General features: G+C 68.0%; 56 protein-coding genes and 1 tRNA gene (1 of these 57 running past the window's edge). 26 read left to right on the forward strand and 31 right to left on the reverse strand.

Annotated features, from left to right (window positions below; genetic code table 11):
- Positions 1–125: 125 nt before the first annotated feature.
- A complete protein-coding gene (gene pyrC, locus VLK61_RS16590; protein WP_325422723.1) occupies positions 126–1,157 on the reverse strand; it encodes a dihydroorotase in 1,032 nt (343 codons plus the stop codon).
- 197 nt (positions 1,158–1,354) lie between these two features.
- Between pyrC and VLK61_RS16595 the strand changes: the two genes are divergently transcribed.
- From VLK61_RS16595 to VLK61_RS16610, 4 genes are all read left to right on the forward strand, one after another.
- Positions 1,355–2,392 carry an amino acid ABC transporter substrate-binding protein gene (locus tag VLK61_RS16595; RefSeq protein WP_325422724.1) on the forward strand — a complete coding sequence of 346 codons (1,038 nt, stop codon included), beginning with the start codon at positions 1,355–1,357 and terminating at the stop codon, positions 2,390–2,392.
- Between the two features lie 70 nt (positions 2,393–2,462).
- Complete coding sequence (locus tag VLK61_RS16600; RefSeq protein ID WP_325422725.1) at positions 2,463–3,644, forward strand: amino acid ABC transporter permease; 1,182 nt, start codon at positions 2,463–2,465, stop codon at positions 3,642–3,644.
- A gap of 2 nt (positions 3,645–3,646) precedes the next feature.
- Positions 3,647–4,756 carry an amino acid ABC transporter permease gene (locus tag VLK61_RS16605; RefSeq protein WP_325422726.1) on the forward strand — a complete coding sequence of 370 codons (1,110 nt, stop codon included), beginning with the start codon at positions 3,647–3,649 and terminating at the stop codon, positions 4,754–4,756.
- A 5-nt stretch (positions 4,757–4,761) separates the two neighbouring features.
- Positions 4,762–5,505, forward strand: coding sequence for an amino acid ABC transporter ATP-binding protein (locus VLK61_RS16610; RefSeq protein ID WP_325422727.1), 744 nt, complete (start codon positions 4,762–4,764; stop codon positions 5,503–5,505).
- A 52-nt stretch (positions 5,506–5,557) separates the two neighbouring features.
- Here the strand turns inward: VLK61_RS16610 and VLK61_RS16615 are convergent, their stop codons facing one another.
- Both VLK61_RS16615 and VLK61_RS16620 read right to left on the reverse strand, forming a co-directional pair.
- Complete coding sequence (locus VLK61_RS16615; protein WP_325422728.1) at positions 5,558–7,561, reverse strand: hypothetical protein; 2,004 nt, start codon at positions 7,559–7,561, stop codon at positions 5,558–5,560.
- A gap of 27 nt (positions 7,562–7,588) precedes the next feature.
- Positions 7,589–8,497, reverse strand: coding sequence for a LysR substrate-binding domain-containing protein (locus tag VLK61_RS16620; RefSeq protein WP_325422729.1), 909 nt, complete (start codon positions 8,495–8,497; stop codon positions 7,589–7,591).
- Positions 8,498–8,708: 211 nt separating this feature from the next.
- On the opposite strand from VLK61_RS16620, the gene VLK61_RS16625 reads away from it, so the two are divergent.
- Positions 8,709–9,359, forward strand: coding sequence for a PEP-CTERM sorting domain-containing protein (locus VLK61_RS16625; protein WP_325422730.1), 651 nt, complete (start codon positions 8,709–8,711; stop codon positions 9,357–9,359).
- A gap of 45 nt (positions 9,360–9,404) precedes the next feature.
- Here VLK61_RS16625 and VLK61_RS16630 read toward each other — a convergent pair whose 3' ends face one another.
- Complete coding sequence (locus VLK61_RS16630; RefSeq protein WP_325422731.1) at positions 9,405–11,240, reverse strand: ABCB family ABC transporter ATP-binding protein/permease; 1,836 nt, start codon at positions 11,238–11,240, stop codon at positions 9,405–9,407.
- A 111-nt stretch (positions 11,241–11,351) separates the two neighbouring features.
- On the opposite strand from VLK61_RS16630, the gene VLK61_RS16635 reads away from it, so the two are divergent.
- Positions 11,352–11,768: an acyl-CoA thioesterase gene (locus VLK61_RS16635; RefSeq protein WP_325422809.1), complete on the forward strand. Its 417-nt coding sequence runs from the start codon at positions 11,352–11,354 to the stop codon at positions 11,766–11,768.
- A gap of 29 nt (positions 11,769–11,797) precedes the next feature.
- On the opposite strand, the gene VLK61_RS16640 is transcribed toward VLK61_RS16635, so the two are convergent.
- The 8 genes from VLK61_RS16640 to VLK61_RS16675 are packed head-to-tail and all read right to left on the reverse strand — an operon-like array spanning position 11,798 to position 20,689.
- On the reverse strand, positions 11,798–12,634 hold the full coding sequence (locus tag VLK61_RS16640) for an SDR family oxidoreductase (protein ID WP_325422732.1): 837 nt from the start codon (positions 12,632–12,634) through the stop codon (positions 11,798–11,800).
- A gap of 42 nt (positions 12,635–12,676) precedes the next feature.
- Positions 12,677–13,441, reverse strand: a complete 765-nt coding sequence (locus VLK61_RS16645) for an enoyl-CoA hydratase (protein ID WP_325422733.1) — start codon at positions 13,439–13,441, stop codon at positions 12,677–12,679.
- Positions 13,442–13,467: 26 nt separating this feature from the next.
- Positions 13,468–14,016 (reverse strand): DUF1569 domain-containing protein, encoded by a 549-nt coding sequence (locus VLK61_RS16650; RefSeq protein ID WP_325422734.1) that lies wholly within the window; start codon positions 14,014–14,016, stop codon positions 13,468–13,470.
- A complete protein-coding gene (locus VLK61_RS16655; RefSeq protein ID WP_325422735.1) occupies positions 14,016–15,245 on the reverse strand; it encodes an acetyl-CoA C-acyltransferase in 1,230 nt (409 codons plus the stop codon). Before VLK61_RS16655 ends, VLK61_RS16650 begins: the two co-directional genes overlap by 1 nt.
- Positions 15,246–15,258: 13 nt before the next feature.
- Entirely contained in the window at positions 15,259–17,676 is a 2,418-nt protein-coding gene (locus VLK61_RS16660; protein ID WP_325422736.1) for a 3-hydroxyacyl-CoA dehydrogenase/enoyl-CoA hydratase family protein, read from the reverse strand.
- Between the two features lie 30 nt (positions 17,677–17,706).
- Positions 17,707–18,141, reverse strand: a complete 435-nt coding sequence (locus tag VLK61_RS16665) for a DUF2147 domain-containing protein (protein WP_325422737.1) — start codon at positions 18,139–18,141, stop codon at positions 17,707–17,709.
- A gap of 34 nt (positions 18,142–18,175) precedes the next feature.
- Complete coding sequence (locus tag VLK61_RS16670) at positions 18,176–19,966, reverse strand: acyl-CoA dehydrogenase C-terminal domain-containing protein (protein ID WP_325422738.1); 1,791 nt, start codon at positions 19,964–19,966, stop codon at positions 18,176–18,178.
- Positions 19,967–19,999: 33 nt separating this feature from the next.
- Positions 20,000–20,689 carry a TetR/AcrR family transcriptional regulator gene (locus VLK61_RS16675; RefSeq protein WP_325422739.1) on the reverse strand — a complete coding sequence of 230 codons (690 nt, stop codon included), beginning with the start codon at positions 20,687–20,689 and terminating at the stop codon, positions 20,000–20,002.
- A 227-nt stretch (positions 20,690–20,916) separates the two neighbouring features.
- Here VLK61_RS16675 and VLK61_RS16680 point away from each other — a divergent pair, with 227 nt between their 5' ends.
- Positions 20,917–21,474: an HNH endonuclease gene (locus VLK61_RS16680; protein WP_325422740.1), complete on the forward strand. Its 558-nt coding sequence runs from the start codon at positions 20,917–20,919 to the stop codon at positions 21,472–21,474.
- Between the two features lie 168 nt (positions 21,475–21,642).
- Positions 21,643–22,074 (forward strand): DoxX family protein, encoded by a 432-nt coding sequence (locus VLK61_RS16685; protein ID WP_325422741.1) that lies wholly within the window; start codon positions 21,643–21,645, stop codon positions 22,072–22,074.
- Here VLK61_RS16685 and VLK61_RS32265 read toward each other — a convergent pair.
- Entirely contained in the window at positions 22,067–22,270 is a 204-nt protein-coding gene (locus tag VLK61_RS32265; RefSeq protein ID WP_414636824.1) for a hypothetical protein, read from the reverse strand. The two genes, VLK61_RS16685 and VLK61_RS32265, sit on opposite strands and share 8 nt — an antisense overlap.
- On the opposite strand from VLK61_RS32265, the gene VLK61_RS32270 reads away from it, so the two are divergent.
- A complete protein-coding gene (locus VLK61_RS32270) occupies positions 22,193–22,726 on the forward strand; it encodes a cupin domain-containing protein (protein WP_414636822.1) in 534 nt (177 codons plus the stop codon). The two genes, VLK61_RS32265 and VLK61_RS32270, sit on opposite strands and share 78 nt — an antisense overlap.
- A gap of 8 nt (positions 22,727–22,734) precedes the next feature.
- On the opposite strand, the gene VLK61_RS16700 is transcribed toward VLK61_RS32270, so the two are convergent.
- From VLK61_RS16700 to VLK61_RS16760, 13 genes are all read right to left on the reverse strand, one after another.
- A complete protein-coding gene (locus tag VLK61_RS16700; protein ID WP_325422743.1) occupies positions 22,735–23,670 on the reverse strand; it encodes an alpha/beta hydrolase in 936 nt (311 codons plus the stop codon).
- 87 nt (positions 23,671–23,757) lie between these two features.
- Positions 23,758–24,741 carry a helix-turn-helix domain-containing protein gene (locus VLK61_RS16705; RefSeq protein WP_325422744.1) on the reverse strand — a complete coding sequence of 328 codons (984 nt, stop codon included), beginning with the start codon at positions 24,739–24,741 and terminating at the stop codon, positions 23,758–23,760.
- 47 nt (positions 24,742–24,788) lie between these two features.
- Complete coding sequence (locus VLK61_RS16710; protein ID WP_325422745.1) at positions 24,789–25,502, reverse strand: ABC transporter ATP-binding protein; 714 nt, start codon at positions 25,500–25,502, stop codon at positions 24,789–24,791.
- A complete protein-coding gene (locus tag VLK61_RS16715; protein WP_325422746.1) occupies positions 25,499–26,248 on the reverse strand; it encodes an ABC transporter ATP-binding protein in 750 nt (249 codons plus the stop codon). The genes VLK61_RS16710 and VLK61_RS16715 overlap by 4 nt, the downstream gene beginning before the upstream one ends.
- Positions 26,248–27,252: a branched-chain amino acid ABC transporter permease gene (locus VLK61_RS16720; protein WP_325422747.1), complete on the reverse strand. Its 1,005-nt coding sequence runs from the start codon at positions 27,250–27,252 to the stop codon at positions 26,248–26,250. Before VLK61_RS16720 ends, VLK61_RS16715 begins: the two co-directional genes overlap by 1 nt.
- A 4-nt stretch (positions 27,253–27,256) precedes the next feature.
- The gene (locus VLK61_RS16725; protein ID WP_325422748.1) at positions 27,257–28,177 is read right to left on the reverse strand and encodes a branched-chain amino acid ABC transporter permease; all 921 of its coding nucleotides are present in this window, start codon (positions 28,175–28,177) and stop codon (positions 27,257–27,259) included.
- On the reverse strand, positions 28,174–29,352 hold the full coding sequence (locus VLK61_RS16730) for an ABC transporter substrate-binding protein (RefSeq protein ID WP_325422749.1): 1,179 nt from the start codon (positions 29,350–29,352) through the stop codon (positions 28,174–28,176). Before VLK61_RS16730 ends, VLK61_RS16725 begins: the two co-directional genes overlap by 4 nt.
- 89 nt (positions 29,353–29,441) lie before the next feature.
- Positions 29,442–29,759, reverse strand: coding sequence for a non-heme iron oxygenase ferredoxin subunit (locus tag VLK61_RS16735; RefSeq protein WP_325422750.1), 318 nt, complete (start codon positions 29,757–29,759; stop codon positions 29,442–29,444).
- Positions 29,760–29,766: 7 nt separating this feature from the next.
- Positions 29,767–30,249, reverse strand: coding sequence for an aromatic-ring-hydroxylating dioxygenase subunit beta (locus VLK61_RS16740; RefSeq protein WP_325422751.1), 483 nt, complete (start codon positions 30,247–30,249; stop codon positions 29,767–29,769).
- Between the two features lie 3 nt (positions 30,250–30,252).
- Positions 30,253–31,512: an aromatic ring-hydroxylating dioxygenase subunit alpha gene (locus tag VLK61_RS16745; RefSeq protein ID WP_325422752.1), complete on the reverse strand. Its 1,260-nt coding sequence runs from the start codon at positions 31,510–31,512 to the stop codon at positions 30,253–30,255.
- Between the two features lie 36 nt (positions 31,513–31,548).
- On the reverse strand, positions 31,549–32,244 hold the full coding sequence (locus VLK61_RS16750; RefSeq protein WP_325422753.1) for a fumarylacetoacetate hydrolase family protein: 696 nt from the start codon (positions 32,242–32,244) through the stop codon (positions 31,549–31,551).
- Between the two features lie 38 nt (positions 32,245–32,282).
- Positions 32,283–33,329 carry a gentisate 1,2-dioxygenase gene (gene gtdA / locus VLK61_RS16755; RefSeq protein WP_325422754.1) on the reverse strand — a complete coding sequence of 349 codons (1,047 nt, stop codon included), beginning with the start codon at positions 33,327–33,329 and terminating at the stop codon, positions 32,283–32,285.
- A 14-nt stretch (positions 33,330–33,343) separates the two neighbouring features.
- Entirely contained in the window at positions 33,344–34,330 is a 987-nt protein-coding gene (locus tag VLK61_RS16760) for a 2Fe-2S iron-sulfur cluster-binding protein (protein ID WP_325422755.1), read from the reverse strand.
- Between the two features lie 83 nt (positions 34,331–34,413).
- On the opposite strand from VLK61_RS16760, the gene VLK61_RS16765 reads away from it, so the two are divergent.
- From VLK61_RS16765 to VLK61_RS16820, 12 genes are all read left to right on the forward strand, one after another.
- Positions 34,414–35,358 carry a LysR family transcriptional regulator gene (locus tag VLK61_RS16765; RefSeq protein ID WP_325422810.1) on the forward strand — a complete coding sequence of 315 codons (945 nt, stop codon included), beginning with the start codon at positions 34,414–34,416 and terminating at the stop codon, positions 35,356–35,358.
- Between the two features lie 129 nt (positions 35,359–35,487).
- Positions 35,488–36,273 (forward strand): class II aldolase/adducin family protein, encoded by a 786-nt coding sequence (locus tag VLK61_RS16770; protein ID WP_414636823.1) that lies wholly within the window; start codon positions 35,488–35,490, stop codon positions 36,271–36,273.
- 103 nt (positions 36,274–36,376) lie between these two features.
- Positions 36,377–37,942 carry an ABC transporter substrate-binding protein gene (locus VLK61_RS16775; RefSeq protein WP_325422811.1) on the forward strand — a complete coding sequence of 522 codons (1,566 nt, stop codon included), beginning with the start codon at positions 36,377–36,379 and terminating at the stop codon, positions 37,940–37,942.
- Between the two features lie 67 nt (positions 37,943–38,009).
- Positions 38,010–38,984: an ABC transporter permease gene (locus VLK61_RS16780; protein WP_325422757.1), complete on the forward strand. Its 975-nt coding sequence runs from the start codon at positions 38,010–38,012 to the stop codon at positions 38,982–38,984.
- Entirely contained in the window at positions 38,981–39,823 is an 843-nt protein-coding gene (locus tag VLK61_RS16785) for an ABC transporter permease (protein WP_325422758.1), read from the forward strand. The genes VLK61_RS16780 and VLK61_RS16785 overlap by 4 nt, the downstream gene beginning before the upstream one ends.
- Positions 39,820–41,472 (forward strand): ABC transporter ATP-binding protein, encoded by a 1,653-nt coding sequence (locus VLK61_RS16790; RefSeq protein ID WP_325422759.1) that lies wholly within the window; start codon positions 39,820–39,822, stop codon positions 41,470–41,472. The genes VLK61_RS16785 and VLK61_RS16790 overlap by 4 nt, the downstream gene beginning before the upstream one ends.
- A 117-nt stretch (positions 41,473–41,589) precedes the next feature.
- Positions 41,590–42,282 (forward strand): GntR family transcriptional regulator, encoded by a 693-nt coding sequence (locus VLK61_RS16795; RefSeq protein WP_325422760.1) that lies wholly within the window; start codon positions 41,590–41,592, stop codon positions 42,280–42,282.
- Positions 42,279–43,307, forward strand: coding sequence for a histone deacetylase family protein (locus VLK61_RS16800; protein ID WP_325422761.1), 1,029 nt, complete (start codon positions 42,279–42,281; stop codon positions 43,305–43,307). The genes VLK61_RS16795 and VLK61_RS16800 overlap by 4 nt, the downstream gene beginning before the upstream one ends.
- Positions 43,304–44,377, forward strand: a complete 1,074-nt coding sequence (locus VLK61_RS16805; RefSeq protein ID WP_325422762.1) for a phosphotransferase — start codon at positions 43,304–43,306, stop codon at positions 44,375–44,377. The genes VLK61_RS16800 and VLK61_RS16805 overlap by 4 nt, the downstream gene beginning before the upstream one ends.
- Positions 44,378–44,388: 11 nt before the next feature.
- A complete protein-coding gene (locus VLK61_RS16810) occupies positions 44,389–45,690 on the forward strand; it encodes an aspartate aminotransferase family protein (RefSeq protein ID WP_325422763.1) in 1,302 nt (433 codons plus the stop codon).
- 147 nt (positions 45,691–45,837) lie between these two features.
- The gene (locus VLK61_RS16815) at positions 45,838–46,479 is read left to right on the forward strand and encodes a hypothetical protein (RefSeq protein WP_325422764.1); all 642 of its coding nucleotides are present in this window, start codon (positions 45,838–45,840) and stop codon (positions 46,477–46,479) included.
- 73 nt (positions 46,480–46,552) lie between these two features.
- Positions 46,553–47,236 carry a YopT-type cysteine protease domain-containing protein gene (locus VLK61_RS16820; protein WP_325422765.1) on the forward strand — a complete coding sequence of 228 codons (684 nt, stop codon included), beginning with the start codon at positions 46,553–46,555 and terminating at the stop codon, positions 47,234–47,236.
- A 29-nt stretch (positions 47,237–47,265) separates the two neighbouring features.
- Here VLK61_RS16820 and VLK61_RS16825 read toward each other — a convergent pair whose 3' ends face one another.
- From VLK61_RS16825 to VLK61_RS16835, 3 genes are all read right to left on the reverse strand, one after another.
- Positions 47,266–47,697: a response regulator gene (locus VLK61_RS16825; RefSeq protein ID WP_325422766.1), complete on the reverse strand. Its 432-nt coding sequence runs from the start codon at positions 47,695–47,697 to the stop codon at positions 47,266–47,268.
- A 7-nt stretch (positions 47,698–47,704) separates the two neighbouring features.
- Positions 47,705–47,781: transfer RNA gene (locus tag VLK61_RS16830), tRNA-Ile, on the reverse strand.
- Entirely contained in the window at positions 47,772–48,167 is a 396-nt protein-coding gene (locus VLK61_RS16835; protein WP_325422767.1) for a DUF2917 domain-containing protein, read from the reverse strand. The genes VLK61_RS16830 and VLK61_RS16835 overlap by 10 nt, the downstream gene beginning before the upstream one ends.
- Before the next feature lie 96 nt (positions 48,168–48,263).
- On the opposite strand from VLK61_RS16835, the gene VLK61_RS16840 reads away from it, so the two are divergent.
- Complete coding sequence (locus tag VLK61_RS16840; protein ID WP_325422768.1) at positions 48,264–49,193, forward strand: LysR substrate-binding domain-containing protein; 930 nt, start codon at positions 48,264–48,266, stop codon at positions 49,191–49,193.
- A 19-nt stretch (positions 49,194–49,212) separates the two neighbouring features.
- On the opposite strand, the gene hrcA is transcribed toward VLK61_RS16840, so the two are convergent.
- Entirely contained in the window at positions 49,213–50,241 is a 1,029-nt protein-coding gene (hrcA, locus tag VLK61_RS16845) for a heat-inducible transcriptional repressor HrcA (RefSeq protein ID WP_325422769.1), read from the reverse strand.
- Between the two features lie 100 nt (positions 50,242–50,341).
- On the opposite strand from hrcA, the gene VLK61_RS16850 reads away from it, so the two are divergent.
- The 4 genes from VLK61_RS16850 to VLK61_RS16865 are packed head-to-tail and all read left to right on the forward strand — an operon-like array spanning position 50,342 to position 54,511.
- Complete coding sequence (locus VLK61_RS16850) at positions 50,342–51,217, forward strand: NAD kinase (protein WP_325422770.1); 876 nt, start codon at positions 50,342–50,344, stop codon at positions 51,215–51,217.
- 2 nt (positions 51,218–51,219) lie between these two features.
- Positions 51,220–52,944 (forward strand): DNA repair protein RecN, encoded by a 1,725-nt coding sequence (gene recN / locus VLK61_RS16855; RefSeq protein ID WP_325422771.1) that lies wholly within the window; start codon positions 51,220–51,222, stop codon positions 52,942–52,944.
- The gene (gene rapZ, locus VLK61_RS16860) at positions 52,941–53,882 is read left to right on the forward strand and encodes an RNase adapter RapZ (protein WP_325422772.1); all 942 of its coding nucleotides are present in this window, start codon (positions 52,941–52,943) and stop codon (positions 53,880–53,882) included. The genes recN and rapZ overlap by 4 nt, the downstream gene beginning before the upstream one ends.
- Positions 53,879–54,511 (forward strand): LON peptidase substrate-binding domain-containing protein, encoded by a 633-nt coding sequence (locus VLK61_RS16865; RefSeq protein WP_325422773.1) that lies wholly within the window; start codon positions 53,879–53,881, stop codon positions 54,509–54,511. The genes rapZ and VLK61_RS16865 overlap by 4 nt, the downstream gene beginning before the upstream one ends.
- On the opposite strand, the gene mutY is transcribed toward VLK61_RS16865, so the two are convergent.
- A protein-coding gene (gene mutY, locus VLK61_RS16870) for an A/G-specific adenine glycosylase (protein WP_325422774.1) crosses the window boundary here: on the reverse strand, positions 54,499–55,340 show its 3' portion. Its footprint extends 214 nt past the window's final position; 842 of the gene's 1,056 nt are visible here — the last part of the coding sequence; the start codon falls outside the window, past its right edge; its stop codon occupies positions 54,499–54,501. The genes VLK61_RS16865 and mutY overlap by 13 nt on opposite strands.

A 55,340-nucleotide genomic window follows, 5' to 3' on the forward strand; every position in this document is an offset into this window, starting at 1 on the left:
TCAAGCGCGAGCTGATCCTGCTGGCCGACAAGGGCGACACCAAGCGCTGGCTGAAGCTGATGCACCGGCGCCAGCGCGCGATGGACAGGGACGACGGCTTCTTCTGAAGGCCGTGCGGCCTGGCGTCACGCCTGCCGCCAGGCCAGCGTCTCGCCGCCCCGCAGCGGCTTCAAGACTGCATCCCCGAAAGCCACGGTCTCCGGCACGGTCCACGGCGTCTTCTCCAGCGTCACCGTGTCGGCGTTGCGCGGCAGGCCGTAGAACGCCGGGCCGTGGTGGCTGGCGAAACCTTCCAGCTTGTCCAGCGCGCCGGCGGCTTCGAAGGCTTCGGCATACAGCTCCAGCGCACCCAGCGCCGTGTAGCAGCCGGCGCCACAGACGGAGGCCTCTTTCAGCGCAGCCGCATGCGGCGCGCTGTCGGTGCCCAAGAAGAACTTCGCGCTGCCGGAGGTGGCTGCGGCCACCAGCGCCTGGCGGTGTACTTCACGCTTCAGCACCGGCAGGCAGTAGTAGTGCGGGCGCAGGCCGCCCATGAAAATCGCGTTGCGGTTGTAGAGCAGGTGGTGGGCGGTGATGGTCGCAGCGGTGTGCGCATCCGCATCAGCTACGTAGTGCGCAGCGTCTTTCGTCGTGATGTGCTCGAACACCACCTTGAGCTCGGGAAAGTCGCGGCGCAGCGGCTGCATCACCCGCTCGATGAATACGGCCTCGCGGTCGAACACATCGACTGCCGGGTCGGTGACCTCGCCATGCACCAGCAGCAACAGGCCTTCACGCTGCATCGCTTCGAGCACCGGGTGGATCAGGCGGATGTCGGTGACGCCGGCATCGCTGTTGGTGGTGGCACCGGCCGGGTAGAGCTTGGCTGCGACGATGCCGGCCTCGCGGGCGCGGCGGATCTCGTCGGGCGGCAGCTTGTCGGTCAGGTACAGCGTCATCAGCGGCTCGAAGGCCGCGCCGGCCGGCAGCGCGTCCAGGATGCGCTCGCGGTAAGCCAGCGCGGCGGCGGTGCTGGTGATCGGCGGCTTCAGGTTCGGCATCACGATCGCGCGGGCGAACTGGCGCGCGGTGTGGGGCAGCACGGCGGCCATCGCCGCGCCATCGCGCAGATGCAAGTGCCAGTCGTCAGGGCGGGTGAGCGTGAGGCGGGTCGTCATCGGCGGATTTTCGCATCGGGCGCCGGCGCGGCTGCTGGGTGGCCGGCTGCACGCGCAGTCAGGTCCTGACGGCCCGACTCCCACTACGGGTTTGCCGCCACGGCGAGCATGGTTCTTGCGTTCCTATACTCCCGCACGCACCGGAAGGGGTCGACCGACCTGCTTTCGGTGCGGACCAACCCGAGGAGCTGCTGCAAATGAACCATGTCACCGCGAAGACCTTTCTCACTGCCGCCTGCGCCGCGGCCACGCTGGGCCTCGCCGCCCTGCCCGCCCAGGCCGGCAAGACGGTGGACGCGATCAAGGCCCGTGGTCAGCTGGTGTGCGGCGTGAACACCGGCCTGGCTGGCTTCTCGGCGGCCGACAGCCAGGGCAACTGGACCGGCCTGGACGTGGATGTGTGCAAGGCCATCGCCGCGGCGATGCTGGGCGACGCCAGCAAGGTGAAGTACGTGCCGCTGAATGCGCAGCAGCGCTTCACCGCACTGCAGTCCGGCGAGATCGACATCCTGTCGCGGAACACCACCTGGACGCTGACGCGTGATGCCTCGCTGGGCATGCTGTTCACCAACACCACGTACTACGACGGCCAGGGCTTCATGGTGCCGGCCAAGGGCAAGATCAAGAGCGCCAAGCAGTTGAAGGGCGCCACGGTGTGCGTGCAATCGGGCACCACCACCGAGAAGAACCTGACCGACTTCTCGCGCGCCAACAAGCTGGACATCAAGCCGGTGGTCTTCGAGAAGGTCGAAGCCGCCACCGGCGCCTATTTCGCCGGCCGCTGCCAGGCCTACACCACCGATGCGTCGGGCCTGGCCTCGCAGCGCAAGCAGGAGGCCAAGAACCCGGCCGACCACCTGATCCTGCCCGAGCTGATCTCGAAAGAACCGCTGGGCCCCTCGGTGCGCCGCGGCGACGACGAGTTCTTCTCGATCGCCAAGTGGGTGGTCTACGCGCTGGTCGAGGCCGAGGAATACGACCTGACGCAGGCCAATGTCGACCAGCAGAAGAGCAGCACCGATCCGGTGGTGATGCGCATCCTCGGCACCTCGGAAGACACCGGCAAGCTGCTGGGGCTGGACAAGGACTGGGCCTACCGCGCGATCAAGGCCACCGGCAACTACGGCGAGATCTTCGAGCGCAACGTTGGCTCAAAGTCGCAGTTGGGCCTGCCCCGAGGCGTGAACAACCTCTGGAACAAGGGCGGCATCATGTACGCCCCGCCGGTCCGATAAGCCCTGCCCGACAACGACGAGGAACGCGACGGGCGCTTGAGGCCCCGCCGCGCTGGAGGACAGGCAGCGCATGACGGCACGAGCCCTACCGAAGAAGAAGCGTGACTGGTCCCTGCGCAGCCGGGCCGTGCGCGGCCTGCTGTACCAGGTGATGGCGCTGGGCCTGATCGTGCTGGCCGTGTGGTTCCTGGCGCACAACACGCTGGAGAACATGCGGGTCCGCGGCATCCAGAGCGGCTTCGACTTCCTGAAGGGTCCGGCCGGCTTCGACATCGGCGAGTTGCCGATCCCTTACGACGCGCTGGACCCGTACTGGAAGGCCTTCCTGATCGGCGTGCTGAACACGCTGCGCGTGGCCGTCATTGGCATCGTGATGACGACGATCATCGGCACGCTGGTCGGCATCGGCCGCTTCTCGCACAACGCCATCGTGCGCGGGCTGTGTTACGGCTACGTCGAGCTGTTCCGCAACGTGCCGATCCTGCTGCAGCTGCTGACCTGGTACCTGCTGCTGACCGAGTGGCTGCCCGATCCGGGCGAGCCGCTGTCGCTGTTTGGGCTGTTCTTCCTGAGCAAGGGCGGCTTCACCTTTCCGGTGCCGGTGTGGGGCCTGGGCCAGGCGCTGGCCGGCATCGGCGCGCTGATGGGGTTGACCGCCGGCTGGCTGTGGGCTCGCTGGGCACGACAGCGCTTCGAGCAGACCGGCCAGGCGCGGCCGATCTTGCTGCCGGCGCTCGCCATGGTGATCGTCGCTGCGCTGGCCGGCTGGCTGGCCGGCGGTGCGCCGACCGCGTGGAAGCTGCCCACGGTCAGTGACGTGTCGGTCGACGGCGGCAGCGCCTTCACGCCGGAATTCATCTCGGTGCTGCTGGGCCTGACCTTCTACACCGCGGCCTTCGTCGCTGAGGTGGTGCGGGCCGGCATCCAGTCGGTGCCGCGCGGGCAGAGCGAAGCCTCCAACGCGCTGGGCCTGTCGCGCGGCCACCAGATGCGCCTGGTGGTGCTGCCGCAGGCCCTGCGCGTGATCATCCCGCCGATGACCAACCAGTACCTGAACCTGACGAAGAACTCGTCGCTCGCGGTGGCCATCGGCTACCCCGACGTGGTCTCGATCTCGAACACCGCGATCAACCAGACCGGGCGCGCGGTCGAGTGCATCGCGATCATCATGCTGGTGTACCTGACGACCTCGTTGACGACTTCGGGCGTGATGAACTGGTACAACCAGCGCGCGGCGATCAAGGAGCGATGACGATGGATTCGTCCTCGACCTTCCTGCCGATCGCGCCGCGCCCGTCGCCGGTGCGCACCGAGGGCCTGCTGCCCTGGACCAAGCGCAACCTCTTCGGCGACTGGAAGAACGCATTGATCACGGTGCTGATGGCGGCCTTCCTGCTGTGGTGGCTGCCGGGGCTGGTCGACTGGGCGGTGCTGAAGGCCGTGTTCAGCGCCGACGCCGACCGCTGCCAGGCCGCCCGCGGCATCGGCGCCTGCTGGGGCGTGATCAACGAGAAGTACCGCCTGATCATCTTCGGCCGCTACCCCTTCGGCCAGCAATGGCGGCCCGAGATCGCGACCATCCTGTTGGTCGCGCTGCTGATGGTCAGCTGCGTGCGGGTGTTCTGGAAGCCTTGGCTCGCGCTGCTGTGGCTGGCGGTGCTGGCGCTGTTCTTCGGGCTGATGCATGGCGGCGTCGGCGGCCTGGCCGTGGTGCCGACCGATCGCTGGGGCGGCCTGCCGCTGACCGTGCTGCTGGCCACGCTGTCGATCGTGCTGGCTTTTCCGCTGTCGGTGGGGGTGGCGCTGGGTCGTCGCTCGAAGATGCCGGCGATCAAGACGATCTGCGTGATCTATGTCGAACTGATCCGCGGCGTGCCCTTGATCAGCGTGCTGTTCATGGCCAGCTTCATGTTCCCGCTGTTCATGCCGCCCGGCACCAGCATCGACGTGCTGCTGCGCGTGCTGGTGGGCATCACGCTGTTCGCGGCGGCCTACATGGCCGAGATCGTGCGCGGCGGGCTGCAGGCGATCCCCAAGGGCCAGCAGGAAGCGGCCGACACGCTGGGCCTGAGCTACTGGCAGGCGCAGCGCAAGATCGTGCTGCCGCAGGCGCTGGCGCTGGTGGTGCCGGGCATCATGAACAACTTCATCTCGATCTTCAAGGACACCTCGCTGGTCACCATCGTCAGCCTCTACGAGCTGACCGGCGCGATGGGCCTGGCGCTGAACTCCGACGCCAACTGGCGGCCGTTCAAGATCGAGGCCTACCTGTTCATCGCCGCGGTGTATTTCGCCTTCTGCTTCTCGATGTCCCGCTACAGCCTGTGGGTCGAGAAGCGCTTGTCTGCCTCGAAGAATCGTTGACCCCCATGAGCGAACCCATCATCACCTTCGAGAAGGTCAACAAGTGGTACGGCAACAATTTCCATGTGCTGCGCGACATCGACCTGGTCGTCGCCAAGGGTGAGCGCATCGTCATCTGCGGCCCCTCGGGCTCGGGCAAGTCGACGCTGATCCGCTGCATCAACCGGCTCGAAGAGCATCAGGAAGGCGTGCTGCGTGTCGACGGCGTCGAACTCAGCGATGACGTCAAGGCCATCGAGGCCATCCGCAAGCAGGTCGGCATGGTCTTCCAGCAGTTCAACCTGTTCCCGCACCTGACGGTGCTGGAGAACCTGACCCTGGCGCCGATGTGGGTCGGCAAGCTGCCGCGCAAGGAGGCCGAGGAACGCGCGATGGTTCAGCTCAAGCGGGTGCAGATCGCAGAGCAGGCGCAGAAGTACCCGCTGCAGCTCTCCGGTGGCCAGCAGCAGCGCGTGGCCATTGCCCGTGCACTGTGCCTGACGCCCAAGATCATGCTGTTCGACGAGCCGACCTCGGCGCTGGACCCGGAGATGATCAAGGAAGTGCTGGACGTGATGATCGAGCTCGCCAATCAGGGCATCACGATGATCTGCGTGACCCATGAGATGGGCTTCGCCAAGGCCGTGGCCGACCGCGTGATCTTCATGGACCAGGGCCAGATCGTCGAGCAGAACTCGCCGCATGAGTTCTTCGACAACCCGAAGAGCGAGCGCACCAGGGACTTCCTGTCCAAGATCCTCGGCCATTGAGCGCTGACCCGGCGCTGCACCGTTGGCCCACCGCGCTGGCGGGCGCTGAGGTTCAGCCGCGCGGGTCCATGCTCAGGGCGGGCATCATCAACTCGATCTCGTCGGCGTTGCGGCGCGGCAGATGCTGGGCACGGCTGGCAAAGTCGGCGACGGTCTGCGCATTGACGCGTCCGACCTGGGCCGGCAGCTCGGCAAAACGCAGGCCCTGGCTGATCAGCCAGCCAATGCAGGTGTGGCGCAGGACCTGTGGCGTCACCTCGGCAGCGCGATCAATGCCCGCATCGACAGCGGCACCACTCACCATCGCCGCGAGGTCCTCGATGCGCAGAGGCTGACCGGTGGCATCGTGAAGGACGAAGCCCAGCGGCTCGGCAGGCTCGGCCTCGAGTTCGGCCTGCAGCCAGCGCGGCAGCGTGACGCGTCTCGCCGAGCCACCGCTCACCTGCAAGCTGCCGCTCGTGCCGTCCAGGTCAGCGCGGCGCAATGCCACCAGCTCCTGCGCCGCAAGTCCCAGCAGTGCGGCGGCACAAGCCCAGCGGGCCTGACCTTGCGCCGCGGCGAGCAACGCGGCCGCTTCAGGCTGATCAAGCTCTCGCGGAGACGGTGCCGCGAGCAGGGCCTGACCCGGCGGCGGCAAGGCCGCCGCCGACGTGTCCATGGGCCGTGACAGGACAGGCCAGGCTTGCGGCAACACCAGTGCGGCAGGGGACGCGACCGACATGGCCGGTTCGCGGTTGAAGACTTCGACGACGCCCATGACCCCAAGCGCCAGCAGCAAAGAGCCCGCCAGCACCAGTGCGCCGTCGCGCCAGTAGTCCGGCCGGAAGGGCTGGGTCGGCGGGACGGCCGGATCCAGCACGCTCACGCGCGGCGCGCGGCTGCGTTCCTCGGCTTCCAGCCGGGTCAGGCGCTCCAGCGTGTCGCGCCTGGCGCGCTCGATCTGCGCCAGGTCGTCTTCGAGCAATTTTGATTGCGCGTAGCCCGTACTGGCGGACCGCAAGCCTTGCCGCTCGCCCTGCAACTGTTCGCGCAGACGCTCCACCGCGGCGCGTGCGCCGGCAGCCTCTTCCCGGGCCTTGGCGAGGTTCGAATCCCGGTTGTCGATGCGCTGCTGCGCGACTTGTCGTTCCAGTTCTGCCAGCCGCGCCCGCAGTGCGCGCGCCCGGGGATCCATGGCCATGAAGTCGGCGGTGAAGCTGCGTTCCATCTCACGGATCTCTTCGCGCAACTGGGAAATGCGGCTCTCCTGCGCCGCCAGCGTCGGGTCGTCCCTACTGCGCGTCGTGCCGGCGGCTCCAGCCGCGCCTTGCAGCAGCGAGTCCACCCGCGCATCGGCCGCCGCTTGCTTTTCCAGCGCGCTGTTCAGCGCTGTGGACAAGCCGCGACTGCGCGCAACAGCTTCGTTTTCGTCCCGCTCTGTTGTGACGATGCCGGCACGCCCGCGAAATCGATCGAGTTGCCTGCGCCGCTCTTCAGCGGACTTCTCAAGCCGGCCGAGTTCGTCGCGCAAGCCGGCCCCACGCTGCTCGTTCGACTGGCGATAGCTGGTCAGCACGTGTTCGCTGTACAGCGCCATCAACCGGTTCAGCGCCGGCGCAAGGACGCGGGGCGTCGATCCGGTGGCCTGCAACTCCACCACCTCGGTACCGGCCACCGGATGAACGGCGATCATGTCCTGCAGCACGGCCACCGGATCGGACCCGGCGGTATCGAGTGGCACACCCTCCTCGGCGAGGCGGCGTGCCAGCTGCGTCAGCAGCGGTCCGCTGTCGATGACCTGGACCTGCGACAGGAAGTCGGCACCCCACGACGTCGGTCCTCCCGTGGTGGCACTTGCCCCCGCGGGGGCATGGCCGGGCAAGTCGATCTGCAGTCGCGCGCTGGCGCGGTACACGGGTGGGCGCGCCAGATCCCAGGTCAATCCGGCCATCAGGCACAGGCCGAACACCACGCCGAACACGACGAGCCTGCGCCGGTTGCCGCGCACGGCATGGCCATGCGTCGCAACCGGCGATGTCGCCTCGGGATGGGACTGCCAAGCGGTGATGCGTCGCATGCACGTTGTCCCGAGGCTTGTGTTTGTTCAGGAGTGACGCAGAAAGTCCCACAGCGCCTGTGCCGCCGGCTTGGCATGGCGCGCGACCTCGGGCCGCTCGCGGTAGATGCGCACCTCCATTGTCAGCTCGCCGACGCCGGGCGGTGCGGCCGGCACGAGACGCCGCGCCTTCAGCTCCTTGCGCACCGAGCTGGCCGGCAGGAAAGCCAGACCATGGCCTTCGAGCGCCATCGCCTTCAGGCCCTCGGCCATGTCGGTTTCATAGATCGTCTCCAGCGCCGGCGGCGCCGGCATCTGACGAATGATCTGCTCGACCATGTGGCCCATGTAGGCGCCCGAGGCATAGGCCAGCAGCGGCACCGGGCCACTGCCGCCGAGGCGGAACATCGGCTGGCCCTCGCCATCGGCCTTGGCGTAGGCGGCCAGGGTTTCCTGGCCGAGTGAGTGCATCTCGTAGCGATCGGGGCTCAGCTGCAGCGGCTGCGAGGCATGGTGGTAGGCGATCAGCAGGTCGCAGCCGCCTTCGGTCAGACGCAGCACCGCGTCATGCACGTTCAGCGCGATCAGCCGCGTCTTCACCGACGCGAAGCGCCGGCGCAGCTCCATCAGCCAGTGCGGGAAGAAGGTGAAGGCCAGCGTGTGCGGCACCGCGAACTCGATCACGTCCTGCCCGCTGGCACGGTGCGAACGCATCAGGTTGCGTGCCGATTGCAAGGCCACCAGGATTTCCAGCGCCTGGGCATGCAGCGTCTCGCCGGCCGAGGTCAGGCGGGTGGGATAGGCCGAGCGATCGACCAGATCGATGCCAGCCCAGGCCTCCAGCGCCTGGATGCGCCGCGAAAACGCCGGCTGCGTGACATGCCGCAACTGGGCCGAACGCGAGAAACTGCGCGTCTCCGCCAGGCTGACAAAGTCTTCTAGCCACTTGGTTTCCACGGCCGGCAGTGTAGCGGTGGGCGGCGGCCCCGCCGCCAATCGCTTCCCACCCACCGTTTGAGGGGCAGGCTCCGGAAAACCCCCTTAAACGGAGGGGCCCCGGCCCCCGTGATAGCGCAAGGCCTTGGATACAGTCAAGCCCATGTCAACCGCGTGGCATCGCAGCACCCGCCAAGCGACAACCGCCAAACACTCCAGCAGGAAGCAGAACATGTCCAAGACCTTGCGCACCCTGGCCGCCGCGGCCCTGATTGCTGTCGGCCTGCCGCAGATGGCCAGCGCTGCGCTAGTGACGCGAACGCTCGATTTCACAGGCGTAACCACTGCCACGCTGCCCAATTTCTACAACGGCGCGGCAGACACATTGCATGGCCACACCGAGTTCACTGGTGGCAATGGGGCAATCGCCCAGATCGCAGGTCACGGCGCGAACTCCGGCGACCCGGACGGCGCGCTGACCAACGTTCTCTACAACGGCTGCTTGTCGAGTTGCGCCAATACGTCGATCAATTTCACCGTCCACGACGGGTTCGAAGGCACCTTCGACTTCTGGATGAAGAAGACGGGCGGCACCGGTGTGCTCAACATCATCGCCACCACCACGTCCGGCCAAAACATCACTCAAACCCTGGGCGGCGACGGTGCGTCGACCTGGCAGCACATTTTCGTGACCCTCGATTCGGGCGTCGAGTATGCGTCGGTGCAATTCACGGTCGCCCCGCTCGCCTTCTTCTTCGACGACATCAGCTTCCAGACCGACGACGCCACCACCCCGCCCGGTGTGCCCGAGCCCGCCAGTGTCGCGCTGGTCGCCCTGGCACTGGTCGGTGCCGCATCGGCCACCCGCCGCCGCAAGAGCTGAAGCGGTTTCGCTCTGTTCACAACGCCCGCCTTGTGCGGGCGTTTTTCATGGGGCCGCCACCTGCTCGGCCGACAACTCCGCCGATTGCTGCTGCATCCGCCACATCTGCGCATAGCGCCCATCAGCCGCCAGCAGTTCGGCATGCGAGCCGCGCTCCGCCACCCGCCCGGCCTCGAGCACGACGATCTCGTGCGCATCGGCCACGGTCGACAGGCGGTGCGCGATGACCAGCGCGGTCTTGCCTTGCGCTGCGCTCTTCAGCTCGGCCTGGATCGCGCGCTCGTTGCGGGAATCCAGCGCCGAGGTAGCCTCATCGAAGATCAACACCGGCGGGTTCTTCAGCAAGGTGCGGGCAATCGCCACGCGCTGCTTCTCGCCGCCCGACAGCTTCAGACCCCGTTCGCCGACCATGGTGTCGTAGCCCTTGGGCGTCGACGTGATGAAGTCGTGGATGTGCGCGGCCCGCGCCGCGCCTTCCACCTCTTGCGCCGATGCCCCGGCCCGGCCATAGCCGATGTTGTAGCCCACCGTGTCGTTGAACAGCACGGTGTCCTGCGGCACGATGCCGATCGCCCGGCGCAAGCTGGCCTGCGTGACCTGGCGGATGTCCTGCCCGTCGATCGTGATGCGGCCGCCGCTGGCATCGTAGAAGCGGTACAGCAGGCGCGCCAGCGTGCTCTTGCCGGCGCCGGAGGCGCCGACCACCGCCACTGTCTTGCCGGCCGGGATCTCAAAGCTCACGTCATGCAGGATCGGCCGCGCCGGGTCATAGGCAAACGACACCTGCTCGAAGCGCACGATGCCGTCGCTGACCACCAGCACCGCAGCGCCCGGCGCGTCGGCCACCTCGCGTTCACGCTCGAGCAGGTCGAACATGCGGTCCAGGTCGGTCAGGCTCTGCTTGACCTCGCGGTACAGCACGCCAAGAAAATTCAGCGGCACGTACAGCTGGATCAGGAAGGCATTGATCATCACCAGGTCGCCCAGCGTCAGCCGGCCGTCCACCACACCCTGCGTCGCCCGCCACAGCATCGCCACCAGGCTCAGCGCGATGATCAGCTGCTGGCCGGTGTTGAGCATCGACAAGGTGGTCTGCGACTTGATCTGCGCGCGCCGGAACGCATCCAGCCCCTGGTCGTAGCGCGCGGCCTCCAGCGCCTCGTTGTTGAAGTACTTGACGGTTTCGAAGTTCAGCAGCGCGTCGATGGCCCGCGTGTGCGCGCGTGAATCGAGCTCGTTCATCTCGCGCCGGAAGCGCGTGCGCCATTCGGTGACCGAGACGGTGAAGACGATGTAGGCCACCAGCGCCGCCAGCGTGATCCAGACATAACCCGCATCGAAGCGCCAACCCAGGATCGCCAGCACCAGCGTCACTTCGACCAGCGTCGGCAGGATGCTGTACAGCGAATACGACACCAGCGACTGCAGCGCCCGCGTGCCCCGCTCGATGTCGCGCGACAAGCCGCCGGTCTGGCGCTCCAGGTGGAAACGCAGACTCAGCTCGTGCAGGTGGCGAAAGACCTGCAGTGCGATCTGCCGCGACGCGCCGAACGAGGCCTTGGCAAACACCAGTTCACGCAGTTCGGTGAACAACGAGGTCGACAGGCGCAGCCCCGCATAGGCCAGCAGCAGGCCTGCCGGCACCACCACCAGCGCCCGCGGATCACCGGCCTTCAGGTCCAGCGCATCGACCAGGTGCTTCAGCAGCAGCGGCACGCTGACGTTCGCGCCCTTGGCCGCCAGCAGGAACAGCAGCGCCAGCGCCACGCGCCAGCGGTATTCCCACAGGTAGGGCAGCAGCTTGCCCAGCGTCTGCCAGTCCGAGCGGGCGGCGGGTTCGGCGGCGGCAACAGGCAGCGGAGCGGTGGCGGAGCGGCGCATGGGAACAGAGGAGGAACCTGGGGGGTCTCGGGCAGGGCGTGAAAGAATGCGGCGGGTCCGCAACTGCATCAACAGGTGAAGGCAATGACCGACTCCACAAGCTCCGGCCAGATGCCTGAGGTGAAAGCCAATCTGACCGGCCCCTTGAGTTTGCCCGACGGCAGCGAACTGGTGCTGCGCGTGATGCCATTGCCCGCCGATGTCAACGGCAATGGCGACATCTTCGGCGGCTGGTTGATGGCCCAGGTGGACCTGGCCGGCGCGGTGCTGCCATCACGCATCGCCAAGGGCCGCATCGCCACCGTGGCGGTGAACCAGTTCGTCTTCAAGCAGCCGGTGTCGGTCGGCGACCTGGTCAGTTTTTACGCCCGGGTCGAGCGTATCGGCACCACCTCGATCACCGTGCATGTGGAAGTGCTGGCCGAACGCAACCCGGCCAACCTGCAGGTGGTCCGGGTCACCAACGCCAACCTGACCTACGTGGCCATCGACAACGAGGGCAAGCCGCGGCCCATCCCCAAGCCCTGAAGCCCTGAAGCCCGAAGGGGCCTCGGCGGTCAATCGATGAAGAAGTCGGGCAGGAAGTCCGTGGTGCCCGGCACGACGGCATAGCGGTCGAGGTCGGTGACGCCTTCGGCCGCGAGCACCTCGTCGTCGATGAAGAAGTTGCCGCTGGTGGTCTTGGCGTCGCGGGTCAGGATGACGCAGGCGGCGTCGGACAGGATTTCCGGCGTGCGGCACTTGTTGGTATCGACGCCAGGGATCATCTGCAATGCGGCGGTCTTGATCGGCGTGCGCGGCCACAGGCTATTGACGGCTATGCCGTAGCGGCGGAATTCACGCGCGTGGCCCAGCGTGCACATGCTCATGCCGTACTTGGCCAGGGTGTAGGCCACATGCGGCGCAAACCAGTGGTCCTTCATGTTCAGCGGCGGCGACATGGTCAGCACATGCGGGTTGCGCCCGGCTTCGGCCGACTTGATCAGCGCCGGCAGGCAGGCCTGCGTGCAGCAGTAGGTGCCGCGCGCGTTGACGCCCATCATCAGGTCGAAGCGCTTCATCGGCGTGGCGGCCGTCGGCGTCAGGCTGATCGCACTGGCGTTGTTGACCAGGATGTCGATGCCGCCGAAGCGCTCCAGCGCCGCGGCCACCGCGCGGGCCACGGCCTCTTCGTCGCGGATGTCGGTCTGCACCGGCAGCGCCTGGCCGCCGGCGGCTTCGATCTCGGCAGCGGCGCTGGACAAAGTGCCGGGCAGCTTCGGGTTCTGCTCCACCGTCTTGGCCAGCAGCACGATGTTGGCGCCGTCCCGCGCCGCGCGAATCGCGATCGCCAGGCCGATGCCGCGCGAGGCACCGGTGATCAGCAGAGTCTTGTCCTTGAGGCTGCGTTCCATGGTCTGTCTCCTTGCTGCGGCAGGGGCACGTGCCCCGCGGTGTCAGAACTTCGAAAAGTCCGGCTTGCGCTTCTGGAAGAAGGCCTGGAAGGCCTCTATCGCCTCCGGGCTGCGCAGGCGTGAGCTGAAGATCTCGCCTTCGCTGGCCATCACCTGCTGGATCTGTGCCTTGTTGGCCGCTCGCATCAGGCGTTTGGTGTCGCGCACCGCGCCGGGTGGCAGGCCATTGAAGCGCTCGGCCATGCGGCGGGCGTGGTTCACCACCTCGCCGGCGGGCAGCACCGCGTTGGCGATGCCGCAGTCGACCGCATCGGCGCCGTTGAAGGGTTCACCGAGCATCAGCTTCTCGGCTGCCTTCACATGGCCCAACAGCTGCGGCAGCACCAGGCTGGACGCATATTCGGGCACCAGCCCGAGGCTGACGAAAGGCATCGCCAGCCGAGCTTCGTCGCTGACATAGACCAGGTCGCAGTGCAGCAGCATCGTCGTGCCGATGCCCACCGCGCCGCCGGTGACGGCGGCGACCACGGGCTTCTCGCAGTCCAGCAAGGCCCGCATGAAGCGCGCGACGGGCGAATCGCCACTTTGCGGCGGACGCTGCATGAAGTCCTCGAGGTCATTGCCTGAGGTGAAGATGCCGGGCTGGCCGGTGATCAGCACGGCGCGCACCGAAGGGTCAGCCACCGCGGCGTGGATCGCATCGGCCATCGCCTGGTACATCGCCTGCGTCAGCGCGTTCTTCTTCTCCGGGCGTGCGATCTCGATCGTGGCCACGCCATTCAGCGTTGCGGTGCGGATGGTGTCCATCGGGGTCTCCTGGTTGAGGGGCGTGCTCAGGCGCTGGGACCTGGCGCTGGGGGTGTTGTGACGAAGGCCGACCAATGGTTGGCCAGGTGCATCAGGTGGGCGCGGGCATAGGCCGGCTTGTCCAAAGCGCCGTAGGCGAAATGCGGCTTCAAGGCGCCGGTGTGGGCGTCGAAGCGGGCGAACGCGGTCATCAGGCGGCCGATGGCCTGCTCCAGCGGCAGCGTGGCGTCGAGCGTCGTGGCGCCGGGAATGGGTTCGTCCAGCGCGTGCCGCATCGCGCCCCGCGCATTGAACACGCCCCAGGCCGCAGCGCCGACGGTGTGGCGAAACATCGCGGACTTCAGTTCGGGATAACCATCGATCGAGTAGTCGATGCTTTGCGCCGCATGCTGCAAGACCTTGACCAGCGGCCAGCCGTCGGCCGTCCGGGTGCGGCCATCGGCGAGCGCCGCCACGGCGACGCGTGCATCGGCCAGCGTCGCAAAGCGCTGCACGGGCGCGTCACCGCAGCCGGCCAGGCCGGCCGCGAGCGGGGCGCCGGTGGCGGCCAGCAGCAGGCTGCGTCGGCGTGCCATCACACTCTTTCGAAAATACCCGCGGCACCCTGTCCGGTGCCCACGCACATCGTCACCATGCCGTACTTCAGGTTGTGGCGACGCAGCGCGTGCACCACCGTCGCCGCGCGGATCGCACCGGTGGCGCCCAGCGGATGGCCCAGCGCAATCGCGCCGCCCATCGGGTTGACGATCTCGGGGTTCAGGCCGACGGTGTTGATCACCGCCAGCGCTTGCGCCGCGAAAGCTTCGTTCAGCTCGATCCAGCCCATGTCGGCCAGACTCAGGCCGGCGTACTTCAGCGCCGCGGGAATCGCCTCGATCGGACCGATGCCCATGATCTCCGGCGGCACACCGCGCGAAGCGAAGCTGACGAAGCGTGCCAGCGGTTTCAGGTCGAATTGCTTGACAGCTCTCTCACTGGCCAGGATCAGCGCGCCGGCGCCGTCACTCGTCTGCGAGCTGTTGCCTGCCGTCACCGAACCCAGGCCGGTGGGCTTGCCCGACGGGTCCTTCGGTGAAGCAAACACCGTCTTCAGCTTGCCCAACGCTTCGAGCGTGGTGTCGCCCCGCGGACCTTCGTCGAGCGCGACGGTGCGAGACTTGAGCGTGACCTCGCCGCTGTCGAGGTTCGGCAGGCGATCGAGCACGTCGACCGGCACGATCTCATCGGTGAACTCGCCCGCCTGCTGGGCCTTGATCGCCTTCAGGTGCGACTGCAGCGCGAACTGGTCCTGCGCCTCGCGGCTGACCTTCCACTGCTGCGCCACCTTCTCGGCCGTCAGCCCCATGCCGTAGGCGATGCCGACGTTGTCGTCCTTGGCGAACACGGCCGGGTTGAACGAGGGCTTGTTGCCGCTCATCGGCACCATGCTCATGCTCTCGGCGCCGCCGGCGATCATCACGTCGGCTTCACCGACGCGGATGCGGTCGGCCGCCATCTGCACCGCCGACAGGCCCGAGGCGCAGAAGCGGTTGACGGTGATGCCGCCCACCGAATTCGGTAGCCCGGCCAGCAGTGCGGCGACGCGGGCCATGTTCAGGCCCTGTTCACCCTCGGGCATCGCACAGCCGACGATCGCGTCTTCGATGGCCTTGGGGTCCAGCCCCGGCACCTGACGCAGCGCAGCCTGGATGGCCAGCACCAGCAGGTCGTCGGGCCGGGTGTTGCGGAAGACACCGCGGTGTGAACGGCCGATCGGCGTGCGCGCGGCGGCGACGATGTAGGCGTCTTGAACTTGCTTGCTCATGTCGTGCTCCGGATCAGTTGCGGACGGGCTTGCCCGTTTGGAGAAAACCCATCACACGCTCCTGCGTTTTCGGGTGTTCGAGCAAGCTGCAGAAATGCTTGCGCTCCAGCGTCATCAGGTACTCCTCGCTGACCAGCGAGCCGGCATCGACCTCGCCGCCGCAGACCACGTCGGCGATCAGGCCGGCGATGTGATAGTCGTGCGGGCCGATGAAGCCACCGTCGCGCATGGCAACCAGCTGGGCCTTGATCGTCGCGATGCCCGAGCGGCCGGCGACCGGGAACAGCGTCTTCAGCGGTGCGCGCCAGCCGGTGTCAGCCATCGCCTTGGCCTGTGCGATCGCGACGTAGAGCAACTCGTCCTTGTTCGGCACGATCACGTCGTCATCGAGCAGGTAGCCCAGCTTGCGGCTTTCCAGCGCACTGGTGCCCACGGTGGCCATCGCCGCGGCCTGGAAGCCGTCCTTGACAAAAGCCAGGATGTCGGTGGCACCGGCCGCCTTGGCCTTTTCGGCGCCACGGCGGGCGATGTAGGTCAAGCCACCACCGCCGGGCAGCAGGCCGACGCCGACTTCGACCAGGCCGACATAACTCTCCATATGAGCGACCCGTTTCGCACACGCGACGGCGATCTCGCAGCCGCCGCCGAGTGCCATGCCGCGCACCGCCGCCACCGTCGGCACGCCCGCGTAACGCACGCGCAGCAGCGCGTCCTGCAGCTTCTTGATCTCCGGCGCGATGCCCTTGGCGCCCATCTTCATGAAGGTCGGCAGCATCGCTTCGAGGTTGGCGCCGGCCGAGAACGGTTCATCGGGCGACCAGATCACCAAACCCTGGTACTTCTGTTCAGCCAGCTCGACGGCCTTCAGCAGCCCGTCGATGACGCCGGGGCCGATCAGGTGCATCTTGCTGGTGATGCTGGCGATCAGCACCTCACCGTCCAGCGTCCAGGCGCGCAGCTCGTCGTTCTTGAACTCTTCCGTACCCGGAGCCGTAGGCGACCCTGCGCCTTGTGCCAGCGGCGATTGGGCACCCTCGCCTTGCAGCGCTTCCGGGAAGTGCTGGCGAGCGTAAACCGGCAGCGCCGAGCGCGGGAGGTATTTGCCTTGCGCGGCGCTCCACGAACCTTCGGGCGTGTGCACACCGGTGCGTCCGTCGAACACCCAGGCCGGCAGCGGCGCGTTGCTCAGCGTCTTGCCGGCTTCGATGTCTTCCTTCACCCAGGTTGCCACCTGCTGCCAGCCGGCTTCCTGCCACAGCTCGAACGGACCCTGCTTCATGCCGAAGCCCCAGCGCATCGCCAGGTCGACCTCACGCGCCGAATCGGCGATATCAGCCAGGTGCACGGCCACGTAGTGGAAGCTGTTGCGCTGGATGGCCCACAGGAACTGCGCCTGCGGATTGGTCGACTCCCGCAGCAGCTTCAGGCGTTCGGCCGCCGGTTTCTTCAGGATGCGGTCGACGATGGTGTCGGCCTTGCCGCCGGCCGCGACATAGCCGCCGGTCGCCAGGTCGAAACGCTGGATGTCCTTGCCGACCTTCTTGTAGAAGCCGGCGCCGGTCTTCTGGCCCAGTGCGCCGGCACCGATCAGCGCAGCCACCGCAGGCGGCGTGGCATAACTGCCAAAAAACGGGTCGCTCGCCTTGTCCGGTCCCAGGTTGTCCTGCAAGGTCTTGATGACATGCGCCATCGTGTCCAGACCCACCACATCCGCGGTGCGGAAGGTGCCCGAACTGGCACGGCCCAGCTTCTTGCCCGTCAGGTCGTCGACGATGTCGTAGCTCAGGCCAAAGTTCTCGGCCTCCTTGATCGTCGCCAGCATGCCAGCGATGCCGACGCGGTTGGCGACGAAGTTCGGCGTGTCCTTGGCGCGCACGACACCCTTGCCGACGCTGCGCGTGACGAAGGTTTCCAGCTGGTCCAGGATCTCGGGCTGCGTGGTCGGGGTCGGGATCAGCTCGACCAGCTGCATGTAGCGCGGCGGGTTGAAGAAGTGGATGCCGCAAAAGCGCGGCTTGATCGCTTCGGGCAGTGCTTCGCTCAACTTCGTGATCGACAGGCCCGAGGTGTTGGACGCAACGATCGCATGCGGCGCCAGGAAGGGCGCGATCTTGGTGTACAGGTCGAGCTTCCAGTCCATGCGCTCGGCAATCGCTTCGATCACCAGGTCGCAGGATTTCAGCAGTTCAAGGTGCTCTTCGTAGTTGGCTTGGCTGATCAGCGCCAGGTCGTCGGCCGCGCCGATCGGCGAGGGCTTCAGCTTCTTCAGGCCCTCGATGGCCTTCGTGACGATGCCGTTCTTGGCACCCTCTTTCGCCGGCAGGTCGAACAACACCACCGGCACCTTGACGTTGACCAGGTGCGCCGCGATCTGCGCGCCCATCACACCGGCGCCGAGCACAGCCACCTTACGCACATTGAACTTGCTCATTCTTGCTCCATTGAGATTTCTGGGGCCGCGCTACTCGACGCGAATCCATTGTTGGTTGCGGTAGAACGGGCCGATGTAGCCCCGCACTTCCAGCGCCTTGCCGCTGTCCAGCGGTTTCAGGCGCAGCTTGTAGACCTTGCCGTTGTTCGGGTCGAGGATGTCGCCGCCTTCCCATGCCTGTTTCTCCGCATCAGGCTTGGCGTTGCGCACGATGGTCATGCCCAGGATCGGCTTGTCCTTGCGCTCATCGGTGCACTTGTCGCAGACGGCATCGGGCTTGGACTTCGGGTCGAGGAACTTCTCGATCTTGCCGCTGAGCACACCACCGCTCTCGCTGATGCGCACCAGCGATTTCTCGGTCTTGCTCTCATCGTCGATCGTCTTCCACAAGCCCACTGGCGTGGCCTGGGCGCAGGCCGCACCCGCGGCAGCAACGAGCGACAAGCTGACAAGCATCTTCTTCATGGCCAAGCTCTCCTGAGTTGTAGGGGACCGCAGCTTAGAACAAGGCTTCGTCCATCGCCATCAAGGGCGCCAGGCCGGCGCGCGCGGTGCGGATCAGGCCCGCGGTTTCAGGCAGCAGCTTGGCGAAGTAGAAGCGCGCGGTCGCGAGCTTTGCGGTATAGAACGCATCCCCGGAACCCTGCTTTTCCAGCGCCACCTTGGCCATGCGGGCCCAGAAGTAGGCAAAACACAAATGGCCGGCCACGCGCAGGTAGTCCACCGCCGCGGCACCCACTTCATCGGCATTGCCGAAGGCCTTCATGCCCAGCTCGGTGGTCAGCTTGGTCATCTTGTCACCCAGGTCAGCCAGCGGGTTGATGAACTCCTGCATCGCCTCGTGGGTGCCTTCTTCCTCGACGAACTCGGCAATCAGCTTGCCGAATTTCTTCAGCCGCGCACCGTTGTCGCCGAGTACTTTGCGGCCCAGCAGGTCCAGCGATTGCACGGTGTTCGTGCCTTCGTAGATCATGTTGATGCGCGCGTCGCGCACGTACTGTTCCATGCCCGATTCATGGATGTAGCCATGGCCGCCGAACACCTGCATGCAGGCCGAGGTGGCGATCCAGCCGTTGTCGGTGAGGAAGGCCTTGATGATCGGCGTCAGCAGCGCCACGATGTCCTCGGCCTGCTTGCGCTCGTCCTCGTCGTCGGTGGCCAGCATCTTGTCCAGCTGCAATGCCGTGTACATCGACAGGGCGCGGCCGCCTTCGGCATAGGCCCGCGCGGTCAGCAGCATCTTGCGCACATCGGGGTGCACGATGATCGGGTCGGCGGGCTTGTCCAGCGCTTTCGGGCCCGACAGCGCGCGCATCTGGATGCGGTCTTTCGCGTAGGCCACGGCGTTCTGGTAGGCCACTTCGGTCAGGCCCAGCGACTGGTTGCCCACGCCCAGGCGGGCCGCGTTCATCATCACGAACATGGCGGCCAGGCCCTTGTTCGGCTGGCCGACCAGGGTGCCGACGGCGTTCTCCAGCACCAGCTGCGCGGTGGCGTTGCCGTGGATGCCCATCTTGTGTTCGAGGCCGGCGCAGAAGATGCCGTTGCGCGCGCCCGGCGTGCCATCGGGATTCGGCAGGAACTTCGGCACCACGAACAAGGAGATGCCCTTGCTGCCCTGCGGCGCATCCGGCAGGCGCGCGAGTACCAGGTGGATGATGTTCTCGGCCAGGTCATGCTCGCCGGCGGAGATGAAGATCTTCTGGCCGCTGATCTTGTAGCTGCCATCGGCCTGCGGTTCGGCCTTGCTGCGCAGCATGCCCAGATCGGTGCCGCAATGCGGCTCGGTCAGGCACATCGTGCCGGTCCACTGGCCGCTGGTCAGCTTGGGCAGGTACATCTTCTTCTGCTCGTCGGTGCCATGGGCATGCAGCGCTTCATACGCACCATGCGACAGGCCCGGGTACATCGTCCAGGCTTGATTGGCCGAGTTGAGCATCTCGTACATGCACTGGTTCAGCAGCACCGGCAGACCCTGGCCGCCGTAGTCCGGATCGCAGCTCAGCGCCGGCCAGCCGCCTTCGACATACTTGGCATAGGCCTCCTTGAAGCCCTTGGGCGCGGTGACCGCATGCGTGGTCTTGTCCAGCGTGCAGCCTTCGGCATCGCCCGACAGATTCAGCGGCGCGGTGACCTCGGCGGCGAACTTGCCGGCCTCTTCGATCACCGCATTCATCGTGTCGGCGTCGATCTCGGCATGCTTGGGCAAGCGCTTCAGCTCTTCAGCCGCGTTGAGCACTTCATGCAACAGGAACTGCATGTCGCGAAGTGGCGGGTTGTACTGAGGCATGGGAGGCTCCTGGAGAGGGCAAGGGAAACGGGTTCAGCGGGCAGCGCTGCGCGGGGCGTGTGCCGGCGCAGCGGCCAGGTAGGTGGTGATCACACGTTCGAAGCCGACCCGCGCCCGGTCGATCGCGCCGGGCAGGCGCAGGAAACGGGCGTCGTGGTGCAGCGCGAGGATCAGGCCGTGCACCTCGAACAGCATCTGCAGTGAATCGGTGTCGGCGCGCAGGTGGCCTTCTTCGATCGACAGCGCAATCGCGCGCTCCAGCGCGCTTTGCCAGGCCCGCACCATCGAGGCCAGCGCGTCGCGCACGGGGCCGGGCCGGTCGTCGAACTCGACCGCGCCACTGATGTAGATGCAGCCCGAGTCCAGTTCGACCGAGACGCGCCGCACCCAGCGCTCGAACAGCGCGCGCAGCCGGGGCAGGCCGCGCGCCTCGCGCACCGCGGGGAAGAACACTTCCTCTTCGAAGCGCGCGTGGTACTCGCGGATCACCGCGATCTGCAGCTCTTCACGCGAGCCGAAGTGTGCGAAGACGCCGGACTTGCTCATCTGCGTCACTTCGGCCAGCGCACCGATGGACAAGCCCTCCAGCCCCATGTGCGAGGCCTGGCCGAGGGCGGCTTCAAGGATCACGGCCCGCGTCTGCTGCCCTTTTTGCAGCGAACGTGCGCTGCCGCCGGCGGTGCTGCTGCGTTTGCGTGGCGGTGGCAAGGAGGTGACAGTCACGGGACGAACCATGAAACGAACGATCGTGCTATTTTGCAGAATCCGGCCGCGCCGTGGTGCCAACTTCCGCCGTTTTTCTAGAGCCGGACGACTAGACCTGGCGGCGCCCGCGTGCGGAGCGCAGCGCACGCCATGGCGGCGCCCCAGGCGCCTCGCTTGCCCTGGGCCCGATGTCGGGCCGCACGGATGGTTTAAGCTCCGGTTGATTCGACCGGAGGTTATTGACGGTGGATGTGCTGCAGCTCGACGTGTCGGGACGCCCGCAAGCGTGGATCACTCCGCGCGAGGCCGCACTGCTGTATGCCTGCGACGGCGTGGCCTGGACGCTGGGCCGGGCCTGCCAGGTGCTGCGCGGCGGCATCCAGCGCACCACCGGGCTGCAATCACGCATAGAAGTGCATTCAATCATCGCGGTACGCGGCTCGATCCCCAGCCGCGCCTGGCGCCAGACGCCGGCGATGACCAACCCCAAGCTCTTCGTGCGCGACCGGCATCTCTGCGCCTACTGCGGCGGCCGCTTCGGCTTCGACACGCTGACGCGCGAGCACATCATCCCGGTTTCGCGCAGCGGCCGCGACACCTGGATGAACTGCATCACCGCCTGCCGCGCCTGCAACGGCCGCAAGGGCAATCGCATGCCCGAAGAAGCGCGCATGACGCTGCTGTACCTGCCCTACGTGCCCAGCCTGCACGAGGACATGATCCTGCGCGGCCGGCGCATCCTGACCGACCAGATGGAATTCCTGCTGGCCAGCGTGCCTCGTTCCAGTCGCTTGCACGGCTGACGGCCCCTGCGCCTGCACGGCAAGCGCGACATCACAAACAGCAGGACACTCTGAAGGCTGTGACGGCGCCCTGAGCGCGGATGACCCTGATACTTCAGCAGGACCGGGCACGCGGTTTGCCGGCCCCAGGGACACTCCGCCGGACTTAAGCGCCTGGCGTCTCAAACGATGCGCACCCACCACCCCGCCCTGGCCCAGCCCCGCGTCGCCGACGCCGGCAAGCTGGTGCTGCGGGTGACGATCGGCCTGCTCCTGCTGCTGCATGGCCTGTTCAAGCTCATTCATGGCGTCGACGGCATCGCCGGCATGCTGCAAAAAGCCGGACTGCCCGGCGTGCTGGCCTATGCGGTCTACGTGGGCGAGGTGCTGGCCCCGTTGCTGCTGATCGCCGGCCTGTGGACCCGGGCCGCAGGCTTGGTGGTGGTCGCCAACATGCTCGTGGCCATCGGTCTGGCCCACGGCAGCCAGATCCTGACGCTGGGTGAACAAGGCGGCTGGGCGCTCGAACTGCAGGGCCTCTATTTGTTCGGCGCCGTGGCCGTGGCGCTGCTGGGGGCCGGCCGCTACAGCGTCGGCGGCGTGGACGGGCGCTTCAACTGAGTGAGGCGGCCAAGGTGTCCTGGCCCGGCAGGTCGCAGTGCCCATCGGCCAGCCGCTTGCGTTCAACCAGCGCGGCCAGCGCCGACGCCGGCGGCACCAGGTAGCCCAGCGGAAACTGGTGCGCCGGCGTGACGCAGACGACGCGTACTTCACTCGGCAGCCCATCGAGCACCAGCCCCTCGGCATCGACACGCACCGGCACCAGCCTGGCCCCGGCCGAGGCGAGGGCCTGCCGCGCCTGCGGGTAGCCTGGATACCGGAAGGCCCGGGCAAGTGGTCGCGGCCGCTGCGCTTCCTGGCCGGCGGGCGCGGCTGGGTGGAGCTGATGCGGCTGGCGCCCGGCACCAAGCTCGGCCTGCATCGCCACACGGGCGAGGTGCATGCCTACAACCTCGAAGGGCAGCGCCGCCTGTGCAGCGGCGAGCTCGTCGGGCCCGGTGACTACGTGCACGAACCCGCCGGCAATGTCGACTGGTGGGAGGCCGTGGGCGAGGTGCCGCTGGTCGTGCTGGTGGTCGTGATGGGGACCGTCGAGTACGTGTCGCACGACGGCACTGTGAAGCGCCGCATCACGACGGCCGATCGCATGGCTGACTATCAGCGCTACTGCGCCGAAGCCGGCGTCGCACCCGCCGATCTGGTCGAACGCTGAGCCGGCCTTCAGGCTTGGGCGATCAAGGCCGAAACCAGCGGCGCCGGGCTGGACACGAAGGGTGAATGGCTGGTCGTCAAGGTCTGCTGGACAAAACGATTGTTCGGCGTCAGCGCATCGGCCTCGGCAATCATCTTGTCCTGCACGGCGATAGGAATCGCGCGGTCGCCGGTGCAGCGGATGAATGTCCGCGGCACGCTGCCCCAGCGTGCGGCCGTCGCGCCGACCGGCGTGGTGAAGGCCTGGATCGGCTCGTCCGGTGTCAGCAGATGGGCGACGGCGGCAAAGGCCTCGTCGCTGACGTCGTGATAGAAGGCGCTGCGCGCGCGGGCCACGTAGGCCGTATCAGCAGAGGCGTGGTTGATGCGCGAGGCGCCGACCGCGGCCGGATCGGCGACGAACAGCGGCGGCACTTCGGATCCCGCGAAGTCGGGCCGCAGCAGGTACTGCAGCACCGTGGGCAGCGCCACGGGCACGAAAGCCGTCAGGTAGACCAGCCGGCGCACCAGCGCCGGCTCGGCCTCGGCCACGGCGCTCAGCGTGGCACCGCCCAGGCTGTGCCCGACCAGGATCACCGGCCCACTGCCGCCGCCGACGAGCCCGCGGATCACGCGCAGCGCATGGTCGCGGTAGTCGGTGAGCGTGAGTGCGGCCAGCGGCGACGCTTGAGTCGCCAGCGCCGCCGTGTCCTGGGGCTGGGCCAGATAGGCCACCGGGAAGCGGGCCGTGAGGCCATGCCCGGGCAGGTCCAGCGCGACGCTGGGGTAGCCCTGTTCGGCGAGCAGCCGCACCACCTCGGACCAGCACCAGCCGCCATGCCAGGCGCCATGCACGAACACAAAGGTCGGCTTGGCGGCCGTGTCGGCCTGGCCGTCGCCGCAGGCCGCAAGCGCCGCACCGGCGGTAGCGGCCGTGACCCGGCCGACGAAATCTCTGCGCTGCATCGTTGTCTCCTGTTGTTGAGCCCTCAGCGTAGAAGGCGGCAGGAGGTCGCGCTGGCGCCGGCGTGCCAGCGCGATGGCGCGAATGCGTCAGGCCGGACCGCTGCGGCGCCAGCGTGCCGGCGTGGTGCCGAAAGCCTGGTGGAACTCGCGCACGAAATGCGAGGCGTCGCCGAAGCCGCAGCGGTGCGCGATTTCGCCCACAGCCAGCCTTGCCAGCCGCGGCTGCTGCAGCATCTGCCGCGCCTGGGCCAGGCGCATCGCACGCAGGCTGCCGGCGAAGGTGGCCTGCTCGGCCGCAAAGCCGCGGTGCAAGGTGCGCACCGACACGCCCAAGGCCCCGGCCACCGATTCGGCGACCAGTCCATGCTGGCCCAGCCGCTCGGCCATCAGCTGCCGCGCACGCGTGGCCAGGCCGCGCTCCGATGCCGCCGGTGCCGCGGCACCGGCGGCGGGCTCGAACGCCGCCGCCAGCAGCGCACCCAGGTGCCCGGACAACAGCGGCTGCGGGTACTGGTGAGCCAGCGCCGGTTCGTCGGCCAGTTGCAGGCACAGCGCCGACAGGGTCCGGCCCCAGCCCCGGTCGCGCAGTGCCACCCGGGGCAGCGCGCTGTCCACGTTCGTCAGCCACTGGCCCAGCCAATGCCGGGGCAGCTGGATCGACATCACGGCAAACGACTCGGGGAAATGCAGTTCGTAGCGCTGCGCTGAATCCACCAGCGCCACGTCGCCCGGGCGCAGCTGCTGCACATGCCCGTGCTGGCGCAACTGCCACACGCCGTCGCGCTGCACGATCAGGTAGAAGGGGTGCTGCTCGCCGCGCGCGATGCCGGCGGCGGTGCGGTAAACATCCTGCGTCTCGGCCAGCACCTGGTTGAAGATCAGATCCGCGCAACGCACGCTGGTCAGCCGGCCTTCGAAGGCCGTGGGCTGGCGCGAGCTGCAGTCCATCTCCAGAAAAGCCTCGCAGATGGCCCCGACCCAGTAATCCAGCCGGCGCCCGGCATCCACCGCGTCGGTCGACCATTGCCGCACGGCGGCCGCGGGCAGGCCCCCGCCGGTGACCGCGGCCATGCCCGCGAGTCCCGTGGGGCCAGGAGCGGGGCCGCGCCACATGCGATTTAGACCCCGAGGTACTGGTGCACGATGTCCGGCTGCGCGCGCAGCGCGTCCGAGCCGCCCTGCCAGACGATGCGGCCCTTCTCGATCACGTAGTGCCGGTCGGCCAGCTGCAGCAACTGGCCGACGTTCTTGTCGATCACGATCTGCGCCAGGCCTTCACGCTTGAGCTCGCCCAGCGTGTGCCAGATCTCCTGGCGGATCACCGGCGCCAGGCCTTCGGTCGCTTCGTCCAGCACCAGCAGCCGCGGGTTCGTCATCAGCGCGCGGCCGATCGCCAGCATCTGCTGCTCACCGCCCGACAGCTGCCAGCCCAGGTTGCCGCGCCGCTCCTTCAGGCGCGGGAAGAAGCCGTAGATCCGCTCCAGCGTCCACGGCCGCGTGCCGCCCTGCTGCGCGGCGCGCGCGGTGGCGACCAGGTTCTCTTCGACCGTCAGCTGCGTGAAGATCTGACGACCCTCTGGCACCAGCGCCAGGCCGCGCCGCGCGATGCGGTGAGAGGGCTCGCCACGCACCTGCAGGCCGCCGACGACGATGTGCCCGGCGCTGGCCGCCAGCATGCCGAACAGGCATTTCACGGTCGTCGATCGCCCCATGCCGTTGCGGCCCAGCAGCGTTACCACCTGCCCCGCTGCAACGTCGAAGGACACATCGAACAGCACCTGCGCGCGGCCGTAACCGGCCTGCAGTTGCTGCACTGAAAGGAATGCACTCATCGCTCATCCTCGCCCAGGTAGACCGCGCGCACTTCGGGATGGTTGCGGATCTCGTCCGGCGTGCCGCTGAACATCACGCGGCCGTAGACCAGCACGCTGATGCGGTCGGCCAATGCGAACACCGCGTCCATGTCGTGCTCGACCAGCAGGAGGGTGTAGCGGCCTTTCAGCCCGCGCAGCAGCGCGATCACGGCGGCCGACTCCTGCACACTCATGCCGGCCATCGGCTCGTCGAGCAACAGGAACTTCGGCTGCGCCGCCAGTGCCATCGCCAGTTCGAGCTGGCGCCGTTCACCATAGGCCAACTCGCCCGCCTGCACCTGCGCGCGCAGGGCCAGGCCTGCCGCGGCCAGTGCCTCCTGCGCGGCACTGTGGGCGCGTGCGTTCGCCGACATCGGCCGCCAGAAGCCCCAGGCATGTTCGCGCGCGCCCAGCGCCGCCAGCGTGGCGTTCTCGAGCACCGTGAAGTCCTCGAAGATCGAAGTGATCTGGTAGGAGCGCAACAAGCCGCGCCGCGCACGCTGGTGCACCGGCCAGGCGGTGACATCCTCGTCGGCGAAGCGGATGGCGCCTTCGTCGCAGGCCAGCTCACCGCTCAGCTGGTTGATCAGCGTGGTCTTGCCGGCGCCGTTGGGGCCGATCACCGCATGCAGCTCGCCCGGCGCGATGTCCAGCGACACCTGGTCGGTGACCAGCAGCGCGCCGTAGCGCTTGACCAGCCCGGTGGTTTGCAGTGCAGCGGCCATCACGCGCCGCCTTTCGCAACGGCAGCAGGCGTCACAGCCGTCGTGCCCGCAGCAGGCCGCACGCGGTCCAGCCGCTGCAGCACACCGGCGATGCCCTGCTTGCCGGTCAGCGCCATCAGCACGATCAGCGGCCCGAACACCGCCATCCAGTGCTCGGTGAGGCCCTTCAACACTTCTTCGAGACCGAGGAAGACCAGCGCACCGAGCATCGGCCCCCATACTGTGCCCATGCCGCCCAGCACCACCATCACGATCAGCTCGCCGGAGACGGTCCAGGCCAGCGTGCTCGGCGAGGCAAAGGCGTTGAGGTTGGCCAGCAGCAGCCCGGCCACGCCGCACAGCATGCCCGACAGCACATAGCCGACGAGTTGGTAGCGCAGCGCCTGCAGGCCGATCGCATCGACGCGGCGGGCGTTCTGCCGCGCACCGCGCAGCGCCATGCCGAATGGCGCCACGCGCAGCCGCGCCAGCCACCAAGTGGCGAGCACCAGCACGATGAAGGACACGCTGTACACCGCGAGCGGCGAGCCGAGGTTCAGCGGGCCGAAACGGCTGGTCTGCGTGATCGGCAAACCGTCGTCGCCGCCGAAGTTCTTCAGGCTGACGAACAGGAAGTAGCCCATCTGCGCGAAGGCCAGCGTGATCATGATGAAGGCAATGCCCGACGTTCGCAGGCTGATCGCGCCGGTGAGCAAGGCCGCGACACCGCTCATCACCAGGCACAGCGCAAGGTGCACCCAGCCGCTGCCCACCTCGTGGAACGAGGGCAGCGCCACCGCATACGCGCCGAGCCCGAGGAACAGCGCATGGCCGAAGCTCACCAGGCCGCCATAACCCAGCGCGAGGTTGAGCGCGCTGGCCGCGATCGCGTAGATCACGATGCGCGCGAAGAACGCGATCCAGAACGGCTGGCCGATCGCCATGGCGACGAAGGGCAGCGCAGCCAGCGCGACCAGCAGCGCCAGGGGCACGGCCGTGCTCGGCCGCAAGAGCGTTGAAGTCATGGTGTCACCCTCGCTGGGCCGGAAACAGGCCTTGGGGCCGGCACGCCAGCACCACCGCCATCAACAGGTACACGCTCATCGAGGCCAGCGCTGGCCCGGCCGCATCAGCCACCGACCGTTCAGCCACCTGGCGCAGCAGTGCCGGCAGGAAGGCCCGGCCCAGCGTGTCGACCAGGCCCACGATCAGCGCCGCGTAGAAGGCGCCGCTGACTGAGCCGATGCCACCGATCACGATGACCACCAGCGTGGTGATCAGCACCGGCTCGCCCATGCCGGACTGCACCGACAGGATCGGCCCGGCCATTGCGCCGGCCAGGCCGGCGAGCATCGCGCCGACGCCGAACAGCAGCGCATTGAGCAGCCGGATGTTGACGCCGAGTGCCGCCACCATCTGCGGGTTCTGCGCGCCGGCGCGGATCAGCATGCCAATGCGTGTCTTGTGGATCAGCAGGTAGGAGCCGACGGCCACCAGCAGCCCTGCAGCGATGATTGCAAAGCGGTAGGACGGGTAGGAGAAGCCGAGCAGGTCGATCGTGCCGGACAGCGCCTCGGGCACTGGCACGAAGTAGGGCTGCGGCCCCCAGACCCAACGCACCAGTTCGTTGAAGAACAGCACCAGGCCGAAGGTGGCCAGCACATGGTCGAGGTGGTCTCGCCGGTACAAGCGCGACACCACCACGAGTTCGAGCACCAAACCCAGCACCAGCGCCGCGCCGGCGCCGGCCAGCACGGCCAGCGTGAAGGACTCGGTCGCGCCATAAGCGACGGCCGCCGCATACGCGCCCATCATGTAGAGCGAGCCATGCGCCAGGTTCACGAAGCTCATGATGCCGAACACCAGCGTCAGCCCGGCGGCCAGCAGGAACAGCAGCACGCCGTACTGCAAGCCATTGAGCAGCTGCGCGAACAGCAGGGTGAAGCTCATGGCAGGCTCTTCAGTGCGCACTGCGCGTGGTAGGCGTCGGCGTGCTCCTTCAGCGGCGTGCCCAGTGGCTTCATCACCACCTTGCCGCCCTCTTTCACCGCCTGGAAGGCGTAGTAGTTCTGCACCGGCAGGTTGTTGTTGTTGAAGCGGAACGGCCCGCGCACCGACTTGAACTCGCTGCCTGCGGCCTTCACTGCGGCGGCCAGCGCCTTGGCATCGCCGGCCGCGCCACCCAGCTTGCGAAGCGCCGTGTCCAGCAGGTTGGCGGCGTCGAATGCGGTGGCCGCGTATTCACTCGGCGTGCGCTTGTACTTCGCCTCGAAGGCCGCGACGAACTTCTTGTTCTCGGGCGTGTCGAGCGCCGCATCCCACATCGCGCCGCTGATCGTGCCGGCCGCCGCATCGCGCAACGAGGGCAGCGTCGTGCCGTCCACCGTGAACACCGAATACAGCGGCAGCTTGGGCAGCAGGCCGGCCTGGCTCATCTGCTTGACGAAGTTGACACCCATGCCGCCGGGGTAGAACACGAAGGCGGCGTCGGCCTTGGCCGACTGCAGCTGCGCCAGTTCGGCGGCGTAGTCGGGCTGGTTGACCTGGGTGTAGGCCTCGTCGACCACCTCGCCCTTGTAGAAGCGCTTGAAGCCGGCCAGCATGTCCTTGCCGGCCTGGTAGTTCGGCGCCATCAGCACCACGCGCTTGACGCCGCGGTCCTGCGCGAACTTGCCCATCGCCTCGGCCGCGCCGTCGTTCTGCCAGGCCACCGAGAACACGTTGGGCTTGCACGATGCGCCGGCCAGCGGCGACGGCCCGGCGTTGGTGGCGATGGCCACGGTGCCCGATTCGGCCAGGCGCGGCAGGCTGCCCATCAGCACGTTCGAGAAGCTCAGGCCGACGATCGCGTCGACCTTGTCCTTGTCGATGAACTTGCGCACGATCTGCTGGCCGATCTCGGGCTTGAGCTGGTCGTCCTCCTTCAGCACGCTGGCCGGCTGGCCGCCGAGCTTGCCGCCGAGTTGCTCCAGCGCGAGCATGAAGCCGTCGACCTGGTCCTGGCCGACCAGGGCCTGCGGGCCGGACAGCGGCGCCATGAGGCCGATGGTGGCGGCCTGCGATGCGGCCAGGCCGCCCAGCGATGCGCCAGCCGCGACAGCCAGGCGAAGGAATCGTGAATGCATGTTTGTCTCCAGTTTCAGGGTGAGCGCGGCCGTCGGCGCCGGCAGGTGCCGGCGGCCGCGTCGCTTGAGGACTAGGAATCGGAAGGTTGTCAGTCGACGCGCACGAACACGCGCCGCCCCTCGACCTTCACCGGGTAGCTGCGCAGGCCTTCGGTGACGGGCTCGCACATCGGCCGGCCATCGCGCACGTCGAACTTGCCCTGGTGCAGGGGACACTCGATCTCGTGGCCATCGAGAAAGCCGTCGCACAGGCGCGCCTGGCCATGGGTGCAGATGTTGTCGGTGGCATAGACGGCATCGCCGACGGTGTAGAGCGCGATGTCGCGCCCGTTCACCTCCACGCCGATCACGTCGTCGGTGGGCAGCTCATCGGCCGCGAGGGCGTCGATCCAGTTCGTATCGCTCATGTCGGCCTCAGATCGGGTAGATGATGGAGTTGGGGATCATTTCGCTGTCGTAGATGCACTGGCGCGACTTGAACTTCAGGCCCGCCGGCGTGCGCACGACCACGTCGATGTAGCGGCCGACGTTGAACACGGTGGACGCGTCCGACAGCTTGGTGCGGAACACCGCGTAGTTGGCCTCGCACTCGAAGCGCTCGCCGTCGGCCTTGCGCAGCACCGGGCTGCCGACCACGTGGCGCTGGTAGTACGGGTCGTGGAACAGCGTCTCCTGGATGCCGTAGACGCGGTCTTTCAGCATGCCCTTGCTCTCGAAGGACAGTGTCGCGAGCGGGAAGCCGCGCTCGAAGTTCTCACGCGGCTGCAGCCGGTAGACGCAGTCGTCGACGAAGAACTCGGGCCACAGGTCCCACTGGCCCGAGTCGACCGCAATTGCATAGTCGGCATAGAGCTGGGTCAGCGCCAGGTAGTCGTCGAAGGTGATGGCAGTGCTCATCGCTCAGGCCTCCATCACGTCGCGCCAGTAGCGGTACATGCCGCGGATCAGCGTCTCGGTGACCATGTGCTCGGTGTCGCCCACCTCGTGCCCACCCAGCTCGGCCAGCGTGCGGTGGAAGGGCTTGCTCTCAAAAGCCTGCTGCGAGAACTCGATCACCTCGCCGTCGTCCGCCGAGACGAAGCCGGCCGGACCGAACAGATTGGCCTGGCGCAGGCGGCGGCGCGTCATCTCGTCGCTGTCATCCTCGAAGCCGAAGTGCGTCCAGACGAAGTCGAAAGTGCCATGGCCATTCGGCTGGATGTGACGCGTCGAGACGCTGTTGACCTGCTGCTGCAGGATCACGCTCGGAAAGATCGTCGTCATCACCGCCGTCGGACCGCCCCACCAGGGCTCGGGCACGATGTCCAGGAAGCTCGGATCGTTGAGCTGCATGTTGGCCTTGAAGCTGGCCACCTGCGTCACCTGCTCGGCATTGCCGGCCGCGCCGCGGGTGGAGATCATCGCTGCGTGGCGATGCTTCTCGTCCATGCGCAAGGCCGACTTGTTGTCGGCGCGCCAGAGGCCGAAGGTGACAAACCAGGTGTGCAGCAGGCCCGGGTGGTACGGGTCCTTGATGTTCTCCTGCATCAGCTTCCAGTTGCCGGGAATGCGCTGGCGGTTGTAGCCCAGGATCTTCAGCGGGCGGCCGTTGAACAGGCGGTCGAAGTAGCCGAGGATCGTCGGGCCCATGAACTCCTCGAAGGGCTCGACCTCGGGGTCGAAGGACGCGAACACCACGCCGCCGCGCGTGGCGACCTTCAGCTTGGTCAGCCCGTGCTCGCTGGTCTTGAAATCCGCCGGCATGCCACCCACGGCCTTGCCGTCCTGCTTGACGCCGCGCCGGAATGGCACGCCCTGCAGATCGCCTTTCAGCGTGTAGCTCCACTGGTGGTACGGGCAGACGAATTCCTTGCGGTTGCCGTGCCGCTCGCGGCAGAAGCGCATGCCGCGGTGCGCGCAGACGTTCTCGACGACATTCACGGCGCCGTCGGCATCCCGCACCAGGATCACCGAGCGCTCGCCGATCACCGTGCGCTTGAAGTCGCCCGGGTTCGGGACCTCGGCCTCCAGCCCGACATAACACCAGTGGCCCTTGTAGAAGAAGCGCTCCAGCTCGCGCTGGTACAGCTGCGGGTCGGTGTAGGCCAGGAAGGGGATGCGGTGCGTGCCGTCGCCTTCCCAGTGCGGTTCGCGCGGGAACACGGTGGATGCGGGGGTCATGTTTGTCTCCTCGTACCGGGGGGATCAGGCGAAGAATCAGGCGCTCACGCTGACCTGGATCTCGCCCAGGCCGGCGATCGCGCCCTGCATCACGTCGCCGCGCACGACGGCGTTCACGCCTTCGGGCGTGCCGGTCATGATCAGGTCACCGGGCTCGAGCGCTTCATACACCGACAGGTAGGCGATGCACTCCGACACCGACCAGATCAGCTTGTCGATGTCGGACGATTGCCGCGGCTGGCCGTTCACCATAAGCGCTATCGATGCGGCGCTCGGGTGGCCGACATCCTGCGCCCGGTGCAGCACGCCGATCGGCGCCGACAGTGCGAAGGACTTGCCGAACTCCCAGGGCCGGCCCTTGTCACGCGCTTCCAGCTGCAGGTCGCGCCGCGTCATGTCCAGTCCGACGGCGTAGCCGTAGACATGCTTCAGCGCGTCGGCCACCGCGATGTCCCGGCCGCCCTGGCCGATCGCGACGACGAGCTCGATCTCGTGGTGGTAGTTGGCGGTCTTCGGCGGATAAGGCACGCTGGCGGGGCGTGCCGCGTCGACCACCGCATTGGCCGGCTTCATGAAGAAGAACGGTGCTTCGCGATCCGGGTCCTTGCCCATCTCGCGCGCATGGGCCGCGTAGTTGCGGCCGACGCAGAACACGCGGTTGACGGGGAAGCGCTCGCCGCGCCCGGCGACGGTGAGCGTTGGCAAAACAGGGGCGGGAACAGCGTAGTCCATGGTGGCCAGGGTGTGAGGGAGTTGAAGGAGGAAGCGATTCACAGGCGCTGTTCGCGCCACAGGCCGAGCACTTGCTGCACCGGCCGGTCGGAATAGCTGAACAGCAGCGTGGAACGGCCCGCGCGCAGGCGCAGCGTCTGCCACGAGGGCACGACGAAGACATCGTTTTCGGCGAAGCGCCAGGTCTGATCGCCGACCAGAACCTCGCCCTCGCCTTCCAGGCAGACGTAGACGCTGCCGTCCGTGCTGCGGTAGGGCTGCGTCTCGAAGCCGGCCGGCAGCCATTGCGAGAACGCGCCGATCGTCGGCATCGGCGATGCGCCGGTGGCCGGATTGACGTAGCGCAGCTTGAAGCCGAAGTGAGCGTCCGGTGTGTCGTGCGCGATGCCCAGCAGCGCCTCGCGTGTGCGCTGGTACGGGTAGACGAAGACGCGCGTCGGCTCCGACGGTGCCTGGCGGAAATCCACCGGCAGCATGTTCGAGCCGTAGCGCGCCAGCGCATCGCCTTCGGGCCGCAGCGGCTGCTGGGACTGCTGCTCGCTCTTCTCGGCAAAGCCGGCATCGAGGAAGCGCAGCAGCGGAATGTCCAGGCCATCCAGCCACACGACAGGCTGATCGCCCGGGTTGCCGTGGTCGTGCCAGGTCCAGGCCGGCGTGATGATGAAGTCGCCGCGGCGCATCGTCGTGCGCTCGCCGTCGACCGCCGTGTAGGCGCCTTCGCCGTCGAGCACCAGGCGCAGCGCCGACTGCGTGTGCCGGTGCGCGGGCGCCACTTCGCCGGGCAGGATCAGCTGCAGTCCGGCGTAGAGCGACTGCGTGATGCACGACTGCCCGCGCAGGCCGGGGTTCTCGAGGATCAGCACGCGGCGCTCGGCCTCTTCGGCGCTGATCAGGCGGCCGGCCTCCATCACGTGCTCGCGCAGTTCGGCGTAGCGCCAGAGCGCGGGCACCACCGGCGGCCGCGGCTGCGGCGGCACCAGCGCGCCCAGCACCTCCCACAGCGGCGTCATGTGGTGGTGGGCGATGCGCTCGTAGTAGGCGCTGCGTTCGCGCAGGGCTTCGGGGGATCGTGCTGCGATGTGCATGGTCTTGTGTTTCCTCAGATGCCTTGCGTGTAGAAGGCGTCGGCGTAGATGCGCTCGGCGGCGATGCCCTTTCGCCTGGCCAGCAGGGTCGCAGCCTCCACCATCGGCGGTGAGCCGCACAGGTAGGCGCGCCAGCCATCGAGATCCGGCAGGTCCTGCGCGATCGCATCGGTGACCAGGCCGCGGCGGTGCCCGCTGCCGTCGGCGCCGGACGTGACGACGACATGCAGGTGCAGCGCCGGATGCTCCCGCTGCAGCGCCTGCAGCCAGGCCAGGCCGTAGACATCGCGCGGCGAACGCACGCCGAAGTACAGGTGGATGGGATTGGCCATGCCGCGCGCAATCGCGCCGCGGATGATCGCCAGGATCGGCGCCAGCCCGGTGCCGCCGGCCACGCACAGCATCGGCCCTTCGTGCTTCTGCCGCAGGTAGGCCGAGCCCAGCGGGCCGCTGATGCGCACCGCATCGCCGGCCTTCAGCGTGCTGGCGATGTAGCCGCTCACGCGGCCGTCGGGCACGCGCCGCACGTGGAACTCCAGCTCGCCATCGCTGCACAGGCCGGCCATCGAATAGGGCCGCACATGCTCCGGCGTGAACTGCAGCTGCGCGTACTGGCCGGGCGAGTATTCCAGCGGCTTGGCCGGTTTGAGCCGCAGCCGCTGGATGTCGTGCGTCATGTGCTCGATGGCCGTCACGGTGGCCTTGAGGATGCGCGCCGGGTGCACGACGATCTCGTCGGGCTCCGGGATCTCGATCGTGCAGGGTTCGGTCAGGAAGGTCTGGCAGGCCAGCACGAACTGCGCTTCGCCGTCGAGCGGCCGCTGCTGTTCCTTGCCGCCGTCGAGCACCTCGCCGTCGACCACCTTGCAGCGGCAAGTGCCGCAGCGCCCCGCCATGCAGCTGTACGACATCGGCACCTGGTGCGCGCGCAGCACCTCCAACAGGTTGGCGCCGGGCTGCACGTTCAGCACGCGTTGCAAGGGACGAATGAGCACTTCCATGGCCGGCATCATGGTCGTCCCGATCCGATCAGCCAATAGAATGCGCTGAATACGGCACATCACCGATCTGAATGTCGAACGCGATGGAGTTGGAGCAGATCGATCTCAACCTGCTGGTGCTGTTCAACCAGCTGCTCGTCGAACGCCGCGTCTCCAAGGTGGCCGACAACCTGGGCCTGACGCAACCGGCGGTGAGCAACGCGCTGGCGCGGCTGCGCAAGCTGCTGGGCGACGAGTTGTTCCTGCGCACGCCGGCCGGCATGGTGCCCACACCCTTCGCCGACCAGCTGGCCGAGCCGGTGACCTATGCGCTGGGCATGATCCACAGCGCGCTGAACCAGCGCAACACCTTCACCCCGGGCGACAGCACGCGCTCGTTCACCGTCGGCATGACCGACATCGGCGAGATCTACTTCCTGCCCGCGCTGATGGACAGGCTGCGGCAGGCCGCGCCCGGCGTCTCGCTGAGTACGGTGCGCAACACCGCGGTCAACCTGAAGGACGAGATGGAGGCCGGCAAGGTCGACCTGGCGATCGGCCTGCTGCCGCAGCTGAAGGGCGGCTTCTTCCAGCGCCGCCTGTTCCGCCAGCGCTATGTGTGCCTGTTCCGCCAGGGCCACCGGCTGGGCAAGAAGACGATGTCGCTGGCGGACTTCTCGGCCGCCGAGCACCTGGTGGTCGTGTCCTCGGGCACCGGCCACGGCAAGGTCGACGAGGTGCTCAAGCGCAGCGGCATCGAGCGCAAGGTGCGGCTGACCGTGCCGCACTTCGTGAGCGTCGGGCACATCCTGCAGTCCACCGATCTGGTGGCCACGGTGCCGGAGCGCCTGGCACAGCGGCTCGTCGAGCCCTTCGGCCTGAGCTGCGTGACGCATCCGGCCAAGCTGCCCGAGGTCGCGATCAACGTGTTCTGGCACGCCAAGTTCCACAAGGCGCCGGCCAACCAGTGGTTGCGCAGCCTGGTCTTCGACATGTTCGCGGACGGGGGCCCGGCGGACAACCCCGTCGTCCCGCCGACGACGGACTGAGTCCTCTGGTTCGTCTCTACGGCCGTCTTTACGACCGTCAGAAGTCGGCATATCATCCGGCCCGCTACTTGCTTATCTGTCGACAGTTGACTGCCGACGCACCACATTGAGGAAAGAAGAACCATGCAGATGCAGGCAAGCCCCCGAAGCTCGTCCGCCGTACCAGACGCCGAACGCCAGGTGCGCGAAGACCTGGCCGCCGCGTACCGGCTGGTCGCCCTGCACGGCATGGACGACAGCATCTACACCCACATCTCGGCGCGTGTGCCCGGCACCGAGGACCAGTTCCTGATCAACCCCTTCGGCATGCTGTTCAAGGACATCACGGCCTCCTCGCTGGTCAAGATCGATCTGCAGGGGCGCATCCTGCAGGACACCCCGCACGACGTGAACCCGGCCGGCTTCACGATCCACAGCGCGGTGCATGCGGCGCGCCATGACGCCCATTGCGTGCTGCACACCCACACGGTCGCCGGCGTCGCGGTGTCGTCGCTGGCCTGCGGGCTGCAGCCGTGCAACCAGTGGGCGCTGCAGTTCCACCAGCGCGTGGCGTACCACGACTTCGAAGGCATCGCGCTGGATCACGAAGAACGCGCCCGCCTGATCGCCGACCTGGGGCCTCGCCTGCGCGCGCTGATCCTGCGCAACCACGGGCTGCTGACGCTGGGGCGCACTGTCGCCGAGGCCTTCATCCTGATGCACAACCTCGAGCGGGCCTGCCGCGTGCAACTGGCCATCCAGGCCAGCGGTCAGCCGGTATGTCCCGTGTCCGACGAGGTTTGCGAACGCACCGCGCACCAGTACGAAACCGGCGACAGCAGCCGGCTGCCCGGCAACCCGGACCCGAGTGCACGCGAATGGCGCGCCTTGCTGCAGCGGCTGGAGCCGCCGGCTACGGCGTCGTACCGCGACTGAGTGTGCGACTGACTCTGCGATTGACCGCGCAACTGATTGCGCCTGACCCCACTGAGCTTGTCACCCCTTCCGTTGTCCCGACCCACCAGGAGTTCTCTTCATGATGAAGCGCCGCAAGATGATCCAACTGGGCACCGCCGGCTTCGGCCTGTCCATCGCGGGGGTGCCGCTGCACCTGCTGGCCGCCGGCAAGAAGGGCGGCGTGATCAACGTCGCGGTGCAACCCGAACCGCCGGGCCTGATGCTGGGCATCGTGCAGAACGGCCCGACACAGCTGGTGGCCGGCAACCTCTACGAAGGCCTGCTGCGCTACGACGACAAGCTCACGCCGCAGCCGCTGCTGGCCACCGCGTGGACGGTCAGCAAGGACGGCACGCTCTACACCTTCAAGCTCAAGCCCAACGTCAGCTGGCACGACGGCAAGCCCTTCACGTCGGCCGACGTGGTGTTCTCGGCCGATGTCTTCCTGCGCAAGACCCATGCGCGCTTTCGCGCCAACCTGGCGGCGGTGGAAAGCATCCGCGCGCTCGACCCGCTGACGGTGGAGTTCAAGCTCAAGTTCCCCTTCGCGCCCTTCCTCGGCATCTTCGAGACCGGCACCATGCCGATGGTGCCCAAGCACATTTACGATGGCACCGACTTCCTGACCAACCCCGCCAATGCCACGCCCATCGGCACCGGGCCGCTGAAGTTCAAGGAATGGGTCAAGGGCTCCTACATCCAGCTGGTGGCCAACGACAAGTACCACGAAGCCGGCGTGCCGCTGGTCGACAGCGTGTACTTCCACGTCATCCCTGACGCCGCCTCGCGCGCTGCGGCCTTCGAGGCCGGCAAGATCGACGTGATGCCCGGCGGCACGGTGGAGTACTTCGACGTGCTGCGCCTGTCCAAGCTGCCCGGCGCACAGGTCACGACCAAGGGCTGGGAGTTCTTCGCGCCGCACTCCTGGTTGTGGATCAACAACCGCAAGGCGCCGATGGACAAGGTCAAGTTCCGCCAGGCCGTGATGTTCGCGCTGGACCGCGAGGCCATGGCCAAGGTGGCCTGGCAGGGCTTCGCGAAGGTGGCCACCGGCCCCTTCAACAGCCACATCAAGTTCCACAGCACCGACGTCGCCAAGTACCCGCGCGACGTCAACAAGGCCAAGGCCTTGCTGGCCGAAGCCGGCTACAAGGGCGAGACGCTGCGCCTGCTGCCGCTGCCCTATGGCGAGACCTGGTCGCGCATGGCCGAGATGGTGCGCCAGAACCTGGCCCAGGCCGGCATCAAGGTCGAGACCACGGCCACCGATGTCGCGGGCTGGAACCAGCGCCTCAACGAGTGGGACTACGACCTGGCCTTCACCTACGTCTACCAGTACGGCGACCCGGCGCTGGGCGTGGCGCGCAACTACACCAGCACCAACATCGCCAAGGGCTCGCCCTTCAACAACGTCGAGGGCTACAGCAACCCGAAGGTCGACGAGCTCTTCGATGCCGGCGCCCGCGAACCCGATTCCGCCAAGCGCGCCGCGATCTACCTGCAGGTACAGAAGATCCTGCTTGACGACGTGCCGGTGGCCTGGCTGCACGAGATCAATTTCCCCACGCTGTACCGCAGCAAGGTGGAGAACCTGATCAGCTCCGGCATCGGCCTGAACGACAGCCTGAGCAGGGCTTCAGTGACATGAACCACCCCCGAAGCGCCTTCGGCGCTTGGGAACGCCCGGTCGCGCGAAGCACGGTGGAGAAACTGGGATGAAGCGCACTCGATTCATGCTGGCACGCCTGGCCCAGGGCATTGGCGCCTTGCTGGTCATCGCGATCGTCAACTTCCTGCTGATCCGCGCGGCGCCGGGCGACCCGGTGTCGGTGCTGGCAGGCGAAGCGGGCGCCTCCGATGCGCAGTTCGTGGCCCAGCTGCGCAGTCAGTTCGGGCTGGACAAGCCCTTGCCGCAGCAGCTGGCCACCTATGTCGGCAAGGTGGTTCAGCTGGACCTGGGCTTCTCCTACCGCCAGCAGCAGCCCGTGCTCACGCTGATCGCCGACCGGCTGCCGGCGACGCTACTGCTCACCGGCACGGCTTTCGTGCTGTCGCTGCTGCTCGGCATCACGCTGGGGGCGCTGTCGGCGCGGCATGCCGGCAGCTGGGTCGACCGCGCGATCAGCATCGTCTCGCTGGTCTTCTACGCCACGCCGCTGTACTGGCTGGCGCTGATGGCGGTGCTGCTGTTCACCGTGCAGCTGCAGTGGCTGCCCGGCTTCGGCTACACGACGGTGGGCGCCGGCCTCGGCGGCGCGGCGCTGGTGCTGGACATCGCCAGGCACCTGGTGCTGCCGGCGCTGACGCTGGCCTTGTTCTACATGGCCGTCTACGCGCGCATGACACGGGCCACGATGCTCGAAGTGATGCAGATGGATTTCGTCAAGACCGCCCGCGCCAAGGGCGTGCGGCCCGGCCGCATCCTGCGTGCGCACGTGCTGCGCAATGCGCTGCTGCCGGTGGTCACGCTGGCCGGCATCCAGGCCGGCGGCATGATCGGCGGCGCCGTGCTCACCGAGACCGTGTTCGCCTGGCCCGGCATCGGACGGCTGATGTTCGATGCACTGCTGCAGCGCGACTACAACCTGCTGCTCGGCGCCTTCCTCGTGACAGCCACGCTGGCGGTGCTGTTCAACCTGATCACCGACCTCGTCTACACGCTGGTCGACCCGCGGATCGAATTGACATGACGAGCTCGTTCTGGCGGCGCTTCAGCCGCAACAAGGGTGCCGTGGCCGGGCTGCTGGTGCTGCTGCTGGCCACGCTGGTGGCCTTGGCCGGACCCTGGCTCGCCAGCAACGACCCGTGGAACATGGTGGAGCGACCGTTCCTGCCGCCGCTGCAGGAGTCCGGCCTGCCGATGGGCACCGACACGCTGGGCCGCGACATCCTCTCGGGCCTGATCCACGGCGCGCGCATCTCGCTGCTGATCGGCCTGGTCTCGACGATCGCATCGCTGCTGATCGGCGTCACGCTGGGCGCCGTGGCCGGTTACTTCGGCGGTTGGGTGGATGCCGCGCTGATGCGCTTCACCGAGCTGTTCCAGGCAGTGCCGAGCTTCGCGCTGGCCATCGTGCTGGTGGCGATCTTCCAGCCCAGCGCGCAGTCCATCGTCGCGGCCATCGCACTCGTCTCCTGGCCGCCGGTGGCGCGCCTGGTGCGCAGCGAGTTCCTCACGCTGCGCCAGCGTGAGTTCGTGCAGGCCGCGCTGCTGGCCGGCCAGTCGACGCCGCGCATCATCCTGACGCAGATCCTGCCGAACGCCGCCTCGCCGATCGTCGTGATGGGCTCGTTGATGGTGGCCACCGCGATCCTGCTCGAATCGAGCCTGAGCTTCCTGGGCCTCGGCGATCCCAACCAGATGAGCTGGGGCTACATGGTCGGCTCGGCCCGCACCGTGCTGCTGCAGGCCTGGTGGATGGCCGTGTTCCCGGGGCTCGCGATCGTGCTCACCGTGCTGGCGCTGAACCTGGTCGGCGAAGGGCTCAACGACGGCCTCAATGCACGGCTGGACGGGAGGCAGCAATGAACGCCCCGATGAGCCCCGCAGCAGCGCAGCCTGTGCTGGAGGTGCAAGGCCTGAGCATCGCGCTGCCGCCCGGCGCGGACCGCCCGCTCGCCGTCACGCAAGCCTCGCTGGTGCTGATGCCGGGCCAGACACTGTGCGTCGTCGGCGAATCGGGCTCGGGCAAGTCGATGATCGCCAATGCGCTGATGGGCCTGCTGCCGCCGCGGGTCGCGCCGGTGGCCGGCCGCATCCTGTTCGAAGGGCGGGACCTGCTGCAACTGGACGAAGAGCAGATGCGCGAACTGCGCGGGCGCCGCATCGGCATGGTGTTCCAGGAGCCGATGACGGCGCTGAACCCGCTGATGCGCATCGGCGAGCAGATCGGCGAGGTGTTCGATGCCCACGTCACGCTACCCGCCGCGGAGAAGCGGCGCCGCATCGTCGCGGCGCTGGCCGACGTGGGCCTGCCCGAGCCCGAGCTGCTGGTCGACAGCTACCCGTTCCGGCTGTCCGGCGGGCAGCGCCAGCGCGTGATGATCGCCTGCGCGCTGGCGCTCGAGCCGCGCTTGCTGATCGCCGACGAGCCAACCACCGCGCTCGACGTCACGACGCAGGCGCAGATCCTGCAGCTGATGCGCGAGCTGCAGCAGCGCCGCGGCACGGCCGTGCTGTTCATCACGCACGACTTCGGCGTCGTCTCCGAGATCGCCGACCAGGTGGTGGTGATGCAGGCCGGCGCGGTGGTCGAATCGGGTCCCGCGCAGCAGGTGCTGGCCCGGCCGCAGCATGCCTACACGCGCCAGCTGATCGCCGCGATCCCGCAGGGCCGGATGCGCAGCGCGCTGCCCTCGGAAGACTTGCACCGCGTGCTGCAGGTGCAGGACCTGTGCAAGACCTACGTCTCCGGCGGCGGGCTGTTCCGGCGCGGCCGCACGGTGCAGGCGGCCAGCGACGTCAACTTCGAACTGCGGCGCGGCGAGACGCTGGGCCTGGTCGGCGAGTCCGGTTCGGGCAAGTCCACCGTCGGCCGCTGCATCGTCGGGCTCAACGAGTTCAACAGCGGCCGCATCCTGTTCCAGGGCCGCCCGCTGCTGTCCGGCAATCGCTTCCGCAGCCAGGCGCACGGCAAGATCCAGATGGTGTTCCAGGATCCCTATGCCTCGCTGAACCCGCGCCACCGCATCGGCCCGGCGATCGCGGCCGGGCCGATCGCCCAGGGGGTGCCCAAGGCCAAAGCCATGGCCACGGCGATCGAGCTGCTGGGGCTGGTGGGCCTGGGCGCGGAAGCCGCGGACCGCTTCCCGCACGAGTTCTCCGGCGGCCAGCGCCAGCGCATCGGCATCGCCCGCGCGCTGGCGCTGCAGCCCGAGTTGCTGGTGGCCGACGAGCCGGTCTCGGCACTGGACGTCTCGGTGCAGGCCCAGGTGCTGGCGCTGTTCGCCCAGGTGCGCGAACGCTTCCAGCTGGCGATGGTGTTCATCACCCACGACCTGCGCGTGGCCGGCGAGATGTGCGACCACATCGCGGTGATGCAGCGCGGGCGCATCGTCGAATACGGCGAGACGACGCGCGTGCTGGCGAATCCGCAGCATGCCTACACGCGCACGCTGATCGACGCGGTGCCGCGGCTGGCCGCCACACCGCCGGCCATCGCCCTGGCCGGCGCATGAGCGCGCCGGGCCACCCCAAGGGCGAATACCGAAGTGCGCAGCACGAAGGTACAAAAGTGAGCGCGCCGGGCCGTCCGAAGACCTGAGTTCGACATCATGCTGCAGACTCCTGACCCCATGAACGATCCCGGCACCGCGTCCTTCGCCACCATCGAGGCCTCCGACCTGGTGGCCGAGGTCGAAGCCCAGCTGATCCGCGCCATCGTCGCCGGGCAGCTGCCGCCCGGCAGCCGCATCGTCGAGGCCGACATCGCCCGCCGCATGTCGGTCAGCCGCGCGCCTGTGCGTGAGGCAGCGCGGCGGCTGGAGCGCCAGGGCGTATTGGTGTCGAAGCCGCGCCATGGCTTCGCGGTGCGCACCATCAGCGCCAAGGAAGTCGACGACCTGTTCCAGGTACGGCTCCACCTCGAGCTGATGGCCGCGTCGCTCGCCTGCGAGCATGCCAGCGACGCCCAGCTCGGGCACCTGCTGGCGCGCGTCGATGTGATGGTGGGACAGGCCGACCGGCTGACGCGCGCCGAGCGGGTGGCGCTGGACCTGGCCTTCCATTCCTGCGTCTGCGAGATCTCAGGTAACAGCTATTTGCAGCGGCTGTTCTCCAACATGCAGACCGAGGTGCGCATGATGCTGGCGCTGAACGAAGAGGTCAGCCGCGACCCGAAGTTCGTCGCCGAATCGCACCGCCCGATCGCCGAGGCCATCGTCCGGCGCGACGTGGCTGGCGCGTCGCAGGCGCTGCGTCTGCATCTGGAAGAAGCGCGCGTGCATGTGCGCGCGCTGTTCATGTCCGCCGGAGCCGCCACGCCATGAAGATCGTCTACAGCCCCGACCACGAGGGCCACGACCCGCAGCAGTTCCTCGTGCGCGGGCGCTTGAAGCGCAGCAACGAACAGCCGGAACGCGCCTTCCGGCTGCTGGCCGCGGCACGCGCAGGGGGCCACGAGATCGTGTCGCCGGCCGACCACGGGCCTGAACCGCGCGCGGCGATCCACACACCGCAGTACCTGCGCTTCCTCGAGACGGCTTGGCAGCGCTGGCAGGACCTCGGTGACGCCTCCGACGAAGTGATGCCCAACATCCACCCTTTCCCCGGCCAGCCCTGCAGCTACCCGGACAGCGTGGTCGGCCAGGCCGGCTTCCACATGGGCGACAACGCCTGTGCCATCGGCCGGCACACCTGGCGGGCCGCGACCCAATCGGCCCATGTCGCGACACATGCCGCGCAGCTGGTGAGCGATGGCGAACGCGCAGCCTATGCGCTGTGCCGCCCGCCCGGCCACCATGCCTATGCCGACCGCGCCAACGGCTTCTGCTACCTGAACAACGCCGCCATCGCCGCGCAGCACCTGCGCCGGCGCCATGCGCGCGTGGCCATCCTGGACATCGACGTACACCACGGCAACGGCACGCAAGGCATCTTCTGGCGGCGCAGCGATGTGCTGACGATCTCGCTGCATGGCGACCCGCGCGTCTTCACGCCGTTCTTCACCGGCCATGCGCACGAGCGCGGCGAAGGCGACGGCCTGGGCTACAACATCAACCGGCCGCTGCCGCGCGGCACCGGCGACGAGGCCTACCTGGGCGTGCTGCGCGAGGCCTGCGCGGATCTGCGCGCCTTCGCGCCCGGCGCGCTGGTGGTGGCGCTGGGCCTGGACGCTCACGAGAAAGACCCCTACCAGGCACTGGCGATCACGACGCCCGGATTTGCGCGCATCGCGGCAGAGATAGCCCGCCTGGCCTTGCCCACGGTGCTGGTGCAGGAGGGGGGCTATCTGTCGGACGACCTGGGGCCCAACCTCAGCAGTGCGCTGCAGGGCTTCGAGCGCGGCGCATGAAGCTTGTCGATGCATTTCCTGAGGCCGCGGTCCTGAGCGCTGCCGCGGCGCCGGTGCCCATGGCCTGGGCCGCATCGCTGCTGCGCGAGCGCTACGGCCTCGCCGGCCCGCTGACGCCGCTGAGCGGCGAACGCGACGCGAACTTCCTGCTGCACGCAGCGGACGCCAAGCAGGCCACGCCGCGCCAGTACATGCTGAAAGTGTCGCACCCGCTCGAGACGCCGCGCGTGGCCGACTTCCAGACGCAGGCATTGCTGCACATCGCCGCCAGGGACCCGGCGCTGCCGGTGCAGCGCATCGTGCCGACCGTGGACGGACGCCCCTCTTTCGACGCTGAGGCGCCCGATGGCGCGCGGCGCGTGGTGCGCCTGTTCAGCTACCTGCCGGGCCTGCCGATGCCGCAGGCCCGCCGCTCTGCGGCGCAGCGCGCCAACGTGGCGCGCACACTGGCGCGGCTGGATCGTGCGTTGGCCAACCTGCGGCATCCGGCCGGCGAGTTGGAGCTGCCTTGGGACATCCAGCGCGCCGAGCGCGTGCACGGCCTGCTGGCCCACGTGCATGACCCGGCGCGCCGCGCACTGGCCGAACGCGCGCTCGACGGCTTCGTGCTGCGCGCCAAGCCGCTGCTGAGCGGCCTGCGCCGCCAGCCCATCCACAACGACTTCAACATCTACAACCTGCTGGTCGACGCGCAGGATCACGAGCACATCGCCGGCATCCTGGATTTCGGCGACATGGTGCAGGCCCCGCTGATCGACGACCTGGCGGTGGCCGCGTCCTACCAGATCGAAGAAGACGGCGATGCGCTGGCGGCCATCGTGCAGTTCGCGGCGGCCTACCATGCGCTGCTGCCGCTGCAGCCGGCCGAGCTCGACCTGCTGCTCGACCTGGTGCGCGCGCGCCTGGTGATGGTGGTGGCCATCAGCGGCTGGCGCGCCGCGCGCCAGCCCGACAACGCCGCCTACCTGCTGCGCAACAACGCAGTGTCCTGGGCCCGCCTGCAGGCCTGCGATGCCATTGGCGCTGACGAGGCACGCGCAGTCCTGCGCCGGGCCTGCGCCACGGCCTGAGGAACCCGACGATGACGACCTCCCCGACCCCTTCGGCCACCGAGCTGTTGGCCCGCCGCGCGCGCGTGCTCGGGCCGGCCTATCGCCTGTTCTACGAGGAGCCGGTGCACCTGGTGCGCGGCGAGGGCGTCTGGCTCCACGCCGCCGACGGCACGCGCTACCTCGATGCCTACAACAACGTGGCCTCGGTAGGGCACAGCCATCCGCACGTGGTGCAGGCCATCGCCCGGCAGGCGGCGCAGCTGAACACCCATACGCGCTATCTACACGAGGACATTCTGAGTTACGCCGAACGCCTGCTGGCAACGATGCCGCCGGCGCTGGGTCACGCGATGTTCACCTGCACCGGCAGCGAGGCCAACGACCTGGCGCTGCGCATCGCCCGCTCGCACACGCAGGCCACCGGCCTGATCGTCACCGAGTTCGCGTACCACGGCGTCACTGCGGCCCTGGCCGAGGCCTCGCCCTCGCTGGGCCACCACGTGACGCTGGGCGCGCATGTGCGCACTGTCCGGGCACCCGACAGCTACCGCATCGCGCCCGAACGCCTGGGCGCCGTGTTTGCCGACGGCGTGCGCGCCGCCATCGACGACCTGCAGGCGCATGGCCTGCGCCCGGCCGCGCTGCTGGTCGACACGGTGTTCTCCAGCGACGGCATCTTCACGCACCCGCCGGGCTTCTTGACTGAGGCCGTGCAGGCCCTGCGCGACGCGGGCGGGCTGTTCATCGCCGACGAGGTGCAGCCCGGGCTGGGTCGCACCGGCGAGGCGCTGTGGGGCTTCCAGCGACATGGCCTGGTGCCCGACATCGTGACGCTGGGCAAGCCCATGGGCAACGGCCATCCGCTGGCCGGGCTGGCGGTGCAGCCGCCGGTGCTCGAGGCCTTCGCGCGCGAATGCCGCTACTTCAACACCTTCGGCGGCAACCCGGTGTCGGTCGCCGCCGGCATGGCGGTGCTGGATGTCATCGAGCGCGAGGACCTCGTCGCCAACGCGCAGCGCGTCGGGCGGCATCTCCGGGAGCAGCTCTCGGCACTCGCGCGCCGGCATGCGCTGATCGGCGACGTGCGCGGCAGCGGCCTGTTCGTCGCTGTCGAGTTCGTCGGCGATCGTGAGGCACGCACGCCGGCGAGCGCCGAAACCACCCGCATCGTCAACGGACTGCGCGACCGCGGCGTGCTGGCCGGCGCCACCGGGCCGCAGGCCAACGTGCTGAAGCTGCGGCCGCCGCTGGTGTTTTCCACGACCAACGCCGACCTGCTGGTGGCGGCCCTGGACGAAACCCTGACGGCGGTGGCGAGCGGCGGCCGCTGAATCGAATCCGGCCCGTGGATTCGTGCACACGCGCGGCGGCCGGGCCACCGATGCCGCGGCCTCTTTCGATGGACGCGTCGGTAACATCGCGTGACGGTCTGCCGGGCTTGGGCTCGCAGGTTTCAACGTCGAGAGGGAGCGCCCAGCGTGACAGATACCTATCGTGGACGTGTGCTGGGCCGATGGGCCGGCGGCGCCGTCTTGCCCGGTTCTGGCGACATCGCATCGAGTGCCGCCGCGTACCTGAAGTCGGACCTGCTGAAACAGATTCAGCAAGCGTATTTCCAGGACACCACGGACTACGACAAGAAGAGTGACATCGCGGAGAACGACGCGCTGCAGGCCATCCGCTATGCCCGATCGAAGAAGCTGACGAAGTCGCACCGCAAGGGTGTGCTGGGCGCCGTGAAGGTGGCCGGCTTCGTGGTCGGCGCCGCGACCGGCGCCACGCTGGGATCCGTCGTGCCGGTGGCCGGCACGGTGGCGGGTGGTGCGATCGGCGCCGTTGGGGTGTCGACGGTGGTCGGTGGCGGCGCTTTCACGCTGGACCACCTGAAGAGAAAGACCAAAGGCTTCTACAAATACCTGCGCGGCACACGCGGCGAACATCGCCACCAGTGCGCTCACGCGCTGCTCTACTGCCATGGACATCTGGACTCGGCAGACCCCAAGCAGAAGGCCGCCACCGAGGCCCTCGTCGCGATCCTGGAGGACGAGTACGCCGAAGTGATGGCGATGCCCGAGGCCCAGCGGCTTGAGCGGCTTGCAGATCGCTTGAAGTCGAACTGAGGGCCGCTACCGCCGAGCGGTGCAGGATTTCCGCGCGGGCGCCCCGCGCGTCATGTCAAAAGGAGTAAACGCTTTGCCGAACCCGGATATCTCGACCATCCACACCATGGGCGACAAGAAGAAAGCGCTCGCCCTCACTGGGCAGGCGCTGAAGCCCTACTGCGTGGCGAACTACAGCCAGGACGCGGCGATCACCAAAGCACTCGGCGCCGGTTCGGACGTGAAAGGCGGCGTCTGCCTTGCGCTGTCCATGCATTGGATGCGCACGCACCAGAACAGCCGCAACACACCCCGCTTCGGCGACGTCGGGCTGCTCAACAGCCAGCAGGTGCTGGTCGCGGCACGGAACATTCAACTCGCCTACCAAGGCAGCAAGGGACGGGCCGGCGGCCAGGGCGAGGAGGCGTCGCAGCAGGCGGGCATCGCCTTCGCCTGCAAGCTGTTCGGCATGTCGATGGTCGGGGCGCTGGCCAAACATGCCATGAGCGACGATGGGCTGCGCTCGAAGCTGCGCCAGGTTCATCGCTACCATGTGATCGCGATGACCGGCTTCGGGATCGGACACGCCATCGCCGCCTACATGTCCTCGGGCAAGATCTTCGGGCTTTCGCGGCACGTCTATATCTTCGATCCCAACATCGGCGAACTGAAGATTCCCGAGAGCGAGCTGGCCTACGTGCTGCAGGCCCTGACCGGGCGCTACAAGCTGCTGGGCTCGAACTTCACCGGCTGCTACCTGGCCGAGATCAAGCCCTGAGGGGTTTCGGGCTGGGCGCGGACAAGCCGCTACGCTGCCAGCCGCGGGCAACGCGCCAGCGCGGCCGCCAGCAGATCCCGGTCCAGCGGCTTGACGAGGTAATCGTCCATGCCGGCGTCGCGGCAGGCCTGCTGCTCGTCGGCCTCCACGCTGGCCGTCAACGCAATGATGCGCGGGCGGGTGGCAGCCGGCCATTCCTGACGGATGCGCTGCGTGGCTTCGATGCCGCCCATCACGGGCATCTTCACATCCATCAGCACCACATCGAAGGTCTCGCGCCGCAGCGCATCCAGGGCCTCGGCGCCGTTGGTTGCCACGCCGAAGCTGTGGCCCAGCAGATCGCCGAGCACGAAGGTCATCAGCGCGACATTGAGCTCGTTGTCGTCGGCGACCAGGATGCGCAGCGGCACCGCCTGGGCGGCGGCCGCCGACGCTGACGTTGCCTGATTGCTATCCCTCATGTTTCCTTGGTAGGCCGTGTTGGACTTGAACCAACGACCAAAGGATTATGAGTCCTCTGCTCTGACCAACTGAGCTAACGGCCCGCTGCATGTTGCGGCGGCGATTGTAGGTGGCGGGCCAGGCTCAGCACGCCGTCGCGCACGGCATCGAGCGCGCGGCCGACCGGACCCTTCACCTGATCGCTGACGCGGTGCCATTGCAGCGGCGCGCGGCCCAGCACCACCAGGCAGGCGCTGCGCAGCGCCGAGACGTTCACCGTGCCGGCTGCCTTGATGGTGTGCACGTGGCCGGCATCGACCATCACATCCTCCGGCTGGCCATCGACCGTGACCCACAGCGTGCCGCAATCGCTGCGCAGCCGGTCGCCGGCTTGCAGCTCCAGCGCGATCAGGTCGTGCTGGCTCAGCGCCATCGAGGTGTGCAGTGGCAGCGCCTTGCCGGAAACCACTCTGAGATGCGTGTTGTTCATGATCGGGCTCCAGATGGATTGACGATGGCTGTATTTCAGCCGAGGATGGCTCTCAAATCCAACGACTAATTCGCCTGGTTCGCATGCGCCCAGCTCATGGATAACCCGCTCGCCCGCCTGCCCTCGCTGGACTTGCTGCGTGGCTTCGTTGCGGTGGCACGACGCGGCAGCGTCACGCAGGCGGCGGCAGACCTGTTCCTGACGCAATCGGCGATCAGCCGGCAGATCCGCGGCCTGGAGGAGCATTTGGGACTGCCGCTGTTCCACCGCCGGCACCGCGCACTGGAACTCACGGCGGACGGTGAACGGCTGTTCCGCCTGGCCGATGCCTGGTTGACGCAATTGGGCGAACACCTGGAATCGCTGCGGCAGCGCGCCACCGAACACCCGGTGACACTGACCTCGACGATCGGCCTGATCTCGCTGTGGCTCTTGCCGCGGCTGGGCGACTTCCAGGCGGCGCAGCCTGGCGTGGATGTGCGGGTGTCCGCCGGCAACCGGGCGGTCGACCTGGAGCGTGAAGCGGTGGATGTCGCGATGCGCTACGGCCCGGCCGAGCGTGCGCCGGAGGGCGCGGTGCGCCTGTTCGACGAAGAGATCGTGGCCGTGGCCAGTCCCTCGCTCGGCCTGCTGCCTGAACTCGAGCGCAACGACTTCAGCCGCCTCACGCTGCTGGAATACGACGAGCTGGCACGGCCGTGGCTGCGCTGGGCCGACTGGGCCGCGCCGCTGGGCATCAAGCAGCTGAAACCCCGCGCGCGCCTGGGCTTCAACCAGTACGACCAGGTGATCTTCGCGGCGCTCGCCGGCCACGGCCTGGCGCTGGGGCGCTGGCCACTGGTGGCGCAGCAGGTGGCCGATGGGCGGCTGGTCGCCCTGCGCACCATCGGCCACCCGATGGCCGCTGACTTTGCGTATTGGCTGATCCAGCGTCGCGGCGGGGACACACCGGCCCGCCAGCAGCTGATTCAGTGGCTGTGCGACGAGGCCGCGCGCACGCGTGCGCTGCGCGCCACGCTGGGCTGACCACCGGCAGACCACCGCATCACTTCGGCGTCGACAGCGCGTTGCTGACCAGCCGCGACGTGATGTCCACCAGCTGGATCATGCGTTCGTAGGCCATGCGGGTCGGCCCGATCACGCCCAGCGTGCCGACCACCTGGCCGTTGACCTCATAGGGCGCCGACACCACCGACAGCTCCTCGTACGGCACCACGCCGGATTCACCACCGATGTAGATGCGCACGCCCTCGGCGCGGCTGGAGTTTTCCAGCAGGCGCATCAGCTCGGTCTTCTGCTCGAACAGGTTGAACATCTTGCGCAGCGAGCCCAGGTCATGGCCAAAGTCTTCCACGCCCAGCAGGTTGCGCTCGCCGGAGACCACCACTTGCTCGGTGTTTTCGCTCAAGGCATCGCTGCCGGCCTGCACCGCGGCCTTCATCAGCTGCGCGATCTCGTCGCGCAGCGAATCGATCTCGCCGCGCAGCCGCAGCCGCACCTCGTCGATGCCCAGACCCATGTAATGCGCGTTCAACAGGTTGGTGGCCTCGATCAGCTCGCTTTGAGAATAGTCGCGCTGCGTGAAGATCACGCGGTTCTGCACGTCGCCATCGGTCGAGACCAGGATCACCAGCACGCGCTTGTCGCCCAGGCGCAGGAACTCGATGTGCTGGAACACGCTGGCCCGCTTGGGCGAGGTGACCACGCCGACGAACTGCGACAGGTTCGACAGCAGCAGCGCGGCCTGGGCGATCACCCGCTGGGGCTGGTCAGGGCGCAGCTGTTCACGCACACCGGCCATGTCCGGCGGCGCATGGTGGATGTCGATCGGCCGTGCGGTCAGCATGGTGTCGACGAAAACGCGGTAGCCGCGCGGTGTGGGGATGCGTCCGGCCGAGGTGTGCGGGCTGGCGATCAGGCCCAGGTCTTCGAGGTCGGCCATCACATTGCGGATGGTCGCCGGCGACAACTCCAGCCCCGACGCGCGGGACAGGGTTCGCGAGCCTACCGGCTGGCCGTCGGCAATGTAGCGTTCGACCAGGGTTTTCAGCAGGCTGCGGGCGCGCTCGTCCATGGTGATTTTCATTGTACGGACAGCAGCCGCACTGTCATCGTTGACAGGCCTTCACGACACAGCGCTGTGGTGTAATCCGCCGCATTCCCTCCCCTCCTCTATGGCCCGACGTTTTCATCACGCCGCGCTGGTCGGCAAGTACCAGGCCGACGGTATCCGTCCGGTGCTGGAGGAGATCGCTCAGTTCCTGGTGCGTGAGGGACTGGAAGTCTCGTTCGAACACCAGACCGCGCTGAACACCGGCGTCACCGACTACGACGGGCTCACGCCCGAGCAGATCGGTGCGCGCTGCGACGTGGCGGTGGTGGTTGGCGGCGACGGCACGATGCTCGGTTTCGCGCGCGGCCTGGCCCGCTACGACCTGCCGCTGATCGGCATCAACCAGGGGCGGCTGGGCTTCATCACCGATGTGGCGATCGGCCAGTTCCGCGAAGCGCTGGCGCCGATGCTGGCCGGCGACTTCGAGGAAGAGCACCGCACGATGCTGGAGAGCGAAGTCTGGCGCGACGACGAATGCATCTTCGAAGGCCTGTCGATGAACGACGTGGTGGTCAGCCGCGGCGCCACCGCCGGCATGGTCGAACTGCGGGTGGACAGCGGCGACGAGTTCATCGCCAACATCCGCGCCGATGGCCTGATCGTCGCGTCGCCGACCGGCTCCACCGCGTATTCGCTGTCGGCCGGCGGACCGCTGCTGCACCCGGGCATCGCCGGCTGGGTGCTGGTGCCGATCGCCTCGCACACCATGTCCAACCGGCCGATCGTGCTGCCCGACGACCGTGAAGTGCGCATCACCGTGGTCGCCGGGCGCGACGCCTCGGCCAACTTCGACATGCAGCGCCTGGCCAGCCTGCTGCACGGCGATCAGGTGCGGGTGCAGCGCTCGGCCCACAAGGTGCGCTTCCTGCACCCACGCGGCTGGAGCTACTACGCCACCTTGCGCCGCAAGCTGCGCTGGTACGAGGGAGTCGTCTAGGCATGCTGCGCCGGCTGGCTTTGCGCGATTTCGTCATCGTGCCCGCGCTGGAACTGGACTTCCATGCCGGCTTCTCGGTGCTCACCGGCGAAACAGGCGCCGGCAAATCCATCCTCGTCGATGCGCTGCAACTGGCGCTGGGCAGCCGGGGCGATGCGAGCGTGGTGCGTGAAGGTGCGGCGCGCGCCGAAGTCAGCGCCGAGTTCGACACCCCTGCCACGCTGGCCACCTGGCTCGACGACGCCGGCTTCAGCAACGACGACACGCTGCTGCTGCGCCGGACCATCGACGCCCAGGGCAAGAGCCGCACCTGGATCAACGGCAGCGCCGCCACGGTGACGCAACTGCGCGAGCTGGCCGACCAGTTGCTGGACATCCACGGCCAGCATGCCTGGCAGGGCCTGACCCGGCCGGCCGCCACGCGCGAACTGCTCGACGGCCAGGCGGGCATCGACACCCAGCCGCTGACGCTGGCCTTTGCCGAGCGCAAGGCCGCCGCCGACGCGCTGGAACGAGCGCGCGAGCGCAGCGACGAGATCGCGCGCGAACGGGAGCGCCTGGCCTGGCAGATCGGCGAACTGGACAAGCTGGGCCCGGCCGAGGGCGAATGGGTCGAACTGAGCGCCGAGCACCAGCGCCTGGCCCATGCGCAATCGCTGATCGACGCTGCCCGGCAAGCGCTGGAAGCGCTGGCTGACGGCGAAACGCATGCCGAAGGCCTGGCCGGCCGTGCGCTCGATGCGCTGCAGGATGTGGTCGAGCACGATGAGCGGTTGCTGCCAGTGATCGAGGTGCTGCAGGGGGCCATGGTGCAGCTGCAGGACGCCGCGCACACGCTGAACAGCTACCTCGGTCATGCCGAACTCGACCCCGAGCGCCTGAGCGAGGTCGACGGCCGCCTGTCGGCCTGGATGAGCCTGGCGCGCCGCTACCGCCGCCCGCCGGAGGACTTGCCGGCGCTGTTGGCGTCCTGGCGTGCCGAGCTGCAGGCGCTGGACGCCGCGACCGACACCGCGACGCTGGAGCAGGCCCTGGCTACGTCAGATGCGCGTTATCGCCAGGAGGCCAAACTCGTCAGCGCCGCGCGCAAGAAGGCCGCAGCCGGCTTGTCGACCGCAGTGACGCAGGCGATGCAGACGCTGGGCATGGGCGGCGGCCGTTTCGAGGTGCAGCTGCCGCCGGTGAGCACACCACAGAGTTTCGGCCTCGAGTCGGTGGAGTTCGCCGTCGCCGGCCATGCCGGCAGCACGCCGCGGCCGCTGGCCAAGGTGGCCTCGGGCGGTGAGCTGTCGCGGCTGGCGCTGGCGATCGTCGTGACCACGGTGCAGTCCAGCCAAAACGCGGGCGACGGCGCCGGTACGCTGATCTTCGACGAGATCGATGCCGGCATCGGCGGCGCGGTGGGCGACACCGTTGGCGCGCTGATGAAGCAGCTGGGCCGCGAACGCCAGGTGCTGGCCGTGACGCACCTGGCGCAGGTGGCGTCCTGCGCCGATCATCACTACGTCGTCGCCAAGGCGCAGCGCGGCGGCAGCACGGCCAGCGACGTGCAGGCGGTGATCGGCGAAGCGCGCGTGGCCGAGGTCGCCCGCATGCTGGGCGGCGAGCGCATGGCCGGTACCAGCCTGGCACATGCGCAGGCGATGTTGCAGGATGGCAAGCCGGGCGCGGGCGCCAAGCCGTCCGCTGCCAAATCTGCCGCGGCCAAGGGCCGCACGCGAGCATGAGCGACGCAGTCCCCGACTCCAGCACGCAGTTCGACGAACCAGGCGACGAACGAGGCGACGAACTCGGCCGCCCCCGCGAGCTGGTGCTGATCACCGGCATCTCCGGCTCGGGCAAGTCAGTCGCCTTGCATGCGCTGGAGGATGCCGGCTACTTCTGCGTCGACAACCTGCCGCCGGAGCTGCTGCGCGACTACATGCGGCTGCAGCACCCGCGCTACACCGAACGTGTGGCGATTGCGGTGGACGTGCGTGCGGCGCGTTCGCTGCCGGCGCTGGTGCCGCTGATCTTCGAGCTGCGCGGCGAAGGCGTGACGATCCGGCCGCTCTTTTTGGACGCCAGCACCGACACGCTGCTGCGCCGCTTCTCAGAGACCCGCCGCCCGCACCCCTTGAGCCAGCCCGACGGGTCGGGTGGCACCCAGCATGCGCTGGTGGAGGCCATCGAGCTGGAGCGCCTGCTGCTGGCCGAACTGCGCGAGGTCTCCACCGTCATCGACACCAGCACCTTGCGCCCGGCCGGGCTGCGGGCGCAGGTGCGCGACCTGGTCGCCGCGCGCCATGACCGGTTGACGCTGGTGTTCGAATCCTTCGCCTTCAAGTACGGCGTGCCGCTGGACGCCGACTATGTGTTCGACGTGCGCATGCTGCCGAATCCGTACTACGTGCGCGAACTGCGGCCGCTGTCCGGCCGCGACGCGCCGGTGGCGCAGTACCTGAGCGCACAGCCCGAAGCCGGCGAGATGCTGTCGCAGATCGAAGCCTTCCTGCGCCGCTGGCTGCCGGCGCTGGCCACCGATCAGCGCGCCTACGTCACCGTGGCCATCGGCTGCACCGGCGGCCAGCACCGCTCGGTCTACATCGTTGAACAACTCAGCCAGCGCTTCACCGGCCACGGTGCTACGCTGGTCAGACACCGTGAACTGGATGCCCTCGATTGACTGACTCGGCCTCGCACCTTGCCGGCCTGCCGCTGTTCCCGCTGCAAACCGTGCTGTTCCCGGGTGGCGCGCTGAGCCTGAAGGTCTTCGAAGCGCGCTACCTCGATCTGGTCAGCCGGTGCATGCGCGAAAACTCGCCCTTCGGGGTGGTCTGCCTGAACCAGGGCTCCGAAGTGCGCAGCACCGGTGGCGAACGCGTTCGCTTCGAAGCCGTGGGCGTGCTGGCCCGCCTGCAGGACGTGGATGCCGAGCAGACCGGCATCCTGCGCGTGCGCTGCCTCGGTGCCCAGCGCTTTCGGGTCGGGCCACCGCGACAGCAGGATGATGGCCTGTGGTTCGCCGGCGTGGACCTGATCGACGCCGACGCCACTGTCGCACCACCGGCGGAACTGGCGCCCACCGTGGTGGCGCTGACGAACGCGATCGAGTCGCTGCGCACGCAAGGCCACCTGCCCTTCATCGAACCCTTCCAGATGGACGATGCCGGCTGGGTGGCCAACCGCTGGTGCGAAATCCTGCCGATCTCGCTGGCCGCCAAGCAGAAGCTGATGGAACTGGAAGAGCCGACGCTGCGCTTGAAACTCGTCGACGAATTCCTGCGCGGCAAAGGCGTGGTTCAGGGCAACTGAGCCAGCAGCCGGCGCACCGGCGCGGGCAGGCCCAGCGCCAAGGCATCGGGTCGCGCGAACCAGCGGCCTTCGGGCAACGCGGCTTCAATGCGTTTGCGGGCCGTCGCCGACACTCGCGCCGGCAACGCCCAGTGCCAGGGCCGCAGCAGCCAATCGAAGTGCGTCAGCACATGGGTCAGCGCCGGCCAGGCCTGCGGCTCGCCGGGCCCGTCGCCGGCCAGCGCCTGCAGTGCGTCGTCGTCGACAAAGTCCGGCAGGCTCCACAGGCCCGCCCACACGCCGGTTTGCGGGCGCTGCACCAGCCACACCTGCTGCGCTTGTGTCAGCAGCAGCAGGCTGCTGGCACGCTGGCCGCGCTTGAGCTTGCGCGTCTTCACCGGGTAGGCCTCGGGACGGCCCTGCACGCGGGCGGCGCACACCTCTGTCCAGGGGCAGACGATGCAGGCCGGGCGCCGGGCCGTGCACAGCGTCGCGCCCAGGTCCATCAGGCCCTGCGTATAGGCCTCGATGTCGCGCTCGGGCAGCAGGCCTTGCGCGTGCTGCCATAGCGTGCGCTCGTGCTTTGCTTCGGCGAGGTCGTGGCCGAAGCCCAGCGCACGCGTCAGCACCCGCTTGACGTTGCCGTCGAGGATGGCGATGCGTTCGCCGAAGCAGAAGGCCGCAATCGCGGCGGCGGTCGACCGGCCGATGCCGGGCAGTTCAGCCAGCGCGGCGCTGCTGCGGGGAAATTCGCCGCCATGCTCGGCCGCCAGCACCTGCGCGCAGCGGTGCAGGTTGCGGGCGCGGCTGTAGTAACCCAGCCCGCTCCACAGCGCCAGCACGTCGTCCT

Origin of the sequence: Aquabacterium sp. (assembly GCF_035476535.1) — a bacterium.
GTDB lineage: Bacteria > Pseudomonadota > Gammaproteobacteria > Burkholderiales > Burkholderiaceae_C > Pseudaquabacterium.

Bases quoted from the DNA above. Each gene is read 5' to 3' on its own strand.
- VLK61_RS16745 (WP_325422752.1), bottom strand. From the start codon at position 31,512: ATGACCCCCGCATCCACCGTGTTCCCGCGCGAACCGCACTGGGAAGGC.
- VLK61_RS16770 (WP_414636823.1), top strand. From the start codon at position 35,488: ATGCAGGCAAGCCCCCGAAGCTCGTCCGCCGTACCAGACGCCGAACGC.
- VLK61_RS16640 (WP_325422732.1), bottom strand. From the start codon at position 12,634: ATGGAACGCAGCCTCAAGGACAAGACTCTGCTGATCACCGGTGCCTCG.
- VLK61_RS16715 (WP_325422746.1), bottom strand. From the start codon at position 26,248: ATGGCCGCTGCACTGCAAACCACCGGGCTGGTCAAGCGCTACGGCGCG.
- VLK61_RS16635 (WP_325422809.1), top strand. From the start codon at position 11,352: ATGCCTGAGGTGAAAGCCAATCTGACCGGCCCCTTGAGTTTGCCCGAC.
- VLK61_RS16605 (WP_325422726.1), top strand. From the start codon at position 3,647: ATGGATTCGTCCTCGACCTTCCTGCCGATCGCGCCGCGCCCGTCGCCG.
- VLK61_RS16840 (WP_325422768.1), top strand. From the start codon at position 48,264: ATGGATAACCCGCTCGCCCGCCTGCCCTCGCTGGACTTGCTGCGTGGC.
- pyrC (WP_325422723.1), bottom strand. From the start codon at position 1,157: ATGACGACCCGCCTCACGCTCACCCGCCCTGACGACTGGCACTTGCAT.
- VLK61_RS16825 (WP_325422766.1), bottom strand. From the start codon at position 47,697: ATGAGGGATAGCAATCAGGCAACGTCAGCGTCGGCGGCCGCCGCCCAG.
- VLK61_RS16705 (WP_325422744.1), bottom strand. From the start codon at position 24,741: ATGGCCGCGGTCACCGGCGGGGGCCTGCCCGCGGCCGCCGTGCGGCAA.
- VLK61_RS16670 (WP_325422738.1), bottom strand. From the start codon at position 19,966: ATGCCTCAGTACAACCCGCCACTTCGCGACATGCAGTTCCTGTTGCAT.
- VLK61_RS16785 (WP_325422758.1), top strand. From the start codon at position 38,981: ATGACGAGCTCGTTCTGGCGGCGCTTCAGCCGCAACAAGGGTGCCGTG.
- VLK61_RS16740 (WP_325422751.1), bottom strand. From the start codon at position 30,249: ATGAGCACTGCCATCACCTTCGACGACTACCTGGCGCTGACCCAGCTC.
- VLK61_RS16735 (WP_325422750.1), bottom strand. From the start codon at position 29,759: ATGAGCGATACGAACTGGATCGACGCCCTCGCGGCCGATGAGCTGCCC.
- VLK61_RS16655 (WP_325422735.1), bottom strand. From the start codon at position 15,245: ATGAGCAAGCAAGTTCAAGACGCCTACATCGTCGCCGCCGCGCGCACG.
- VLK61_RS16850 (WP_325422770.1), top strand. From the start codon at position 50,342: ATGGCCCGACGTTTTCATCACGCCGCGCTGGTCGGCAAGTACCAGGCC.
- VLK61_RS16710 (WP_325422745.1), bottom strand. From the start codon at position 25,502: ATGAGTGCATTCCTTTCAGTGCAGCAACTGCAGGCCGGTTACGGCCGC.
- VLK61_RS16795 (WP_325422760.1), top strand. From the start codon at position 41,590: ATGAACGATCCCGGCACCGCGTCCTTCGCCACCATCGAGGCCTCCGAC.
- VLK61_RS16610 (WP_325422727.1), top strand. From the start codon at position 4,762: ATGAGCGAACCCATCATCACCTTCGAGAAGGTCAACAAGTGGTACGGC.
- VLK61_RS16790 (WP_325422759.1), top strand. From the start codon at position 39,820: ATGAACGCCCCGATGAGCCCCGCAGCAGCGCAGCCTGTGCTGGAGGTG.
- VLK61_RS16720 (WP_325422747.1), bottom strand. From the start codon at position 27,252: ATGACTTCAACGCTCTTGCGGCCGAGCACGGCCGTGCCCCTGGCGCTG.
- VLK61_RS16835 (WP_325422767.1), bottom strand. From the start codon at position 48,167: ATGAACAACACGCATCTCAGAGTGGTTTCCGGCAAGGCGCTGCCACTG.
- rapZ (WP_325422772.1), top strand. From the start codon at position 52,941: ATGAGCGACGCAGTCCCCGACTCCAGCACGCAGTTCGACGAACCAGGC.
- VLK61_RS16645 (WP_325422733.1), bottom strand. From the start codon at position 13,441: ATGGACACCATCCGCACCGCAACGCTGAATGGCGTGGCCACGATCGAG.
- VLK61_RS16725 (WP_325422748.1), bottom strand. From the start codon at position 28,177: ATGAGCTTCACCCTGCTGTTCGCGCAGCTGCTCAATGGCTTGCAGTAC.
- VLK61_RS16665 (WP_325422737.1), bottom strand. From the start codon at position 18,141: ATGAAGAAGATGCTTGTCAGCTTGTCGCTCGTTGCTGCCGCGGGTGCG.
- VLK61_RS16685 (WP_325422741.1), top strand. From the start codon at position 21,643: ATGCGCACCCACCACCCCGCCCTGGCCCAGCCCCGCGTCGCCGACGCC.
- VLK61_RS16810 (WP_325422763.1), top strand. From the start codon at position 44,389: ATGACGACCTCCCCGACCCCTTCGGCCACCGAGCTGTTGGCCCGCCGC.
- VLK61_RS16805 (WP_325422762.1), top strand. From the start codon at position 43,304: ATGAAGCTTGTCGATGCATTTCCTGAGGCCGCGGTCCTGAGCGCTGCC.
- VLK61_RS16650 (WP_325422734.1), bottom strand. From the start codon at position 14,016: ATGGCACGCCGACGCAGCCTGCTGCTGGCCGCCACCGGCGCCCCGCTC.
- gtdA (WP_325422754.1), bottom strand. From the start codon at position 33,329: ATGCACATCGCAGCACGATCCCCCGAAGCCCTGCGCGAACGCAGCGCC.
- VLK61_RS16600 (WP_325422725.1), top strand. From the start codon at position 2,463: ATGACGGCACGAGCCCTACCGAAGAAGAAGCGTGACTGGTCCCTGCGC.
- VLK61_RS16700 (WP_325422743.1), bottom strand. From the start codon at position 23,670: ATGCAGCGCAGAGATTTCGTCGGCCGGGTCACGGCCGCTACCGCCGGT.
- VLK61_RS16630 (WP_325422731.1), bottom strand. From the start codon at position 11,240: ATGCGCCGCTCCGCCACCGCTCCGCTGCCTGTTGCCGCCGCCGAACCC.
- VLK61_RS16660 (WP_325422736.1), bottom strand. From the start codon at position 17,676: ATGAGCAAGTTCAATGTGCGTAAGGTGGCTGTGCTCGGCGCCGGTGTG.
- recN (WP_325422771.1), top strand. From the start codon at position 51,220: ATGCTGCGCCGGCTGGCTTTGCGCGATTTCGTCATCGTGCCCGCGCTG.
- VLK61_RS16775 (WP_325422811.1), top strand. From the start codon at position 36,377: ATGAAGCGCCGCAAGATGATCCAACTGGGCACCGCCGGCTTCGGCCTG.
- VLK61_RS16595 (WP_325422724.1), top strand. From the start codon at position 1,355: ATGAACCATGTCACCGCGAAGACCTTTCTCACTGCCGCCTGCGCCGCG.
- VLK61_RS16800 (WP_325422761.1), top strand. From the start codon at position 42,279: ATGAAGATCGTCTACAGCCCCGACCACGAGGGCCACGACCCGCAGCAG.
- VLK61_RS16760 (WP_325422755.1), bottom strand. From the start codon at position 34,330: ATGGAAGTGCTCATTCGTCCCTTGCAACGCGTGCTGAACGTGCAGCCC.
- VLK61_RS16625 (WP_325422730.1), top strand. From the start codon at position 8,709: ATGTCCAAGACCTTGCGCACCCTGGCCGCCGCGGCCCTGATTGCTGTC.
- hrcA (WP_325422769.1), bottom strand. From the start codon at position 50,241: ATGGACGAGCGCGCCCGCAGCCTGCTGAAAACCCTGGTCGAACGCTAC.
- VLK61_RS16730 (WP_325422749.1), bottom strand. From the start codon at position 29,352: ATGCATTCACGATTCCTTCGCCTGGCTGTCGCGGCTGGCGCATCGCTG.
- VLK61_RS16615 (WP_325422728.1), bottom strand. From the start codon at position 7,561: ATGCGACGCATCACCGCTTGGCAGTCCCATCCCGAGGCGACATCGCCG.
- VLK61_RS16780 (WP_325422757.1), top strand. From the start codon at position 38,010: ATGAAGCGCACTCGATTCATGCTGGCACGCCTGGCCCAGGGCATTGGC.
- VLK61_RS16750 (WP_325422753.1), bottom strand. From the start codon at position 32,244: ATGGACTACGCTGTTCCCGCCCCTGTTTTGCCAACGCTCACCGTCGCC.
- VLK61_RS16765 (WP_325422810.1), top strand. From the start codon at position 34,414: ATGGAGTTGGAGCAGATCGATCTCAACCTGCTGGTGCTGTTCAACCAG.